Annotated in this window: 59 protein-coding genes and 1 tRNA gene (2 of these 60 running past the window's edge); 27 read left to right on the forward strand and 33 right to left on the reverse strand. The window is 72.1% G+C overall.

Features of this window, described 5'->3' with window-relative positions; translation table 11 throughout:
- The 3 genes from AB1207_RS20205 to AB1207_RS20215 all read right to left on the reverse strand — a co-directional run.
- On the reverse strand, positions 1–428 hold the 5' portion of the coding sequence (locus AB1207_RS20205; protein ID WP_367640273.1) for a TetR/AcrR family transcriptional regulator. The gene continues 202 nt to the left of window position 1, outside the view; 428 of the gene's 630 nt are visible here — the first part of the coding sequence; it begins with the start codon at positions 426–428; its stop codon lies off the left edge, out of view.
- Positions 425–1,210 (reverse strand): SDR family NAD(P)-dependent oxidoreductase, encoded by a 786-nt coding sequence (locus AB1207_RS20210; RefSeq protein ID WP_367640275.1) that lies wholly within the window; start codon positions 1,208–1,210, stop codon positions 425–427. The genes AB1207_RS20205 and AB1207_RS20210 overlap by 4 nt, the downstream gene beginning before the upstream one ends.
- A 70-nt stretch (positions 1,211–1,280) precedes the next feature.
- Positions 1,281–1,745: a DUF3237 domain-containing protein gene (locus AB1207_RS20215; protein WP_367640276.1), complete on the reverse strand. Its 465-nt coding sequence runs from the start codon at positions 1,743–1,745 to the stop codon at positions 1,281–1,283.
- A gap of 171 nt (positions 1,746–1,916) precedes the next feature.
- Here AB1207_RS20215 and AB1207_RS20220 point away from each other — a divergent pair, with 171 nt between their 5' ends.
- Complete coding sequence (locus tag AB1207_RS20220) at positions 1,917–3,074, forward strand: serine hydrolase domain-containing protein (RefSeq protein ID WP_367640278.1); 1,158 nt, start codon at positions 1,917–1,919, stop codon at positions 3,072–3,074.
- A 3-nt stretch (positions 3,075–3,077) separates the two neighbouring features.
- Here the strand turns inward: AB1207_RS20220 and AB1207_RS20225 are convergent, their stop codons facing one another.
- Entirely contained in the window at positions 3,078–3,845 is a 768-nt protein-coding gene (locus AB1207_RS20225; protein ID WP_367640279.1) for a helix-turn-helix transcriptional regulator, read from the reverse strand.
- A gap of 72 nt (positions 3,846–3,917) precedes the next feature.
- On the opposite strand from AB1207_RS20225, the gene AB1207_RS20230 reads away from it, so the two are divergent.
- Positions 3,918–4,796, forward strand: a complete 879-nt coding sequence (locus AB1207_RS20230; protein WP_367640280.1) for a phytanoyl-CoA dioxygenase family protein — start codon at positions 3,918–3,920, stop codon at positions 4,794–4,796.
- Between the two features lie 103 nt (positions 4,797–4,899).
- The gene (locus AB1207_RS20235) at positions 4,900–5,175 is read left to right on the forward strand and encodes a hypothetical protein (protein WP_367640355.1); all 276 of its coding nucleotides are present in this window, start codon (positions 4,900–4,902) and stop codon (positions 5,173–5,175) included.
- 12 nt (positions 5,176–5,187) lie between these two features.
- Here AB1207_RS20235 and AB1207_RS20240 read toward each other — a convergent pair whose 3' ends face one another.
- Complete coding sequence (locus AB1207_RS20240) at positions 5,188–5,754, reverse strand: TetR/AcrR family transcriptional regulator (RefSeq protein WP_367640281.1); 567 nt, start codon at positions 5,752–5,754, stop codon at positions 5,188–5,190.
- Positions 5,754–6,221, reverse strand: coding sequence for a nuclear transport factor 2 family protein (locus AB1207_RS20245; RefSeq protein WP_367640282.1), 468 nt, complete (start codon positions 6,219–6,221; stop codon positions 5,754–5,756). The genes AB1207_RS20240 and AB1207_RS20245 overlap by 1 nt, the downstream gene beginning before the upstream one ends.
- A 133-nt stretch (positions 6,222–6,354) precedes the next feature.
- Here AB1207_RS20245 and AB1207_RS20250 point away from each other — a divergent pair, with 133 nt between their 5' ends.
- A complete protein-coding gene (locus tag AB1207_RS20250; RefSeq protein WP_367640283.1) occupies positions 6,355–6,633 on the forward strand; it encodes an ArsR/SmtB family transcription factor in 279 nt (92 codons plus the stop codon).
- Complete coding sequence (locus AB1207_RS20255; protein ID WP_367640284.1) at positions 6,630–7,019, forward strand: VOC family protein; 390 nt, start codon at positions 6,630–6,632, stop codon at positions 7,017–7,019. The genes AB1207_RS20250 and AB1207_RS20255 overlap by 4 nt, the downstream gene beginning before the upstream one ends.
- A 2-nt stretch (positions 7,020–7,021) precedes the next feature.
- Here AB1207_RS20255 and AB1207_RS20260 read toward each other — a convergent pair whose 3' ends face one another.
- The 5 genes from AB1207_RS20260 to AB1207_RS20280 all read right to left on the reverse strand — a co-directional run bounded on the left by AB1207_RS20260 (position 7,022) and on the right by AB1207_RS20280 (position 9,995).
- Positions 7,022–7,393, reverse strand: coding sequence for a PH domain-containing protein (locus AB1207_RS20260; protein WP_367640285.1), 372 nt, complete (start codon positions 7,391–7,393; stop codon positions 7,022–7,024).
- A gap of 328 nt (positions 7,394–7,721) precedes the next feature.
- Complete coding sequence (locus AB1207_RS20265) at positions 7,722–8,516, reverse strand: DUF6414 family protein (RefSeq protein ID WP_367640286.1); 795 nt, start codon at positions 8,514–8,516, stop codon at positions 7,722–7,724.
- A 51-nt stretch (positions 8,517–8,567) separates the two neighbouring features.
- On the reverse strand, positions 8,568–8,975 hold the full coding sequence (locus AB1207_RS20270; protein WP_367640287.1) for an arsenate-mycothiol transferase ArsC: 408 nt from the start codon (positions 8,973–8,975) through the stop codon (positions 8,568–8,570).
- 49 nt (positions 8,976–9,024) lie between these two features.
- Positions 9,025–9,591, reverse strand: coding sequence for a GNAT family N-acetyltransferase (locus tag AB1207_RS20275; protein WP_367640288.1), 567 nt, complete (start codon positions 9,589–9,591; stop codon positions 9,025–9,027).
- Positions 9,592–9,599: 8 nt separating this feature from the next.
- Complete coding sequence (locus tag AB1207_RS20280) at positions 9,600–9,995, reverse strand: ArsR/SmtB family transcription factor (protein WP_367640290.1); 396 nt, start codon at positions 9,993–9,995, stop codon at positions 9,600–9,602.
- A gap of 100 nt (positions 9,996–10,095) precedes the next feature.
- Here AB1207_RS20280 and arsB point away from each other — a divergent pair, with 100 nt between their 5' ends.
- Genes arsB through AB1207_RS20300 form a run of 4 tightly spaced genes read left to right on the forward strand, consistent with a single transcriptional unit; the run spans position 10,096 to position 13,911 of the window.
- Positions 10,096–11,220 carry an ACR3 family arsenite efflux transporter gene (gene arsB / locus AB1207_RS20285; protein ID WP_367640291.1) on the forward strand — a complete coding sequence of 375 codons (1,125 nt, stop codon included), beginning with the start codon at positions 10,096–10,098 and terminating at the stop codon, positions 11,218–11,220.
- Between the two features lie 26 nt (positions 11,221–11,246).
- Positions 11,247–12,671: an FAD-dependent oxidoreductase gene (locus AB1207_RS20290; RefSeq protein WP_367640292.1), complete on the forward strand. Its 1,425-nt coding sequence runs from the start codon at positions 11,247–11,249 to the stop codon at positions 12,669–12,671.
- Between the two features lie 41 nt (positions 12,672–12,712).
- Positions 12,713–13,195: an MFS transporter gene (locus AB1207_RS20295; RefSeq protein ID WP_367640294.1), complete on the forward strand. Its 483-nt coding sequence runs from the start codon at positions 12,713–12,715 to the stop codon at positions 13,193–13,195.
- 5 nt (positions 13,196–13,200) lie between these two features.
- Positions 13,201–13,911, forward strand: a complete 711-nt coding sequence (locus tag AB1207_RS20300) for an MFS transporter (RefSeq protein WP_367640295.1) — start codon at positions 13,201–13,203, stop codon at positions 13,909–13,911.
- A 347-nt stretch (positions 13,912–14,258) separates the two neighbouring features.
- Here the strand turns inward: AB1207_RS20300 and AB1207_RS20305 are convergent, their stop codons facing one another.
- From AB1207_RS20305 to AB1207_RS20315, 3 genes are all read right to left on the reverse strand, one after another.
- Positions 14,259–14,828 (reverse strand): hypothetical protein, encoded by a 570-nt coding sequence (locus AB1207_RS20305; RefSeq protein ID WP_367640296.1) that lies wholly within the window; start codon positions 14,826–14,828, stop codon positions 14,259–14,261.
- Between the two features lie 95 nt (positions 14,829–14,923).
- A complete protein-coding gene (locus AB1207_RS20310; RefSeq protein ID WP_367640298.1) occupies positions 14,924–16,036 on the reverse strand; it encodes a hypothetical protein in 1,113 nt (370 codons plus the stop codon).
- Positions 16,033–16,290: a helix-turn-helix domain-containing protein gene (locus AB1207_RS20315; protein ID WP_367640300.1), complete on the reverse strand. Its 258-nt coding sequence runs from the start codon at positions 16,288–16,290 to the stop codon at positions 16,033–16,035. The genes AB1207_RS20310 and AB1207_RS20315 overlap by 4 nt, the downstream gene beginning before the upstream one ends.
- Positions 16,291–16,366: 76 nt before the next feature.
- Here AB1207_RS20315 and AB1207_RS20320 point away from each other — a divergent pair, with 76 nt between their 5' ends.
- Complete coding sequence (locus AB1207_RS20320; protein WP_367640301.1) at positions 16,367–17,008, forward strand: hypothetical protein; 642 nt, start codon at positions 16,367–16,369, stop codon at positions 17,006–17,008.
- Between the two features lie 59 nt (positions 17,009–17,067).
- A complete protein-coding gene (locus AB1207_RS20325; RefSeq protein WP_367640302.1) occupies positions 17,068–18,234 on the forward strand; it encodes a site-specific integrase in 1,167 nt (388 codons plus the stop codon).
- Between the two features lie 88 nt (positions 18,235–18,322).
- Here AB1207_RS20325 and AB1207_RS20330 read toward each other — a convergent pair.
- A tRNA-Lys gene (locus AB1207_RS20330) sits at positions 18,323–18,395 on the reverse strand.
- Between the two features lie 43 nt (positions 18,396–18,438).
- A complete protein-coding gene (locus AB1207_RS20335; RefSeq protein WP_367640303.1) occupies positions 18,439–19,410 on the reverse strand; it encodes a LacI family DNA-binding transcriptional regulator in 972 nt (323 codons plus the stop codon).
- A 100-nt stretch (positions 19,411–19,510) separates the two neighbouring features.
- Here AB1207_RS20335 and AB1207_RS20340 point away from each other — a divergent pair, with 100 nt between their 5' ends.
- From AB1207_RS20340 to AB1207_RS20350, 3 genes are read left to right on the forward strand one after another with little or no spacing between them, the layout of a single operon-like run.
- Positions 19,511–20,563: a Gfo/Idh/MocA family oxidoreductase gene (locus AB1207_RS20340; RefSeq protein WP_367640304.1), complete on the forward strand. Its 1,053-nt coding sequence runs from the start codon at positions 19,511–19,513 to the stop codon at positions 20,561–20,563.
- Between the two features lie 26 nt (positions 20,564–20,589).
- A complete protein-coding gene (locus AB1207_RS20345; RefSeq protein ID WP_367640356.1) occupies positions 20,590–21,336 on the forward strand; it encodes a TIM barrel protein in 747 nt (248 codons plus the stop codon).
- An 18-nt stretch (positions 21,337–21,354) separates the two neighbouring features.
- Positions 21,355–22,101, forward strand: coding sequence for a class I SAM-dependent methyltransferase (locus AB1207_RS20350; RefSeq protein WP_367640306.1), 747 nt, complete (start codon positions 21,355–21,357; stop codon positions 22,099–22,101).
- Here the strand turns inward: AB1207_RS20350 and AB1207_RS20355 are convergent.
- Positions 22,091–23,326, reverse strand: a complete 1,236-nt coding sequence (locus AB1207_RS20355) for an ROK family transcriptional regulator (protein ID WP_367640307.1) — start codon at positions 23,324–23,326, stop codon at positions 22,091–22,093. The two genes, AB1207_RS20350 and AB1207_RS20355, sit on opposite strands and share 11 nt — an antisense overlap.
- Positions 23,327–23,505: 179 nt before the next feature.
- Between AB1207_RS20355 and AB1207_RS20360 the strand changes: the two genes are divergently transcribed.
- The 8 genes from AB1207_RS20360 (at position 23,506) to AB1207_RS20395 (ending at position 32,908) form a co-directional block, all read left to right on the forward strand.
- Positions 23,506–25,215, forward strand: coding sequence for an ABC transporter substrate-binding protein (locus AB1207_RS20360; protein WP_367640308.1), 1,710 nt, complete (start codon positions 23,506–23,508; stop codon positions 25,213–25,215).
- Positions 25,212–26,198, forward strand: a complete 987-nt coding sequence (locus AB1207_RS20365; protein WP_367640309.1) for an ABC transporter permease — start codon at positions 25,212–25,214, stop codon at positions 26,196–26,198. The genes AB1207_RS20360 and AB1207_RS20365 overlap by 4 nt, the downstream gene beginning before the upstream one ends.
- A gap of 101 nt (positions 26,199–26,299) precedes the next feature.
- Positions 26,300–27,187 (forward strand): ABC transporter permease, encoded by an 888-nt coding sequence (locus AB1207_RS20370; protein ID WP_437178996.1) that lies wholly within the window; start codon positions 26,300–26,302, stop codon positions 27,185–27,187.
- Positions 27,184–28,065, forward strand: a complete 882-nt coding sequence (locus tag AB1207_RS20375) for an ABC transporter ATP-binding protein (RefSeq protein ID WP_367640311.1) — start codon at positions 27,184–27,186, stop codon at positions 28,063–28,065. Before AB1207_RS20370 ends, AB1207_RS20375 begins: the two co-directional genes overlap by 4 nt.
- Positions 28,062–28,961 carry an ABC transporter ATP-binding protein gene (locus AB1207_RS20380; RefSeq protein ID WP_367640313.1) on the forward strand — a complete coding sequence of 300 codons (900 nt, stop codon included), beginning with the start codon at positions 28,062–28,064 and terminating at the stop codon, positions 28,959–28,961. The genes AB1207_RS20375 and AB1207_RS20380 overlap by 4 nt, the downstream gene beginning before the upstream one ends.
- Before the next feature lie 25 nt (positions 28,962–28,986).
- A complete protein-coding gene (locus AB1207_RS20385) occupies positions 28,987–31,407 on the forward strand; it encodes a glycoside hydrolase family 2 protein (protein WP_367640314.1) in 2,421 nt (806 codons plus the stop codon).
- Positions 31,404–32,273, forward strand: a complete 870-nt coding sequence (locus tag AB1207_RS20390) for a LacI family DNA-binding transcriptional regulator (protein WP_367640316.1) — start codon at positions 31,404–31,406, stop codon at positions 32,271–32,273. The genes AB1207_RS20385 and AB1207_RS20390 overlap by 4 nt, the downstream gene beginning before the upstream one ends.
- A complete protein-coding gene (locus AB1207_RS20395; protein ID WP_367640318.1) occupies positions 32,270–32,908 on the forward strand; it encodes a trimeric intracellular cation channel family protein in 639 nt (212 codons plus the stop codon). The genes AB1207_RS20390 and AB1207_RS20395 overlap by 4 nt, the downstream gene beginning before the upstream one ends.
- Positions 32,909–32,912: 4 nt before the next feature.
- Here AB1207_RS20395 and AB1207_RS20400 read toward each other — a convergent pair whose 3' ends face one another.
- Complete coding sequence (locus AB1207_RS20400) at positions 32,913–33,635, reverse strand: GAF and ANTAR domain-containing protein (RefSeq protein ID WP_367640320.1); 723 nt, start codon at positions 33,633–33,635, stop codon at positions 32,913–32,915.
- 147 nt (positions 33,636–33,782) lie between these two features.
- Between AB1207_RS20400 and AB1207_RS20405 the strand changes: the two genes are divergently transcribed.
- Entirely contained in the window at positions 33,783–34,889 is a 1,107-nt protein-coding gene (locus AB1207_RS20405; RefSeq protein WP_367640321.1) for an NAD(P)/FAD-dependent oxidoreductase, read from the forward strand.
- 19 nt (positions 34,890–34,908) lie between these two features.
- Here the strand turns inward: AB1207_RS20405 and AB1207_RS20410 are convergent, their stop codons facing one another.
- The 7 genes from AB1207_RS20410 to nrdH all read right to left on the reverse strand — a co-directional run bounded on the left by AB1207_RS20410 (position 34,909) and on the right by nrdH (position 42,257).
- Positions 34,909–35,925 carry an ABC transporter substrate-binding protein gene (locus tag AB1207_RS20410; protein ID WP_367640323.1) on the reverse strand — a complete coding sequence of 339 codons (1,017 nt, stop codon included), beginning with the start codon at positions 35,923–35,925 and terminating at the stop codon, positions 34,909–34,911.
- A 15-nt stretch (positions 35,926–35,940) separates the two neighbouring features.
- The gene (locus AB1207_RS20415) at positions 35,941–37,614 is read right to left on the reverse strand and encodes a D-apionate lactonase family protein (RefSeq protein WP_496204302.1); all 1,674 of its coding nucleotides are present in this window, start codon (positions 37,612–37,614) and stop codon (positions 35,941–35,943) included.
- The gene (locus AB1207_RS20420) at positions 37,611–38,366 is read right to left on the reverse strand and encodes an SDR family NAD(P)-dependent oxidoreductase (RefSeq protein ID WP_367640327.1); all 756 of its coding nucleotides are present in this window, start codon (positions 38,364–38,366) and stop codon (positions 37,611–37,613) included. The genes AB1207_RS20415 and AB1207_RS20420 overlap by 4 nt, the downstream gene beginning before the upstream one ends.
- 70 nt (positions 38,367–38,436) lie before the next feature.
- Positions 38,437–39,408: a class 1b ribonucleoside-diphosphate reductase subunit beta gene (gene nrdF / locus AB1207_RS20425; RefSeq protein WP_367640328.1), complete on the reverse strand. Its 972-nt coding sequence runs from the start codon at positions 39,406–39,408 to the stop codon at positions 38,437–38,439.
- Positions 39,409–39,440: 32 nt separating this feature from the next.
- Positions 39,441–41,522 (reverse strand): class 1b ribonucleoside-diphosphate reductase subunit alpha, encoded by a 2,082-nt coding sequence (nrdE, locus tag AB1207_RS20430; protein WP_437178997.1) that lies wholly within the window; start codon positions 41,520–41,522, stop codon positions 39,441–39,443.
- Positions 41,523–41,596: 74 nt separating this feature from the next.
- The gene (gene nrdI / locus AB1207_RS20435) at positions 41,597–41,995 is read right to left on the reverse strand and encodes a class Ib ribonucleoside-diphosphate reductase assembly flavoprotein NrdI (RefSeq protein WP_367640330.1); all 399 of its coding nucleotides are present in this window, start codon (positions 41,993–41,995) and stop codon (positions 41,597–41,599) included.
- Between the two features lie 22 nt (positions 41,996–42,017).
- Positions 42,018–42,257, reverse strand: a complete 240-nt coding sequence (nrdH, locus tag AB1207_RS20440) for a glutaredoxin-like protein NrdH (protein ID WP_367640331.1) — start codon at positions 42,255–42,257, stop codon at positions 42,018–42,020.
- A 631-nt stretch (positions 42,258–42,888) separates the two neighbouring features.
- Between nrdH and AB1207_RS20445 the strand changes: the two genes are divergently transcribed.
- The gene (locus AB1207_RS20445; RefSeq protein ID WP_367640333.1) at positions 42,889–46,311 is read left to right on the forward strand and encodes a pyruvate carboxylase; all 3,423 of its coding nucleotides are present in this window, start codon (positions 42,889–42,891) and stop codon (positions 46,309–46,311) included.
- A 69-nt stretch (positions 46,312–46,380) separates the two neighbouring features.
- Here AB1207_RS20445 and AB1207_RS20450 read toward each other — a convergent pair whose 3' ends face one another.
- The 5 genes from AB1207_RS20450 to AB1207_RS20470 are packed head-to-tail and all read right to left on the reverse strand — an operon-like array spanning position 46,381 to position 50,389.
- Positions 46,381–47,154 carry a phosphotransferase gene (locus AB1207_RS20450; RefSeq protein WP_367640335.1) on the reverse strand — a complete coding sequence of 258 codons (774 nt, stop codon included), beginning with the start codon at positions 47,152–47,154 and terminating at the stop codon, positions 46,381–46,383.
- Positions 47,155–47,184: 30 nt separating this feature from the next.
- The gene (locus AB1207_RS20455; RefSeq protein WP_367640336.1) at positions 47,185–47,616 is read right to left on the reverse strand and encodes a Dabb family protein; all 432 of its coding nucleotides are present in this window, start codon (positions 47,614–47,616) and stop codon (positions 47,185–47,187) included.
- A 37-nt stretch (positions 47,617–47,653) separates the two neighbouring features.
- The gene (locus tag AB1207_RS20460) at positions 47,654–48,658 is read right to left on the reverse strand and encodes a LacI family DNA-binding transcriptional regulator (RefSeq protein WP_367640338.1); all 1,005 of its coding nucleotides are present in this window, start codon (positions 48,656–48,658) and stop codon (positions 47,654–47,656) included.
- 31 nt (positions 48,659–48,689) lie between these two features.
- A complete protein-coding gene (locus tag AB1207_RS20465) occupies positions 48,690–50,006 on the reverse strand; it encodes an MFS transporter (protein WP_367640339.1) in 1,317 nt (438 codons plus the stop codon).
- 41 nt (positions 50,007–50,047) lie between these two features.
- Entirely contained in the window at positions 50,048–50,389 is a 342-nt protein-coding gene (locus AB1207_RS20470) for an L-rhamnose mutarotase (RefSeq protein WP_367640340.1), read from the reverse strand.
- Positions 50,390–50,552: 163 nt separating this feature from the next.
- Between AB1207_RS20470 and AB1207_RS20475 the strand changes: the two genes are divergently transcribed.
- Positions 50,553–51,479, forward strand: a complete 927-nt coding sequence (locus AB1207_RS20475; protein ID WP_367640342.1) for a DHH family phosphoesterase — start codon at positions 50,553–50,555, stop codon at positions 51,477–51,479.
- A 29-nt stretch (positions 51,480–51,508) separates the two neighbouring features.
- Positions 51,509–52,333 (forward strand): IclR family transcriptional regulator, encoded by an 825-nt coding sequence (locus AB1207_RS20480; protein ID WP_367640344.1) that lies wholly within the window; start codon positions 51,509–51,511, stop codon positions 52,331–52,333.
- A gap of 112 nt (positions 52,334–52,445) precedes the next feature.
- On the opposite strand, the gene AB1207_RS20485 is transcribed toward AB1207_RS20480, so the two are convergent.
- From AB1207_RS20485 to AB1207_RS20495, 3 genes are all read right to left on the reverse strand, one after another.
- Positions 52,446–53,618, reverse strand: coding sequence for an MFS transporter (locus AB1207_RS20485; RefSeq protein WP_367640345.1), 1,173 nt, complete (start codon positions 53,616–53,618; stop codon positions 52,446–52,448).
- A gap of 84 nt (positions 53,619–53,702) precedes the next feature.
- Positions 53,703–54,233: a hypothetical protein gene (locus AB1207_RS20490; protein ID WP_367640346.1), complete on the reverse strand. Its 531-nt coding sequence runs from the start codon at positions 54,231–54,233 to the stop codon at positions 53,703–53,705.
- Positions 54,234–54,380: 147 nt separating this feature from the next.
- Positions 54,381–55,133, reverse strand: coding sequence for an SDR family NAD(P)-dependent oxidoreductase (locus tag AB1207_RS20495; protein ID WP_367640348.1), 753 nt, complete (start codon positions 55,131–55,133; stop codon positions 54,381–54,383).
- 47 nt (positions 55,134–55,180) lie between these two features.
- Here AB1207_RS20495 and AB1207_RS20500 point away from each other — a divergent pair, with 47 nt between their 5' ends.
- Positions 55,181–55,721, forward strand: the 5' portion of a protein-coding gene (locus AB1207_RS20500) for an SDR family oxidoreductase (protein ID WP_367640349.1). 194 nt of this gene lie beyond the right edge of the window; the window shows 541 of its 735 coding nt (coding positions 1–541); its start codon is at positions 55,181–55,183; its stop codon lies off the right edge, out of view.

Here is a 55,721-nt window from a genome sequence, read left to right on the forward strand (position 1 = left end):
GCCTCCACGTGGGCGTGCAGGCTCTGCAACCAGGCGGTGGACGCGCGCTGCAGGTCGTCACGCCGGGCGGCCGCGGTGAGGAACTCGTACTCGGTGATGAGTTGCCACCGGTGCTCGGTGAGGCCGGTGATGACGAAGTCCGCCACGCGCGCCGCGACCCGGGAGGTGGTGAGGTCTGCGCCGAAGGTGGCGATGGCCGCCACCACCCGGGCCGTCTCGCGCTGGGTGTGGCGGGAGAAGGCCGCGGTGATCAGCGCGTCCTTGTCCTGGAAGTAGTAGGTGGTCGTGCCGAGGGGGACACCGGCCTCGGCTGCGACGACACGCATCGACAGACCCTGGATGCCGTCGCGGCCGATGACCCGCAGCGCCGCGTCGACGATGTCCGTCCTCCGTTGCGCCCCCTTGCGGCTGGTCCCACCGGTGGTCACGGGGCCGCCAGAGCTCCCCGCTCCTCGGCGATGGAGTTCCCGCCGTCGACCACGAGCACCTGACCGGTGACGTAGGACGCCCCCGGCGAGGCGAGGAAGGCCACGAGTGCCGCGACCTCCTCGGGGCGACCCGGACGGCGCATGGGGGTGGCCCGTCCCATGTCCACCTCGTGCGGTGAGGACGAACTCGTCTCGATCCAGCCCGGGGCGACCGCGTTGCACGTGATGCCGCGGTCCGCCAGGTCGACCGCGAGGGACCGGGTCAGCCCGACCGTGGCGGCCTTGGCGGCGTGGTACGCCGCATCCCCGGCGTAGGCCATGACGGGGCCCGAGACCGACGACACCGTGACGACCCGCCCGGCCTGTGCGGGCAGGTGGGGCAGGGCGGCGCGCGTGACGAGGAACGTGGTGTCGAGGTTGCGCGACATCCCGGCCCGCCAGTCCTCCAGGGACGTGGACTCCAGCGCGGTGGGTTCCTCGGACCCCGACACCGAGACCATGCCGGCGTTGTTCACGAGGACGTCGAGACGACCGAACGCGTCGACCGCCGTCTGCACCAACGCCTGCGCGGTGTCGGGGTCGGTGAGGTCACCCACGAACCCCTCCGCCGTCGCCCCGTCGCGGCGCAGCTCGGCCACGCGGTCGTCGATGCGGGAGGTCGTCGCGGCCAGGACGACGGCGAAGTCGCGGGCGAGCAGGCGAGCGCAGGCGAACCCGATCCCGGTGGGACTGCCGGCGCCCGTGACGAGAGCGACCGGCCGTTCGGAGTGCGTCGAGGTCATGTCCGCTCCTGTGAAGTCGTACGTCCGTACGGGTTCAGCATGGGCTTCCGTCCACCCGGCGCACAAGGGGTCAGGCCAGCTCGTGGAACCGGATGCAGACGAACCCCGGCTCGGGACGGGCCACGCCCACGACGACGGTCCGCGTCAGCCACTCGTGCTGCGGGGCGTCGGTCTGGAACTGCGCCGACGTCCGGTAGTAGAACTCGCTCTCGTCGACGGGGTCACCGGCGTCGACGCGGGCCTCGACCTCGGGGGTGGAGACCCAGAACCCGCGGTTGCGGATGTCGACGACCGCGCCGTCGTCGGCCTGGAGGAGGTACCGCGCATCGAGTTCGGTGCCGTTGGCGCGCGTGACGGACCAGTCGCCGCCGTGCGGGAGGACCGTCCCCCGCAGGCGCGGGCCCTCGACGGTGCCGCCGGTGATCGGCGTGAACCAGACCTCTTCGCGCTCACCGCGCCCGATGCGCAGGGCGGGGGCGCACGCGACGCGGGCCTCGAAGGCGAAGTGCAGGGACGGTGGCAGCGGTGCAGACATCGGAACCCTCCAGGGTCGTCGGCGGACAGGCAGAGTCGTATCAGGAAACCTGACGGATTGGGAGGGCTGCCGGTCTTGTGCCGGGCCACCTCGCCGTGCTGCACTCGTACGGTCGTCCCACTCCGGCGTCCCTCCCGGGGCCGCCGTCGACCACCCGCGAGAGGAAGCCCCGTGTCCCGGCAGCACCCCGGAGTCCTCGCCGACCTCGACCTCTTCAGCGGCGCCCCGCAGATCGACCACTTCGGCCGCATGGCCGAGGTCGTCGGCACCCGGGCCATGGCTGCCTCCTCGCACCCGCGGCCGTGGCCCGAGGGCGACCGCGTGGACCTGCCCTCGACGTTCTCCTTCGACGGCTCCGAGCCCTCGCTCGAGGAGTTCCTCGACGAGACCGAGACGTCCGCGGTGCTCGTCCTGCACGAGGGCCGCGTCGTCCACGAGCGGTACTTCCGGACCGGCGGCCCCGACGTGCCGTGGATGTCCATGTCGGTCGCGAAGAGCTTCGTCGCGACCCTCGTCGGCATCGCCGTCTCCGAGGGTCTGATCCGTGACGTCGAGGACCCGATCAGCGACTACGTGCCCGTCGACCCCGGCTCCGCGTACGACGGGGTGCCCATCCGCAGCGTGCTGCAGATGTCCTCCGGCGCCGTGTGGAACGAGGACTACAGCGACCCCGAGGCCGACGCCCTGCGTCTGGCCCGGGCCACCTCCGGTCAGGGGGGGAACCTCGACACGGTCGTCGCGACGCTGGGCCGTGAGCGCGAACCCGACACGCTGTGCCGGTACAACTCCTGCGACACCCAGGCCCTCGCCGCCCTCGTCCGGCGGGCGAGCGGCCGGCACCTCGCCGACTACATGCAGGAGAAGCTCTGCGAACCGCTGGGGTTCCAGCACGAGGGCGCCTGGGTCGTGGACCCGAGCGGTGTCGAGATGGGCTTCGCCGGCGTGAACCTCGTCGCCCGCGACTTCGCCCGGCTCGGCGAGCTGTACCGCAACGGCGGTGAGGTCGACGGGGTGCAGGTCGTCCCGGCGGAGTGGATCCACGCCGCCACCACCTCGTCGCTGCCGCACCTGGAGGCGGGCAAGGTCGTCGTCGGGGGCGGGACCACGCCGGAGGGGTACGGGTACCAGTGGTGGCTGCCGCCGGGCGAGCGCGAGGAGTGGATGGCCGCGGGCGTCTACAACCAGTACGTGTACGTCGACCCGGCGAACTCCGTGACCGTCGTCAAGCTGTCCGCGAACCGCAGGTACGGCACGGCGGACGCCGAGAGCGCCCACCGCGAGGCCCAGTCCCTGGAACTCCTGCGCGCGATCGCCCGCAGCTTCGACTGAGGTTCACCCCTCCTCGCGCAGCCGTCGCGGCGAGCGTCCCGTCACCGCCCGGCAGGTCTTGTTGAAGGCCTGCAGGTCGGGGATGCCCACCGTGGCGGCGACCGCGCTGACGGACATCGTCGTCCGCGTCAACAGGTGCACGGCGTGCTCGATGCGCCGGCGACGCACGTACCCCGCGATCGTCTGCCCCGTGGTGCGGGAGAACACGCGCGTGAGGTGGTCGGGCGAGACCCCGACCGTCCGGGCGATCTCCGGGACCGTGACCACGTCGCCCAGGTGCGCCTCGACGTAGGACATGGTCTCGGCGACGTAGTTCTCCGCCAGACCCGGCGTCCCGGGTTGGGGGCGTACGGCGTCGCGCAGGCGGAGCAGCACCATCCACACGTCCGCGCGGGTGCGTTCGGGGAACGCCGCCGCGCTGGCGACGGCCGAGGCCATGAGGTCGGTGAACACCGGCAGGTTCGGACCGGCCGTGACGACGAGCGCGCGCGGGCCCGTCGCGTCCAGCACGGGAGCGCGGACGTGGGCGTAGAGGTGTTGCGACGGCCCGCGGTAGCGGTACCGGACGGGGGTCGCCGGTCGCACCAGGGACAGGCTGCCCGGGGTGATGGGGTGGGTCGTGCCGTCCACCTCGAGGTCGGCCGTGTACTCGTACAGGTGCAGCGACCAGAGGTCGGGCAGCTCGAACTCGTCCACCGCGCGGTCCCGCCCGTGGACGCTCCGGCCCTGCGCCACGACCTGCGGCGGTCCGGTCAGGTCGACGCCGAGCATGCCGCTTTCCTACCAGCAGACGTCGGGTCTCCGCCACGACGAGCCCCTCCGGCCGCGCCTAGCGTCGATCCCATGACCGCTCAGGTTGACCGCAAGCACCTCATGACGTCCGTGGAGATGGCGCACTTCGTCGCCCACGGCGCGATCGCCTTCGAGGGGGTCGTGCCCGACGAGCTGAACCGCCGGGCGATCGACGTCCTCGACGCCGGCATCGACCCCGTGCCGTACGGGACGCCGCTGGACGTCGCGTTCCCCGAGGGCACGTTCGTCCGCGAGCTCATCGACCTGCCCGTCGTGGCCGGCGCGATCCAGAGCCTCGTCGGGCCCTCGCCGAACATCGACCACCACGCCGTGCACGTGCGTCCCCCGCGCGGTGGCGAGGCGCAGAACATGCACGGCGACGCGATCCTCGACACCCGCCGCGACGCGTTCGACGCGCAGCTCATGTACTACCCCCGCGAGGTGACGCTCGAGCAGGGTGGAACCCTCAGCGTGCCCGGTACGCACCTGCGCCGCATCAACCAGACCGGCATCGGCCGGTACCAGAACCTCGCCGGCCAGACGCGCCTCACCTGCCCCGCCGGGACCGTCGTCCTGCTGCACCACGGGATCTGGCACGGCGGTCGCCGCAACGACTCCGACGTCCCCCGCTACATGTTCAAGATCCGCTTCAACCCCGCCGTGCGGCAGTTGCGGTTGTGGAACACCGACGACATCGACAGCGACGGCGTGCGCCGCGAACTGACGCAGCAGTTCGGCTGGACCAACGCCAACGAGGGCCGCCTGGAACTCGTGAACCGCGCCAAGCTGTGGCGGACGCTGACCGGTGACGAGAACTTCGACATCGACTACTACCTGACCCGCGAGACCCTGCGCCCGCAGTTCATCGCCCCCGGCGCCACCGACGTGCGGCTGGGCTCCAGCCTCGCCGCCGACGGCTGGGGTCGCTGAGCCCGTCGCCCATCCCCACTCGTTCGAGGAGAACAGCGTGACCACGACCACCCCGCTCGGCAGCGTCGAGCAGTCCTTCGCCGTCCCGTCCACCACCCCCACCGTGCGCCAGCAGGTCATGGTGCTCTACCTGGGCACCTCCGCCCTCGACTCCGCCGTCATCGGCTGGACGCGGTACGACGGCACCGGCCGTTCCCGCCCGACGATGGGCGACAGCGACGAACCCCCGTACGCCACGGGCCTCGACGCCCTCCTCGACGGCTGGCGGTTGCTGCAGATGTCGCAGCTCCTCTCGCACGCCGAGGGGCACGAGTACGACACCGCGTACCTGCCGTACGAGTTCCTCTTCGAGAAGCTCGTGGACTTCGGCGGGGCGTGAGGTCCGGCGTCGTCAGCCGAGGCCGTCGAGCAGCCGTTTGCGGACGCGGTCGACGACCCCGCTGACGACGGCGTCGTCGTCCAGGGCGCGCGCGAGGACCAGCGCGCCCTGGACGGCTGCGACCGCGTCCACCGCCCGCTCCCGCGCGTCCCTCGCCGGAGCCCCCGTCTGCTCGACCGCGCGGGCGAGCAGTTCCACCCAGTCGGCGAAGTAGGACCGGACTGCCTCGGCGTGCGCCGGCTGGTCCGCCCCGAGGGTCATGACGGCGTAGAGGCAGACGCGGTGCCGGGACAGGAAGTACTCCTCGGCCGCCCGCATCGTCGCGTCCACCGCCCCCGCCGGGTCGTCGGGGGCGCGCAGCGGAGCGAAGACCTGCTCGTCGAACCAGGCCCGGACCTCCTCGAGCACGGCCCGCGCCATGTCCTCCTTTCCGTCGGGGAAGAAGTGGTAGAGGCTGCCGCGGCCGATCCCGGTGTCTTGCTGGATGACCGACAGCGACGCCCCGTCGAACCCTCGCCGCCGGAAGACCCCGGCGAGGGCGCGCACCGCGTCCGCGCGGTCCAGGACGGTGCGGGCCATCAGAGCCCGAGCTCGCTCAACCCCGGGTGGTCGGCGGGGCGCGGGCCCGGTGCGTCCCAGTGGAACCTCCGGTCCGCGGCGTCGATCGCGACGTCGTTGATGCTGGCGTGGCGGTGCGTCATGAGTCCGTCCGCGTCGAAGCGCCAGTTCTCGTTGCCGTACGCACGGAACCACTCCCCCGCCGCGTCGTGGTACTCGTACGCGAACCGCACGGCGATGACGTCCCCGGTGAAGGCCCACAACTCCTTGACGAGCCGGTAGTCAAGTTCGGCCTCCCACTTGCCGGTGAGGAACTGCACGATCGCCGGGCGACCGGTGACGAACTGCGAACGGTTCCGCCACCAGCTGTCCTCGCTGTAGGCGAGCGAGATGCGCTCGGGGTCGCGGGAGTTCCACGCGTCCTCGGCGGCACGCACCTTCTGCGTGGCGCTGGCCTCGGTGAACGGCGGGAGCGGGGGGCGGGGCATCACGGTCTCCTTCGGGTCTGTACCGATCGGTTGTGTCTTGACCGAACGGTACAGACGAGGTCGATGGCGGTCAAGGCAGCGCATCCCGCCGTCCCTTGACACGCAAGTGCGTACTTGCCCATCATGGAGCGCAGTGGACGTCTACCAGGCCTTGGCCGACAGCACCCGTCGTCTGCTGCTCGACGAGCTGTCCCAGCGCGACGAGCAGACCCTGTTCGAACTGTGTTCACGACTGGCGGTGCACCACGCCGTCACCTCCACCCGACAGGCGGTGTCCCAGCACCTGGCCGCCCTCGAGTCCGTCGGCCTGGTGCGCAGCGAGCGCCGGGGGCGCCACAAGTTCCACTCGATCGACACCACACCGCTGGCGGCCATCACGGACCGCTGGCCCCTCCCGGAGGACGTGCGATGAGGCTCCAGACCGTCAGCATCTTCGTCGACGACCAGCAGCGCGCCGTGGACTTCTACACCGGCCCGCTCGGTTTCACCGTCGCCGCCGACGTCCCCCTGGGTGAGCACCGCTGGCTCACCGTCGTCGACCCCCAGAAGCCGGACGGGACCCAGCTCTGCCTGGAGCCCAAGGCCCACCCCGCCGTGCCCCCGTTCACGTCAGCCCTGGCTGCCGACGGCATCCCCTACCTCGTCCTGGGGGTCGACGACGTCGCGGCGGAGCACGAACGACTCCAGGCCGCCGGCGTCGTCTTCACGCAGCCGCCGCTGGAGATGGGACCGGTCATCACCGCCGTGCTCGACGACACCGTCGGCAACCTGGTGCAGCTGGCGCAGTTCACGGGGTGAGCTCAGATGCCCAGCATCCTCCGCAGCACCAGGTCGTGCACGTACCGCGCCTTGTCGTCCCCGCGGAAGTCGACTTCGTAGACGCGCCCGCCCGCCGTGATGGCGATGCTCGACGACGATGCGAACTTGCCGAACATGCTCTTGTCCGACACGTAGGACACCGCGGTCACCTTGCCGTAAGGCACCGAGGTGAGAGCCACCTTCTTCCCCACGAACGAGTTGTCCTGCACGATCACCCGCAGCGACGTCACACCGATGAAGCCGGTTCCCGCACCGATCGCGTCGAAGACCGCGTAGACCTCCTCCCCCGGCAGGAGACCCTGCTGGATCTTGTCCAACTGCTCCTGCTTGTCGAAAGCGACCTGGAACGGCATGCGACCTCCTCGAGCGGGCTTGCACCGAGCGTCGCACAAGACATCGGTACTGAGGAGCGGAACGTTGCAGCTTCCTCGCCCCCGCGGAGCCACCGGCGTGAACGCCGATCCAGAGCGAGCCACCTTCCGGCGCGACGAGAAGGTGGGCCCCCAGGGGATCGAACCCTGAACCCGCGGATTAAAAGACCCTGGGGGCTCGTCCATCTGGTTCGATCCTGTTGTGTGCCAACCGGATCGAGGGCTCAACGTGGCCAACCCGTACTGCGGCGTCCAGTGGCGTCCAGCCGGTCCGTTAGCCGGAAGTTAGCCACGCCATGAGGAGTCCAACTCACCGGTAGACGGCCAAGAGGTCGACCATGAGGGCCGGGCCCGACAGGTACTCGTCTTCCTTGCCCTCGGCGGGAGCCTGCCGCTCCATGCGGCGCCGGTCCTCCCGAGACAGGAGCTTCATGCCCGGGAAGGTGAGGAACGGCTTCCATTGACCCTCCCTGATGATGCGCGAGACCTTGCCGACGATGCGGGCTCGTCCTTCAAGATCTCCAAGCTGGAACTGCTCATCGACCTGCGCCGCGATCTTCCAGTCGGTGTCGTCGTCCTCCCCGACGACCACGAGGTTGGCGCCTACTCCGCTGATGAGACTGGCGGCCGCGCTCATGGCGTCGGCGCTCGGCAGGCCTTCGGTGGACAACCCGAGGTCATGCGCCGCGGGAAGGACGCTTCGCATCATGTCGAGAGCCCCCAGGGCCTCACCGGACTTGGCGAGCATCTGGATGATGTGAGGGACGTAGAGGTCGCACTCCCACGACACCATGGCTCCCAGGCCGATGCCATCGAAGTCGCTGTCCGGCTCGAAAACCTCAACCCAACCGAGTTCCTCGGCGTCCATCGCTGCAGCCTTCAACAAACGATCGAAGCGTGCTCCATCGGTGTCGGACAGCGTCTGCGACCGCTCCTCTTCTCGACCCTTCTCGCCGTTGACCTTGACGATCTTGGCGTCCACCTCTCCTCCTCCACTACCGGAGTGCAGTGAGCGGCTGGTGGACTCGGTGCGGTGCCCCCCCTCCATTGCGCTGATGTACTGGGACAGGGCGACGGTGTCGAGGTACAGGAAGCGACGCAGCATGTTCGGAACGTACTCCGCGCCTCGGACACGACGGACTACGCGAGCCCTACTTCACGCCGACAAGCGTCCCGCCAAGGCGCGGACTCGCGTGTCGATGTCGTCGCGGACGAGCCGCATCCGCTCCATGCCCTCGATCCCGCGCAGGGACGGCTCGTCGGTCTCCCAGACCTCGACGGGGGTGTCGTCGATGGGCTCGACCTTCGCCTCGCCGCCGAGCACGACAACCAGGTCGGCCGCGCGGACGAGGTCGTCGGTCAACTGCTTCGGGCGCTCGGCGCTGATGTCCACGCCGGCTTCGGCCAGGCTCTCGACCGAGAGGGCGTTGAGCTTGTCGCCGGCCTTGGTGCCAGCCGAGTCGACGGTGACGGCGTCCCCGGCGGCCTGACGCATGAGGCCGGCGGCCATCTGCGACTTGCCGCCGTTCTTCACGCACACGAAGAGGATGTTGGGCTTGGGCACGACGATCTCCTGGGAAAGTGACGGATTCGGGAGCAAGACGGCGCAGAGGTCAGCGAACTGACGAGGCTGCGGTACCCGCGACGGGGCTGCGGCGCTCGATGAGGACGGTGTCGCGCCACCGGCCAGCGAGCGGGCCGTAGGTCATGAGGGCGATGCGCTCCCGGCGACCGACCTCGCGGAAGCCGGTTGCTCGGTGCAGGGCCACGCTGGCGAGGTTCTCGGGGAACAGGGAGGACTGGATGGTCCAGATGCCGCTGTCCTCGGTGGAGGTGACCAGCTCGTCGAGCAGTCGCCGCCCGACGCCGCGCCCGCGAGCGCCGGAGGCGATGTAGATGGAGTGCTCGACGACTCCGGCGTAGACCGGGCGGGGCGAGGTGGGCGTGACTGCAGCCCAACCGAGCAGGGCGCCGCTCCCGTCACGGGCGATGAGTCGGTGGTCGGGGTGCTTGCTGGTGTCGAATGCGGTCCAGGTGGCTGGCGGGTCGGCCTCGAAGGTCGCGTGGCCGGTGGCGATGCCCGCGGCGTAGACGGTGCGCACCTCGGGCCAGTCCAGCTCGGTGAGCGGGAAGACGGCGATGTCGTGCGGGCCGTAGGGCTGCGGCGGCGGTGTGGTCATGGTGGTGGTCAGTAGGTGGAGGCGCTGGTGCGGCCGGACGGTGCGGTCAGGACGGCCGCGACAGCGTTCATCGCTTCGGTGACCAGGGTGTAGTAGGCCCAGACGCCCCTCTTCTCACGGGTGAGCAGACCCGCGTCGACCAGGACCTTCAAGTGGTGCGAGACGGTGGGCTGGCTCAGGCCCAGCGGCTCGGTGAGGTCGCAGACGCAGGCTTCGCCGCCTTCGTGGGAGGCGACCAGGGACAGCAGGCGCAGGCGAGCGGGGTCCGCGAGCGCCTTCATGGTGCGCGCAAGGGTGGTGGCGGCCTCGGCGGTGAGGGGTTCGCGGGCCAGCGGGGCGCAGCAGGCGGCGGAGTCCGCGCCGGGGCGGGTGTCGTCGCGCGTCGTCAGGGTGAGCGTGGCCATGGCTCCATGGTGCCGCAGACATCGAAGGCTGTCGATATTGACAGGCATCGATATCTGGTGTCAGGGTCGCATCGATGTCGATCGATGAAGGGATTTGCTCGTGAGCGACGTTGTCGCGGAAGGACCCCGGGCCAGCGCCGATGCCCCAGTCCTGGCCCGGCTCTCGGTGCTGGACCGCTTCCTGCCGGTGTGGATCATCGCGGCCATGGCCGTCGGGCTGCTGCTGGGCCGACTCGTCCCCGGCCTCGACGACGCCCTCAGCGCGGTGGAGGTCGGCTCGGTCAGCTTGCCCATCGCCGTGGGCCTGCTGCTGATGATGTACCCGGTGCTGGCCAAGGTCCGGTACTCCGAGACAGGGCGCATCGCCGCCGACCGCCGGCTCATGGTCAGCTCCCTGGTCCTGAACTGGCTCATCGGCCCCGCGCTGATGTTCGCCCTCGCCTGGCTGCTGCTGCCGGACCAGCCGGAGTACCGCACCGGCCTGGTCATCGTCGGTCTGGCCCGCTGCATCGCCATGGTGCTCATCTGGAACGACCTGTCCTGCGGTGACCGCGAAGCCGCCGCCGTCCTGGTCGCCATCAACTCCGTCTTCCAGATCCTGGCCTTCGCCGCCCTCGGGTGGTTCTACCTGCAGGTCCTGCCCGGCTGGCTGGGCCTGCCAACGACCAGCGCGGACTTCTCCGTCGGCGCGATCGTCGTCTCGGTACTGGTTTTCCTGGGCATCCCCCTGGTCGCCGGCTTCCTGACCCGCACGCTGGGCGAGCGGGCCAGGGGACGCGCCTGGTACGAAGACCGCTTCCTGCCCAAGATTGGCCCGGTCGCGCTGTACGGGCTGCTGTTCACCATCGTGATGCTCTTCGCCCTGCAGGGGGACGCGATCACCTCACGGCCCGGCGACGTCGCCCGCATCGCCCTACCACTGCTGGCCTACTTCACGATCATGTTCGCGGGCTCCTTCGTGCTCGGTCGCGCGATCGGCCTGAGCTACGCCAAGACGTCGACGCTGTCCTTCACCGCCACCGGCAACAACTTCGAGTTGGCCATCGCGGTGGCCATCGGCACGTTCGGCGTGACCTCCGGGCAGGCCTTGGCCGGGGTCGTCGGTCCGCTGATCGAGGTGCCCGTCCTCGTCGCGCTGGTCTACGTGGCGCTGTGGGCCGGGCGCCACTTCTTCCCCGGCGACCCCACGGTGCCCGCGAGCGCCGCTGTCTCGTCCCGCCGTTGAACCTCCCCACCCGAAGGAGAGCAGCCATGTCCACTCCTACCGTCACTGTCGACCGCAGTGACCTGCCGGTCGTCGTGATCGGTGCCGGGCCGGTCGGCCTAGCCGCTGCGGCGCACCTGTTGGAACGTGGCCTCGACCCGCTGGTGCTGGAAGCCGGTGACGACGTCGGGTCCGCGGTGCGGGCCTGGTCGCACGTCCGGCTCTTCTCCCCGTGGCGGTACAACCTCGACGCCGCGGCGGTGCGCCTGCTGGAACCGACCGGCTGGACGAGCCCGAAGCCGACGGGATTGCCGACCGGCGGTGACCTCGTCGTGCAGTACCTCGCCCCCTTGGCGGCCGTCCCCACGCTGGCACCGCGCATCCGGACCGGCGAGCGCATCATCGCCGTCAGTCGTGTCGGGATGGACAAGACGCACAACCACGAGCGCAGCGATCGACCGTTCCTCGTCCGGACGCAGGGTTCGGACGGCACGGTCGTCGACTACCAGGCGCGGGCGGTCATCGACGCCTCCGGGACCTGGAACCAGCCGAACCCCTTGGGCGCCGCTGGGCTGCCCGCGATCGGGGAAGCGGAGGCCGGTGAACACCTGAGCGGTCCTCTGCCCGATGTCCTCGGCGCGGACCGGGCACGCTTCGCCGGTCGCCGGGTGCTGGTCGTCGGAGCTGGGCACTCCGCGACGAACACGCTGTTGGACCTCGTCGCCCTGGCCGAGCAGGAGCCCGGCACCGTCATCACCTGGGCCGTCCGTGGCGCGTCGGTGGCCCGCACGTTCGGTGGCGGGGACCGCGACGGTCTTCCCGCCCGCGGCGCTCTGGGCTCACGGCTGCGGACCGCCGTGCAGGCCGGCCGCATCGAGCTGCTGACCGAGGTGACGATCACCGCCCTGGAGACGTCCGGTGACGCGGTAGCTGTCGCTACTTCGTCACCGACCGGGGACCGTCGGCTGTCCGTGGACGTCGTGGTGGCCGCGACCGGTTTCCGGCCCGACCTGGCGATGCTGCGCGAGCTGCGTCTGGACCTGGACCCCGGCGTCGAAGCCCCCCGCCGCTTGGCCCCGCTCATTGACCCGGAGTTCCACTCCTGCGGGACCGTCCCGGCGCACGGCGCGGACGTGCTGGCCCACCCGGACACGGGCTTCTTCATCGTCGGGATGAAGTCCTACGGACGTGCGCCGACCTTCCTGCTGGCCACCGGCTACGAGCAGGTGCGCTCGATCGCCGCTGCCCTGGCTGGGGACGCCGCTGCTGCCGCCGACGTGCAGCTCGACCTGCCGGAGACGGGGGTGTGCTCCTCGGCACCGCCGGTGGTCTCGGCTGACGGCTCCCTGGACATCGACGAGTCCGCGAGCGCCGGGTGCTGCGCCGGGCCGGCGGGTGCGGAGCCGGTCTCCATCGGGTTCCCCACCGGCTCGGCTCACGGGCGTGCCGGCGAGCGCGAGGCCCGCGTCTGACGATGTCGCGACGTCGCCGGTCATCCCCGCCGATGACACCGATGGCGGGCGTGCCGGTCGTCGAGGCGCAGGTGCAGCCGCGGCTCCGGCTGGCTCTGGCCACGCTGTGCGTGACCGAGATCGTGTCCTGGGGGGTGACGTACTACGCCTTCCCCGTGCTGCTGTCGGCCATCACCGCGGACACGGGCTGGTCGGCCAGCGCGGCCAGCGCGGCCTTCTCCCTGGGGCTCCTCGTCTCGGCGGTCGCTGGGATACCGGTCGGGAGGTGGCTCGACCGGTTCGGGCCGCGGAAGGTGATGACGGTCGGATCGGTGTTGGCCGTCATCGCCATGATCGCCGTGGCCAGCGCGACGTCCCTGCTGACGTTCGCGCTGGCGTGGGCGCTGGCGGGCATCGCGATGTCCGGCATCCTGTACCCGCCGGCCTTCGCCGCGGTGACGGGCTGGTTCGGTCCCGACCGGATGCGGGGCCTGCTGGTGCTGACGCTCGTGGCGGGCTTGTCGTCCACCGTCTTCGCCCCCTGACCGCGGTGCTGGTCGAGAACTTCTCCTGGCGGACCAGCTACATGCTGCTGACGGTGCTCCTGGTGGGGACCGTCCTCCTGCACGGGTGGGGACTGCGAGCGCCCTGGAATCCAACGGCCCCGTCCCGTCAGTCCAGGGCACAGGTGCGCCACGTGGTGCACAGTCGAGGTTTCATCGTGCTGTCGGTCGTCTTCACCACCTTGGCCTTGGCCTTCTACATGGCCAGCTTGGGGTTGGTGCCGCTGCTCGTGGAGCGGGGGTTCGACCACCGGCTCGCGGCGACGACCCTGGGGTTGCTGGGCGCTGGGCAGCTCGTCGGACGCCTGCTGTACGGCCCAGTGGTCCGGAGCAGGTCTTCGACCACCGGCATCGTCTTCGTGGTCGTCATCGCCGGCGGTTCGATCCTGGGCCTGGCGTTGCTCCCGCCCGTGGTCGGCGTGCTGATCACCAGCGCGGTCGTCTTCGGCGCGGCCAGGGGCGCCTTCACCTTGCTGCAGGCGAGCGTGGTCGCGGACCGGTGGGGTCAGCAGCACTACGGCGCGGTGGCGGGGGTGTTCGCGATGCCGATCACGACCGCGACGGCGATGGCTCCGTGGGCAGCCGCAGCGGTGACCAGCCTCATGGGAAGCAACATCACCACGTACTTGATGACCGCGGCCGTCTTGGGGTTAGCCGGTGTCCTGCTCCGGTTCAGCGACCTCGGAGGACGGCACTAGGACGAGCGTTCAAGTGCCGCTCTTCAGCGGTCTGGCGTCCTTGCGGTGGCGTCACGGGCACGCAACCTTCCTTGGCCGGTAGCGACTCATCGCGCGGGGGGACCCGACGTTGTCCACGCCGTCCTCCGGCGACTCGACGACGAACCGGGGGGGACCTCGTGACATGTCGGACTAACGGGTGTTACTACCGTCAGGTTTTTTCAGCAGGCCGCATCGTGAGAGTGAACCCGCCGTAGGCGTGCGACCGGTGCGCCCCCGTCCATCCGAAAAACGGGGGGGTGTCGGCGGCTCGTGCTACGTCAGCGTCGCTCGGCCGCTTCCTCGGTGAGCCTTGGGGATGCGGCGACCTACCGGCTCCCATCGGTTCCGGCGTCGAAGACAAGGCCCCGGAAGGACCACAGCAGATCGCGTCCACGTGCCGCGAGCGCCTCGTACGCCTCGTCCTCGACGGCGAGGTCGACGGCTTCCGGTACTTCGCTCCCGGGTGGACGTAGCTGGATCATGATCGTCGGGCCGGCGGTAAAGGCCCACGCGTCATGGATGATCCGGTTGCGCCGGTCGTGCGCCCTCCTCATGTCCAGCCGCCAGGCGTGGAAACGGTCTTGTACATCAGCAGGTACTTCGCGATGGGTACCACGGTGCTGCTCTCGCATCCTGCGTTCGACCTCATCAGCTCGTGCGTCGAGCAGGCGCAGGGAGCGGTCGGACGCGAGGCGAGCGTGCGTCTCGACCATGTCCTGGCCCTCCCCGGCGTGGATGATCATCGCGGCGAGGATCTGCGTCACCCAGTCGTCGGCGGTGGCGAAGGTCATGATCACGCGCCCGAGCCGCCGGTGCAGCTCGTCCTCCGCACCGACCCAGAAGGAGATGACCGGCACGTCACCGGCTACCGCGTCCGCATCCTCATCAGGAACCACGAGGTCGAGGCTATCGACAAGAGGGTGGGGCGGCGGATTGAGTATCCACCGCCCCACTCCTGAACTGGGCTGATACCGGCCCGGCTAACGCAGGGCTAACGCTCTTCGGGGGTTTCCAGTGCCTGCTCGCCCACCAGTTCGGTGCCGTCCGAGAAAGAGAGGCGCCGCGGCAGGTGGTCGGTGTCGGTGAGGTCCGCCGGCGACAGGCGCAGGCGGTTGACCACCGCGCGGGCGTCGTCGCGCGGGTTGTGGCTGAGCATGGGTTCGGTGCCGAGCAGCTGTTCGGTCAGGTACGCGACCACGTTCCTCGCCTCGTGGGCGCGTCCCTCCGCGACCATGGCGTTGAGGGCTTCCCGCAGGATCGTGGGACGGCCGGTCAAGACGTCACCGAACCCGGACCGGTAGAAGAAGTCCTCCGCCAAGATGACCAACTCCACGCGGTCGCCGACCGCCGTGGTCGAGACGGGGTTCGCCAGCAGGAAGCGGCTGTTGAGCTGCAGCTCCCACCGGAGCCGTCCAGTCGTCGCATGGCTCCATGCTCGCAGAATGTCCGCTTCGACGCCGCCGATCCGCTGCGCGTGCGCCCACAACTCCCGCCGCTTGTCGTAGCAGCGGGTCCTCCAGTACTGGGGAACGATGCGCTCGACCGTCTGGGTGACGCCGGGTCGGGATTCCCACTCCACCTGCCGTGCCCTGCGGGCTCCCGGCATCCGGGCGATGGCGCGCAGGGTGCTCGCCGGGTCGTTGATCTGGTGGAAGTCGCGGACCAGGTCCAACCTGGTGATCCGGTATCGGTCGGGGCGCCGGTCGCAGACAGGCAGTTCGTCCGCGATCTCGTTGAGGACGATGGCCAGGAGACCCGACAGCTGACGGAGCGGGAGCGCTTCGCGGTTGTGCCCGAAGAGCACGCGCGGCATCGAGAACTCGATCCACAGTTCCAACGGTCCGTTACCTCTCCGGTTGACGCCGAGCCGGACGTCGCCGGCCCCCACGCGGATCGTCGTTCTGCCGCTCCGCAACGTCCAGGTGCCCGGGTCGTCGAGGTTCGTCCGGACCCGGTTGAGGCGGTGTTCTTCCAGGAGCGGGATGAGCTGTTCGTCGACGGGACCACGCAGCGCGATGGTGTCGACTCCGACCCCGAGGGGAGGGGTGAACTGGTCCCTGTCAGTGGGGAACTGCGGGTTCTTGCTCAGCTTGATGTCGGTCATCCGCGGGGACCCCCGACGTTGAGCAGGTCGAGGAGGGCCCCCACGGGGACCAGCAGCCGTCGGCCGATGCGGACCGTGGGGATGCTGTGCCGGTGCACGGCTTCGTACGCGGAGCTGCGCGAGACGCCGAGGACCGTCGCCGCCTGCGGGACGGTGATCGTCGCCCGCTCCTTCCAGTCCGAGGGGGGCGGGGAGGTCGTGAGCGTGGGGTTCATCTGGTGCGGCGCGGTGCTGTTCGGTGCGTTGTTGGTCATGGACATGAGGTTCCGTCCGCGATACGGTCCTGACAAGTGATACGGCATCTCATGTTCTCGACAGATAGGAGATACGGTGAAGCTCGTCGCGAAGAGCGGCCCGGACCCGTGGACGTGTCGCTGGCCGGATGACCACGGGCCGTGGGAACTGCAGCTGTCGTGGCGCTGGTCCTCGGCCGGCTACGAGTGCACGGGCATCTCGATCTCGTTGATGCCGGACGCCGACCTGCAGTCGATCACCGCGAGCCTGGTCCGGGGCATCCCGGTGCAGTCCATCATCCGCAGGGCGCGGGAGGAGATGGCGTACGAGGACGCCGGCGCGCTGCTGGAAGCCTACGAAGCCGGTGTTGCAGGTGACCCCGAGTACGTGCAGCTTGCGGACGAGTTGTCGCCGTCGATGGTCGAGGGCCTGCAGCAGCAGGTGAGAAGTTGGACGTCGCGCACCGCGCGTCCGCAGCCGGAACGGTCCGACGCGGACTTCTACCGCGAGGTCGCCTTCGTCTACATGGAGGCGATGAACAACGGGAAACCGCCCACGCTCGCCGTGGCGAAGCACTTCCACGTGTCGCGCCCCACGGCCTCCCGGTACCTGGTCAAGACCCGGGAGATGAAGCTCCTTCCCCGCGCCCAGCCGGGGAAGGCCACGACGAACATGACGATCACGATGAAGAGAGCCATGAAGAAGAACGAGATGCAGAAGGAGGCGAAGGACCAGTGAGGGGTACGGTGCGGCAGAAGTGCCAGTGCCTGGTCAGGCGGGACGAGACCGGCAGGGTCGTGAAGGACGCCAAGGGCAAGTCCATCACCGACCACCGGCCGGGCTGCAAGCCGAAGTGGGAGATCTTCTACGAGGTGGGGCGGGACGCGACCGGCAAGCGGAAGCAGGAGACGAAGAGCGGCTTCACCACCAAGAAGGAAGCGCAGATCGCGCTCAGTGCGGCCGTGGACCGGGTGAACAAGGGGTTGTACGTCACCGGGGCCCCCGTGCTGGTCCGGGACTTCCTGGACGGGTGGCTGCAGGGCAAGGCCACGCTGCGGGACTCGACGGTGCAGGCGTACCGAAGCCACCTCGATCTCTACCTCATCCCCCACCTCGGGCACGTCCGCCTTGCGGAGCTGCGGCACCACCACGTCGAGCGGATGTTCACCGACCTGCGCAGCCGACCGGGCGCCCCCTTGTCCCCGGCCACGCTGCAGCGGATCAGGGCCACGTTCAACAGCGCGTTGAACTCCGCGATGAAGCGTCAGCTGATCCTGGTGAACCCGGTGGCCAGCATCGAACTGCCCTCGATCCCGCGCCGTTCCCACTCGGTGTGGACCATCGACGAGCTGAACCGCTTCTTCGACTTCACCGCGAAGGAGCGGCTGGCGGTGGCGTACCGCGTGGTGGCCATGACCGGCTTCCGCCGGGGGGAGATCGCCGGGCTCCGCTGGGAGGACGTCGACCTCGACCGGCGCATCCTGCACGTCCGTCAGCAGCGTGTCCAGCTCCGGACCGGGGTGAAGGTCGGGCCGCCGAAGAGCGACACGGGCGTGCGACGGGTGCCCATCGACGAGACGACGGCGGATCTGCTGCGGCAGCACCGCGCCCGGATGACGGAGGAGGCCCTCGGCCGCGGCGAGGGGCGCACGGCGATGGAGTACGTCTTCGTCAAGGAGGACGGGAGCCCGGTGATGCCGGAGACGATCTACAAGACGATGCGTCGTCTGGCGCTGCGGGCAGGCCTCCCGCCGATCCGCCTGCATGACCTCCGCCACACCCACGCCAGCCACGCCCTCGCCGCAGGGATCCCCATGAAGGTGGTGCAGGAGCGGCTCGGGCACTCGTCCATCAGCTTGACCATGGACACGTACACGGCCGTGCTCCCGGAGGTCGCGGTCGTGGCCGCGGACCTCATCGCCGCCGCGGTCGACGGGAAGCGCCGCCCGGCCGTGGGCGGGTGACGAGTGCGTTAGCCAAGCGTTAGCCTCGACGACCCGCGAGCGCCTCCCGAACAGGTGTCGGAGGAGCGTTTCCGCAGGTCAGAAGGGGTGGGCCCCCAGGGGATCGAACCCTGAACCCGCGGATTAAAAGTCCGCTGCTCTGCCGATTGAGCTAGAGGCCCGGACCCGGAGGCCCGCGCCCATCATCGCAGACCCGCTCCCCGCTCAGCGCGCCCGCGTGCTCCCCCGCACGACGAGCCGCGGCGGCACGACGACCTCCCGCTGCACCCCGGTGGCGCCCTCGACGCGCCCCTCGGCCTGCTCGACGGCGAGGCGGGCGAGGCGGTCGGCGTCCTGACCGACGGTCGTCAGGGAGACGGTGGGCAGGGCGGCGACGGAGCTGTCGTCGAAGCCGACGACGGACACGTCGCCGGGGACGGCGACCCCGCGGGCGCGGAGGGTGTGCAGGAGACCGGCGGCGGCCTCGTCGTTGAAGGCGAGGACGGCGTCGGGCAGCGCGGCGAGGAGAGCGTCGACCACCTCGTGGTCGGGTCCGTCCTTGAGCTCCGGCGTCAGACCGGCGGCGGTGACGGCGCGGCGGTAGCCGGCCCGACGTTCGGCGGCGCCGGGGGCGCGGCCGCCGTGCACGTGCACGATCCGGCGGTGGCCGAGGGCGACGAGGTGCTCGACGGCGGTGCGGGCGGCGGCCTCGTCGTCGGTCCGCACGACCCCGACCTCGTCCGCCCGGCCGGCGCGCAGGGACCGGGCGAGGACGACGACGGGGACCCGCGCGGCGAGCTGCGCGAGGTCGGCGGCGGGGGCGGTCGGGCCGAGCAGGAGCAGGGCCTCGACGCGCTGGTCCAGCAGCGCCCGGACGGCCGCGGCCTCGGCGCGCGTCCTCCCCCGCGGCTCCAGCGCCAGCCGCCACGGCGTCCCGGCGACAGCGGAGTAGAGAGCCTCCAGCAGGTCGCCGTGGAACGGTTCGTGCAACCCGTGGACCACCCCGAGGGTGCGGCTGCGACCCGACCCGAGGAGGCGGGCGCGCTGGTCGGGGTGGTAGTCGAGCTCGGCGGCGGCGCGCAGCACGCGCTCGCGGTTCTCCGGGCTCGCGCCGGGCACACCGCGCATCACGATCGACACGAGCGCACGGGACACCCCGGCCCGCGCGGCCACGTCGGCCATCGTCACCTGCTGCACCGCACGCACCCTAACGGCCCGCTTGACGGCGCGGCCTCGTCTCGACAACCTAGAGCGGTCTAGCACTAGAGCGGTCTAGGCCACGCAGAGAGGCGACGTCATGTCCGCACCCCTTCCCCCGCCCCGCCCCACCGGCATCGGCCTCATCGGCGCCGGCCGCATCGGCAGTTCCCACGCGCGCCTCCTGGCCACCCGCGTCCCGGGGGCGCGCCTCGTCGCCGTCGCCGACCCCCGCCCCGGCGCGGCGGCTGCGCTCGCCGAACCCCTGGGCGCCCGTCCCGTCGCCGACGTGGAGGACCTGCTGGCCGACCCGGCGGTCGAGGGCGTCGTCATCACCGCGACCACCGAGGCCCACGCCGACCTCGTCGAGGCGGCGGCCCGCGCCGGCAAGGGCGTGTTCTGCGAGAAGCCCGCAGGCCTCTCCCTCGCCGAGGTCGACCGCGGCATCGCGGCGACGACGACGGCGGGGGTGCCGTTCCAGGTCGGGTTCAACCGACGCTTCTCCCCCGAGTTCGCCGCCGCCCGCGCCGCCGTGGACGCCGGCCGCATCGGCACCCCGCACCTGCTCCGCTCGCTGACGCGCGACCCCGGTCTGCCCGACTACGGCCGCGTCCCGGCCTGGGCGATCTTCGTCCTGACGCTCATCCACGACATCGACACGCTGCTGTGGCTCAACCCCGGCGCCGAGCCCGTCTCGGTGTACGCCGTCGCCGACGCGCTCGTCGCCCCGGAGTTCAAGGCGGCGGGCCTCCTGGACACGGCCGTCGTGACGATCCGCTTCGACAACGGCGCCCTCGCCACGGCCGAAGCCAGCTTCTCCGCCACCTACGGCTACGACGTGCGGGGAGAGGTGTTCGGCTCCGGTGGACGCCTGGAGATCGGGGGCCGCCCGCGGCAGGACCTGGCGCTGTTCGACGCCGACGGCCGGCACGCCGACACCCCGCGCGGCGACGTCGAACTGTTCGGGGACGCCTACGCCGCCGAACTGGCGGAGTTCACCGCCGCCGTGCGGGAACGACGGAACCCCGTCGTAACCGGGCACGACGCCCGGCGGGCTCTGGCGGTCGCGTTGTCCTGCATCGTCTCGGTCCGTTCCGGCGGTCCGGTGGATCCCGCCGTCGTCGCGGGCACCGTCGACGCGCGGCAGTCGTGAACCCCTCGCTGTCGGTCTGCGCGGAGATGGTGTTCCGCGACCTGCCGTTCGTCGAACGGGTCCGGACGCTGCACGCCGAAGGTTTCGGCGTGGAGATCTGGAGCTGGTGGACGAAGGACCTCGACGCACTCGCCGCCACCGGGGCGCGCTTCACGTCGATGTCGGGGTACGTCGACGGGGAACTCGTGGACCCCGACGGCGCCGACCGTCTGCTCGCGAGCGCCGAGCGGTCGATCGCCGCCTCCCGTGTCCTGGGGTCTCCCGTCCTGAACCTGCACGGGACCGGGCTGGACGACCGGGGTCTGCCGGTCCGCCCCGTCGAGACCGTGACGGGCGACATGTGGCTGGCCGCCGAGCGCACGCTGCGCCGGGTCGCCGACCTCGGGGCCCGGCACGACGTGGTGTTCGTGCTGGAGAATCTCAACCTCGCCGTCGACCACCCGGGCGTGCCGTTCGCGCGGGCGGCCGACACGCGCGCCCTGGTCCGGGCGGTGGACAGCCCGCACCTGCGGATGAACCTCGACCTGTACCACGCGCAGATCGGGGAGGGGAACCTCGTGGAGCTGGTGCGCGAGAGCGCCCCGTGGCTCGGTGAGGTGCAGGTCGCCGACGTCCCCGGCCGGTGCGAACCGGGCACCGGGGAGGTCCACCACCCGGCGCTGGCCCGCGTCCTGGCGGAGGTGGGGTACACGGGGACCATCGCGATGGAGGCGTACGCGGCGGGCGACGACCACGCGGCGCTGACGGCGTTCCGCGAGGCGTTCACGCGCTGATCCGGCAGGATCGCTCCCGTGGACGATCACGAGCGCACGCGCGAGGCCTGGGGACGGGCGGGCGAGAAGTACGTCCGGGAGCACGCGGAGTTCCTCGAGCAGGCCCGCACTGCGACCCTCTTCCCGCACGAGCTGGAGGTCGTCGCAGACCTGCTCCGGCAGGGCCCGGAGGTCCTGCACCTCATGAGCGGCAACGGGGTCGACGACCACGCCCTGCTCCGCGCGGGGGCCGTGCGCGTCACGGGGCTGGACTACGACGAGCGGGCGGTGACGTCGGCGCAGGAGCGGGCCGACGCCCTCGGCGCGCCGATCCGGTACGTCCGGGCGGACGTCCCGCCCTTCCCCGTGCCGGACGCCTCGGTCGACCTCGTCTACACCGGCAAGGGCGCGGTGGTGTGGGTCGCTGACCTCGACGCGTGGGCACAGGAGACGGCCCGGGTGCTGCGGCCGGGCGGGCACCTCTTCGTCCACGAGGCGCACCCGATGGTCCCGCTCTACGACCTCGACGCGCAGACCACGCGGATGCGCGACGACCGGAGCTACTTCGCCGCCTCCCACGTCAACGACACCTTCCCCGCCCACGGCGCGGTCGAGTGGCAGCACACGGTGGGGTCGATCGTCACGGCGGTGGCCGGGGCGGGGCTGCGCGTCGAGGTGCTGCGCGAGCACCCCGCACCGTTCTGGAAGCCGGGCGAGGTCGAGGCCGCGGCGTGGGACGGGCGGCTGCCGAACTCCTACAGCCTGCTGGCCCGCCTCAGCGGGTGAGCCGCTCCTGCAGCAGCAGCGCGGCCGCCCCCACGGCGGGGGCGGTCGCGGCGGCGGACGACACCGTCACGGTCACGGGGCGCCGCCACACCCGCGACGACGCGGCGCCGAAGCGGTCGGTGATGGCGGTGGAGTAGATCCCCGGCGCGGCGGCGAACCCCGGGCCAGTGAGCACGAGCAAGTCCAGGTCGAGCAGGTTCACCAGGGTCTCCGCCGCCGCCGCGACGTGCCGGGCGGACTCGTCGAGCAGTACGCGGCAGGCGCTCCCACCGGTCCGCGCGGCGCGGGCGACGGCCGCGAACTCCGTCGACAGCGCGCGACGGGACGTCTCGTCCAGCCCGGCTTCGGTGCGGGCCTGCGGGTCCTCGACGGCGCGCCGCACGACCACGTCGGGTCCCGCGACGACCTCGAGGCAGCCCCGCCCACCGCAACGGCACGCCGGCCCGTCCGGCTCGACGCAGACGTGCCCGAACTCCCCCGCCATCCCGCGCGCCCCCCGCAGCGCGGTCCCCTCCAGGACGATGCCGGCCCCGAGCCCGCCTCCCAGGTACAGCGCGGCGAACGAGCGGGACGCGTCGAGGCGCGCCACCCAGTACTCCCCGACCGCGGCGGCCGTCGCGTCGTTCTCCACCAGGACGGGCCACCCCGTCACCCGCGTCAGCTCGCGCCGCAGACCGTCGGCGTCGACGACCACGGTGGACACCTCCGCGTCGCGCCCGGTCCGCCGCAGCAGCCCGCCGTCGGGACCGCCCCAGACCAGGCCGATCCCGAGGCACGTGCCCCGGTCGGTCCCGCTGCCCGCGAGCAGCCGGTCCACGTCCCGGGCCAACCGGCTCGCCAGCTCGGCCGCGTCCGCCGTGGGGGCGATGCGCCGGGTCAGGCGCGCCAGGATCCCTCCGGTCTGGCTGGTGAGCACGTAGGTGACGGTCGTCGTGGCCAGGTCGATGCCGACGGCGGTCCGGCCCCCAGGGTCCAGCTGCAGCAAGGTGCGCGGCTTCCCCGCGGTGCGGCTCTGACCGACTTCGACGACGACGCCCTCGGCGAGCAACCGCTTCACCGTCGTCGAGACCGACGCCTCGGTGAGTCCGGTGCGGGCGGCGAGCTCGACGCGGCTCACGGGGCCGGCGGCGCGCAGGGCGTCCAGCAGACGCTCGCGGGCTCCCCCTCGGGCGGGACGCCGGGGCGTCGTCACCACCGGGCTCGCCGGGTCCTCCACGGACGTCACGCGGGAACTGTAGTGCCGCCCGATCAGCCGGTGCACGGCTCTTGACCTTACTTACTCAACTTGCTTAAGTTGTGCCTTCTAGACGGACCGCACACCAGCCCGGGCACCGATGGGGGTCGCTGCGGGGCGGTCCGGCTCTCGCACCGCCGCGAGCGCGGCCAGCAGACCGAGGACACGCGATGCCCCGTCACATGCCCCGTCCCACGCCCCGAACCAGGACCCGCCTCACCCGTCTCCTCACCGCGGGGGCCGCCGCCGGCCTGCTCGTCACGGTCGCCGCGTGCTCCGCTCCCGACAGCGGTTCCGGCGGCGACGGCTCCACGCTCGTCGCCTACACGGGCCAGGCAGGCGACTACCAGATCAACTTCAACCCCTTCTCCCCCTCCGACATCGGGTCCAAGGGGCTGATCTACGAACCGCTGTTCTTCATCAACAAGACGGCGACCGGCGATCCCAAACCCCTGCTCGGCACCGAGTACAGCTGGAACGAGAACGGCACCGTCCTGTCCGTGACCCTGCGCGAGGGCGTGAGGTGGAGCGACGGAGAACCGTTCACCGCCGACGACGTCGTCTTCACCTACCAGATGCTGTTGGACCACAAGGGCATCAACGGCACGGGTTTCGACGCCGCCGTGGCCAAGGTCGACGACACCCACGTGACGTTCACCTGGCCCGAACCCGCCTTCACCAAGGGCCCCGACGTCATCACCACGGTCATCGTCCCCGAGCACCTGTGGAAGGACATCGACCCCGAGAACGACGTCGTCGAGAAGCCCGTCGGCACCGGCGCCTACACGCTCGCCGACTTCAAGGGGCAGGCGTACACCGTCAAGGCCAACCCGACCTACTGGGGCGGGGAACCCAAGGTCAAGACCGTGCGCTACCTCGCGCTGTCCGGGAACCAGGCCGGGGCGGACGCCATCGCGGCCGGCACGGTCGACTGGCAGACCGGCCCGATCCCCGACATGGCGAACACGCACGAGAACTTCCCGAACTACGACACCGGCTCGGTGGCGCAGAACCAGATGGTCCTCGGCGCGTGCGCCGACGCGGCCCTGGGCTGCATCGGCCCGCAGACCGACCCGGCCGTCCGCCAGGCCCTCTTCTACGCGATCGACCGGACGCAGCTGAACAAGCTGGCGTTCCAGGACACCGCCGAGGAGATCTCCCCGACCATGGCGCTCACGTCCACGCAGAAGGCCGAGATCTCCCCCTCGGTCCAGCCGCAGGTCGCCCCGACGACGGCGGAACCGTCCAAGGCCGACCAGATCCTCACGGCGGACGGCTGGGCCAAGGGCGCCGACGGCATCTACGCCAAGGACGGGCAGAAGCTGTCCCTCACCGTCGAGGTCGTGACGGGCTGGACGGACTACATCACCGCGATCCAGACCATCGCCGCGCAGGCCAAGGCCGCCGGCATCGAGGTCAACGCCGCCCAGTCCTCCTGGAACGAGTGGACCGACAAGCGGTTCAAGGGCAACTTCCAGCTCGCCATCGACTCTCTGTGGCAGGGTCCGGCCCCCGACCCGTACTACCTCTACAGCTACTTCTACGACAGCCGGATGACGGCGAAGGTCGGCGAGAAGGCGCTGGGCAACAACTACGCGCGCTTCGCCGACCCGGCCGTCGACGCCGCGCTGGACACCCTGTCCACCCTGAGCCCCCAGGACACCGCGGGTCGGCAGGCGCAGTTCGACGTCATCCAGAAGGCCGTCGTCGACCAGATGCCCTACATCCCGCTCATGACCGGGGCCAACACCAGCGTCTGGAACACCGCGAAGTTCTCCGGCTGGCCCGTCAACGGTGAGCAGTACGCCTACCCGGCCGTCTGGTCGGCCCTGGACGCCGCGGAGATCCTCAAAACGCTGACCCCCAAGAACGCGTCGTGAACTACCTCCTGCGCAAGCTCGGCTTCTACGCCGTCGCCTGCTGGGCGGCCCTCACGCTGAACTTCGTCATCCCGCGCCTCCTGCCCGGAGACCCCGTCGACATCCTGCTGGCCAAGCTCAGCCAGCGCGGCGCCGTCGTCACGCCCGAGACCCGCGCCGCCTACGCGACGCTCCTCGGGGGCGACACGAACACCCCGCTGCTGTCGCAGTACTGGACGTACCTGGGGAACATCGTCCGGGGCGACCTCGGCACGTCGATCAGCTACTTCCCCGCCCCGGTCACCGACGTCATCTCGGCGTCGATGCCGTGGACGGTCGTCCTCATCGGACTGGCCACGGTCATCGCCTCCTTCCTCGGCGTTCTCCTGGGGGCGTTCGTGGGCTGGCGGCCGGGGACCTGGCTGGACTCGATGGTCCCGGCGACGACCCTGCTGGCCGCGGTGCCGTACTTCTGGCTCTCCCTCGTCCTCGTCTACGTGCTCTCCCGCGTCCTGGGCTGGTTCCCCAGCCAGGGCGGCTACGACGTCGTCCTGGACCCGGGCTGGAACCTGCAGTTCATCGGCTCGGCCGTCTACTACGGGTTCCTGCCCGCCCTGACGATCGTCGTCGCCTCCGTGGGCGGCTGGCTGCTGGGGATGCGCAACATGATGGTGTCCACGCTCTCGGAGGACTACGTCCTGACGGCCCGCGCCAAGGGCCTGCCGGGGCGCTGGATCCTGCGCGACTACGCCGCCCGCAACGCCGTCCTGCCGTCCGTCGCCGGTTTCGCCATCTCGCTGGCGTTCGTGGTGTCGGGTTCGGTCGTGACCGAGCAGGTGTTCTCCTACCCCGGCATCGGCTCGCGCCTGCTGGCCGCGGTGACGAACAACGACTACGCGCTCATGCAGGGGGTTTTCCTGTTCATCACCCTGGCGGTCCTGGGCGCGAACCTCGTCGTGGACCTGCTCTACACGGTCATCGATCCGCGCACCCGCGCCCGCTGAGAGGAGGACCAGTGACGAACACCACCCCCCTCGCCGACTCCGGCGTCGAGGCCGTCCTGCCGACCCCACGCCCCTCGAAGGGGCCCGTGCCCGCCTGGCGGATGCTCGTCCCGACGATGACGCCGTGGCTCGCCGTCGGTCTCGCCCTGGTCGCCGGCATCTGCCTGTTCGGCCTCGTCGGACCGCTGCTCGTCGGCGACCCCGACGGCATCCGCGACGTCGGGCTCGCGCCGCCCGACGGCGGCCTGTGGCTGGGCACGACGCAGACGGGCCAGGACGTCTTCGCCCAGCTGGCCCACGCCACCCGCGGCTCCCTGCAGATCGGGTTCCTCGTCGGGGCCCTGGCCACCGTCCTGTCGGCGTTCTTCGGCATCTACGGCGCCTACCTCGGTGGCGCCGCCGACGAGCTGTTCTCGCTGCTCACCAACGTCTTCCTCGTCATCCCCGGCCTGCCGCTGGTCATCGTCATCTCCGGTTTCGTCCCGCGCGAGAGCCGGGGGTTGTGGACCATCGCCGTCGTGCTGGCCCTGACGAGCTGGGCCGCGTCGGCGCGCGTGCTGCGGGCGCAGACCCTCTCGGTCCGCAACCGCGAGTACGTCGCCGCTTCGCGGTTGTCCGGGGAGCGGGCCTGGCGCGTCATCGTCGTGGAGATCCTGCCGAACCTGCTGCCGGTGCTGGCCTCGCAGTTCGTGTTCGCCGTCATCGCGGCGGTCCTCGGCGAGGCCGGCCTGTCGTTCCTCGGCCTCGGCGCGTCCGGGTCCTCGACGCTCGGCACCATGCTGTTCTACGCGCAGAACGGGTTCGCGCTGCCGCTGGGCGCCTGGTGGTGGTTCGCCCCGCCGGGGTTGCTCATCGCCCTGCTCGGGACCGGGTTGTCGCTCATCAACTTCTCCATCGACGAGATCGTCAACCCCAAGCTCAAGACCGTGCGGATGCACCGACGCCGCGCCCGGGCCGCCGCCCGGACCGCCCGGAAGGAGGCCCGGTGAGCACCTCGACCCGTACCGAACCCGTGCTCAGCGTCCGCGACGTGACCGTCGTGTACGAGACGGAGGACCCCGTGACCGCGGTGTCCTCCGCGAGCTTCGACCTGCACCGCGGGGAGATCCTCGGCCTGGCCGGGGAGTCCGGCTGCGGCAAGACGACCCTGGCCTACGCCGTCAACCGCCTGCACCAGCCGCCGGCCCGGATCGCCTCCGGCAGCGTCGTCCTGCACGACGCCACGACGGGCACCGACGTCGACGTCCTCGCGCTCGGGGAGGAGGAGCTGCGGGCGTTCCGCTGGTCGAAGCTGTCGATGGTGTTCCAGGGCGCCATGAACGCCCTCAACCCCGTCCGCAGCGTCGGCGCCCAGCTCGACGACACCCTGCGCGCCCACGCCCCGCAGCTGGACCGGCGGGCCCGGCGCGACCGGTCCGCCGAGGTGCTCACCCGCGTCGGCGTCTCCCCCGACCGGTTGCGGGCCTACCCGCACGAGCTGTCCGGCGGGATGCGGCAGCGCGTCATGATCGCCATGGCCATGCTCCTGGAACCCCAGGTGATGATCATGGACGAGCCGACGACGGCGCTCGACGTCGTCGTCCAGCGCGACATCCTGCGCGAGATCGTCCGGCTGCGCGACGAGATGCAGTTCGCGGTCGTCTTCATCACCCACGACCTCCCGCTGCTGCTGGAGATCAGCGACCGCATCGCCGTCATGCGCGGTGGGGTCGTCGTCGAACTCGACACGGCCGAGAACCTCTACCGGCACGCCGCGCACCCGTACACGCGCAAGCTGCTCGGGTCCTTCCCCAGCCTGTCCGGGGACCGGGGGGCCTTCATCCGGTCCGGGGAACTGGACGCCGAACTCAGCGAGGAGACCGCGTGACCAGCGTCAGCGTCACCCACCTCACGAAGGACTACTCCCTGCGCGCCGGGCTGCGCCGCACCCCGTTGCGCGCCGTCGACGACGTGAGCTTCGACCTGCTGCCCCGCCGCACCGTCGCCCTCGTCGGGGAGTCCGGGTCCGGCAAGTCGACCATCGCGAAACTGCTGACCCGGCTGGAGAAGCCGACGTCGGGATCGGTCGACGTCCGGCTCGACGACGGGACCCCCGTCGTCGGGTCGGTGTACCGGCGGCAGGTGCAGATGGTGTTCCAGGACCCGTTCGCCTCGCTCAACCCGTTCCACTCCGTCGGGCACCACCTCGCCCGTCCCCTGCTGCTGCACCAGCGCACCCGCGGCGCCGCCCAGACCCACGAACGGGTCCTGGAGATGCTGGAACGCGTCAACCTCACCCCCGCCGACGTCGTCGCCGCCCGCCGGCCCCACGAGCTGTCCGGCGGGCAGCGCCAGCGCGTCGCCATCGCCCGCGCCCTGGCACCGGGGGCGAAGGTGCTCGTGGCCGACGAACCCGTCTCGATGCTCGACGTGTCCATCCGGCTCGGCGTGCTGAACCTGCTGGCCCGCCTGCAGCGCGAGGAGGACCTCGCCGTCCTCTACATCACGCACGACCTGGCCACCGCACGGCACTTCTCCGACGAGGTCCTCGTCCTGTACCAGGGCCGCGTCGTGGAGCGCGGACCGGCGGACGCCGTGATCCTCGACCCCCACCACGACTACACGAAGCTGCTGGCGCAGGCGGCCCCCGACCCCGAACGGCTCGGCAAGGTCGTGGCGACCGAGGCCGTCGCCGACCGCGCGGCCATCGACAACAGCGTCTGCTACGACCACCACCTGGGAACCTGGACGGGTGCGGACCGCCCCGCACCGGTCCCGGGCTGACCCCGCCAGAGGAGAGGACGCACGCATGGACGTGCTCGCACTGCACGACGGCTGGACCCTGCGCCCGGTGGCGGGCGATGTCCCGGCCGAGGTCTCGACGGCCGGCGCGGTCGCCGCCACCGTCCCGGGCTCGGTCCACACCGACCTGCTCGGCGCGGGGCTCATCCCCGACCCCTACGTCGCCGACCACGAGGAGCGGCTGCGCTGGCTGCACCGGACGTCGTGGGAGTACCGCACGCGCCTCGACCTGACCGCCTCCCCCGGCGAGCGGATCGACCTGCAGTTCGACGGTCTCGACACCGTCGCCACGGTCTCGCTCGGTGGCCGCGTCCTGGGGCGGACGGCCAACATGCACCGCTCCCACCGGTTCGAGGTCACCGACCTCGCCCCCGGAGGGGACCTCGTCGTGCGGTTCGACTCCGCCCTGGAGCACGCCGAAGCCGTGGAGAAGGACATCGGCGCGCGGCCGCGCGCGTACGACCACCCGTACAACGCCGTCCGCAAGATGGCCTGCAGCTTCGGCTGGGACTGGGGACCGGACCTGCAGACGGCGGGCGTGTGGCGGCCGATCACGCTGCAGCGCTGGCGCACCGCGCGCCTGACCCAGGTGCGCACGCGCACCGAACTGGCCGGCACCACCGGCCGGGTCCTCGTCGACGTCGAGGTCGAACGGTCCGGACTGGAGGAGCCCACCCCGCTCACCGTGCGGTTGGAAGCCCGGGGCGCCACGTCGACGGTGGAGGTCGACGCCGCCACCACGCGCGCCACCGTCGTCCTCGAGCTGCCCGACGCCCCCGTGTGGTGGCCGCGCGGGTACGGCGACCAGCCCCTGGTCGACGTGGAGGTCGACCTCCTCGACGCGGGGACGGTGCTCGACGGCCGCCAGCTGCGGACGGGGTTCCGCACGGTGCGCCTCGACGTGACCCCCGACGAGTTCGGCACGGGGACCACGCTCGTCGTCAACGACGCCCCCGTGTTCGTGCGCGGGGTCAACTGGATCCCGCGCGACCACCTGCTGACGCGGATGGACGCGGACCGCTACGCGGCGGCGCTCGACGACGCGGTCGACGCGCACTGCAACCTCGTCCGCGTGTGGGGCGGCGGGATCTGGGAGAGCGACGACTTCCACCGCCTCTGCGACGAACGCGGTCTGCTCGTCTGGCACGACGTCCCGTTGGCGTGCGCCGCGTACGCCGAGGAGGAACCCCTGCGCGGGGAACTCGAGGCCGAGGTGCGCGAGAACGTCACGCGCCTGGCGCACCACCCCGCGATCGTCGTGTGGAGCGGCGGCAACGAGAACCTGCAGGGCCACGAGGACTGGGGCTGGAAGGAGGAACTCGGTTCCTCCACGTGGGGCGGGGGGTACTACCGCGACCTCTTCCCGGCCCTGCTCGCCGAACTCGACCCGGGCCGGCCCTACCAGCCGGGCAGCCCGTCGAGCCCGGACGGCGTGCACCCCAACGACCCCGACCACGGTACGAACCACGAGTGGGACGTCTGGAACCGCCTCGACTGGACCGCCTACCGCGACCGCGTCCCGCGGTTCTGCGCGGAGTGGGGGTTCCAGGCGCCGCCCACGTTCGCCACGATCGACGAGTTCCTGCCCGCCGACCAGCGCTCGAGCACGTCGCCGGTGTTCCTGGCCCACCAGAAGGCGCTCGACGGCAACGGCAAGCTCGACCGCGGGATGGCACCCCACACCGGCGTGCCCGACGGTTTCGACGACTGGGTGTGGGCGGCGCAGCTGAACCAGGCCCGCGCGGTGGCGTGCGGCGTCGAGCACCACCGCACGTGGTGGCCGCGCACCGCGGGTTCGGTGTACTGGCAGCTCGACGACTGCTGGCCCGTAACCTCGTGGGCCGTCGTTGACGGGTCGGGGCGCCGCAAACCCGCGTTCCACGCCCTGCGCCGGTCGTTCGCGCCGCGGATGCTCTGCGTCGCCCCGCGCGAGGGAGTGCCGCAGCTCGCCCTCGTCAACGACACCGGCGAGGAGTGGCGCACCCGCGTGCGGGTGCGCCGGACCGACGTCGCGGGCACCGTGCTCGCCGCGACCGACGTCGACGTCACCGTGGCGGCGCGCGCGGTGCACCTGGAACCGCTGCCGCTGGTCCGGTCGCGGGAGGAACCCGTCGTGGTCGACGCGGACGGCCTGCGGGCCCTGCACGTCGAGGCCGCCGACACCGAACTCCCCTGGACCCGGGAGCCGTGGACCACCACGACGACCGCCGTCGACGGCGGGTTCGCCGTCCGCGTCGAGGCGCACGCGCTGGCCCGGGACGTCACGCTGACCGCGGACGGCGCGCTGCCCGACGCATCGGTCGACGGCGGCCTGGTGACGCTGCTGCCCGGGGAGCACCACACGTTCCTGGTCCGCACCGCCGCCCCGGACGGGGAGGGACTGGCGGCGCAGCTGCGCGCGGCCAACCAGTTCGGGACGGGCGGGTGAGCCCCGCGGAGCGCACGACGGTGGGCCTGGTCATCCCCGGCCCGGCCCACCGGATCGGGGTCGAACCGTACTTCGCCGAACTCGTCGACGGGATCGAGGAGGTCCTGCACCCGTTGGGCTGCAGCGTCCTCGTGCTCGTCGTCCCCGACCTCACGGCCGAACTGGCCACCTACCGGCGGTGGAGCCGGGACGGCACCGTGCAGCTCGTCGTGGTCGTCGACCTCCTGGACGACGACGTGCGGCCCGGGGTCCTGACCGACCTGGGTCTGCCGCACGTGCTGGCCGCCCACGTCGACAGCCCGTACGCCTGCACCTCCGACGTGGCCGACGACGGGACGCGCCTCACCGAGGCCGTCCGGTACCTCGCACGCCTGGGCCACACCCGGCTCGGGCACGTCAGCGGTCCGGCGCACCTCGTGCACACCGGCGAGCGCCGCCGGGCCATCTCCCGGGCCGCGACGGACCTCGGCGTGCGGGTCGAGACGGTCGAGGGCGACTACACCGCGGGGTCCGGGGTCGACGCGGTGGGACTCCTGCTGTCGCGGCCGCTGCGTCCCACCGCCGTCGTGTTCGACAACGACGTGATGGCCGTCGCGGCGCTGGAGCACCTGACGGCCGACGGCCGGGACGTGCCCGGGGACGTGAGCCTGTTGTCGGCCGACGACTCGCCGTTGTGCGAGGTGTCCGTGCCGCCGGTGTCGGCGATGACGGTGGACGTGCACCACCGGGGTCACCGGATCGGGCGCGCCGTCCTCGCCGTCCTGGCCGGCGGCCACGCCCGGCAACCCCCGAGCCCGCCCTCGCAGGTGGTCGAACGCGGCACGACGGCGGCACCCCGCCTGGTGGCGGCAGAATCGGGCGGGTGACCGCTCAAGGCTTCCTGCTCCTGCTCGAACTCGTGGGGGTGTTCGCCTTCGCCCTCGACGGGGCGCTGACGGCGATGCGGTCCACCCACCTCGACCTGTTCGGGGTGGTCGCGCTCGGCATCGTCACGGCCGTCGGCGGCGGCATCATGCGCGACGTGCTGCTCGGCGAACTGCCGCCCGCGACGTTCCGCGTCTGGTACTACCTGGCGATCGCGACGGGCGGTGCGCTCGTCGCGTTCTGGGGGCACCGGCTGCTGTCGCGGATGTCCCGGCCCATCTTCGTGTTCGACACCGTCGGGTTGTCCCTGTTCGCCGTGACCGGCGCCCAGCTCGCGGTGGACGCGGGTGCGGGCGCCGGCCAGGCGATCCTCCTGGGCGGCCTCACGGCCGTGGGCGGCGGCACGCTGAGGGACGTGCTGGTGCGCAAGGTCCCGAGCATCCTCACGGGTGGCCTGTACGCGGTGCCGGCCCTGCTCGGCGCGGTCGTCGCGGTCGTCGGCCCCTTGCTGGGGGTCGCCCCCGGGGTCGCGGCGTTCGCGGGCGGCGTGCTGTGCGCGGCGGTCCGGACCGGTGGCGCACTGCGGGGGTGGAAGGCACCGCGCGCGACGCTCACGACCCCCGAGGACCTCGACTGACCGGTCAGCTCTCGACGGGAGCGGGCCGCACCAGTTCGTCGACGACCTCCTGGGCCACGTCGCGCAGCCGGCGACGCTCGGTCCGCGCCTGCGACCGCAACCGCTGGAAGGCGTCGTCGGGGTGCACCCGGAAGCGTTGCGCCAGAGCACCCTTGGCCTGCTCCAGGACGATGCGGCTGTCGAGCGCCTCCTGCAGCTGCGCCTGCACCCGGGCCCCCTCGGCCACGTGCTCGAGCTGGGTGATCCCCACCGCGCCGAAGGACGCCATCGCGCGGGCCACGTCGGACTCGACGCGCGAGTACGCACCCTCGTGGTCGCGGAACAGGTTCAGCGCGCCGATCGTGCGGCCACCGCTGTGGACGGGGACGGTGTGCACGGCGACAATCCCGAGGACCGCCGCCCGGGTGGCGAACTGCGGCCAGCGGGCGCTGAGTTCGTCGGCCGTGGCGACGGAGACGACGCTGCCGGTGCGGTAGGCGTCCAGGCACGGCCCCTGCTCCAGCTGCAGTTGCAGCAGTTCCACCTCGCGCGTCTCGCTCGGTGTCGCGGCCAGGAGCTGCAGTTCCCGGCGGGCGTCCTCCACGAGCAGCCCGACCGCGGAGGCGGACAGCAGTTCGGCGCAGTGCCGCACGAGGCGGTGCGCGAGGTCGAGCGGTTCGCCGTGCTCGGCGAGCACAGCAGCGATGTCGTTGACAGCGGCAGCCACCGCGTCGGCGCGCACGTCCACGCCTGAGCCCTCCTGAGGTCGGCTCTGCGCCGACCGGTCGTCCCCGGTCCACTCCGATGACACGCCCTGGGCTGCACGTGCGCCCCCATCATGGCCGATGCCCGCCCCAGACGGCGCACAGGGCGGACCGGCGGCTAGCGTCGGACCGTGAACAGCCCCGTCCGGTCCGTCGTCGTCCTGGGTGGGGGCGTCCTCGGCGTCTCCACGGCCGTCCACCTGCAGCGGGCGGGGATCCGCACGGCGCTGCTCACCCGCGGTGTCCTCGCCGACGGCGCGTCCGGCCGGTCGCTGGCGTGGCTGAACTCCGCGGGCGCGTTCTCCGACGCCTACCACCGGCTGCGCACGGTCGCCGTCGACCGGTACCGGACGATGTTCGCGCAGGACCCCGGCCGGGACTGGTTGCGGTTCGACGGCGGGGTCTGGTGGCCGGGGGCCGAGGACCAGGACCAGGCGCGCGACCGGCACCGGGCGCAGGTCGACGTCGGGTACGACAGCCACCTGCTGACGCCCGGCGAGGTCCGGGCGCGGTTCCCGGGGGTCGCCGCTCCGCGCACCGCGCTGTCGAACCCGGGAGAGGGCTGGGTCTCGCTGCCGCACCTCGTCGCGCACCTCGCCGAGGAGTTCACGGCCGCGGGTGGCCTGCTGCGCACCGGGACGGGCACCGGCTCGGTCGTGGTCGAGGACGGTCGGGCCCGCGGGGTGCGGACGTCCGACGGCCAGACGGTGCGTGCGGACGCGGTCGTCGTGGCGTGCGGTCCGCAGACCCCGGGCGTGCTGCGCGACCTCGGGGTCGACCTGCCCGACGCCTCGCCGCTCAGCGGCCTGGTGGAGACCGAGCCGGTGGACTCCCCCGTCCGCGTCGTGCTCAACACCCCGCGGGCGGCGGTGCGCCGCACGCCGTCGGGGGGTTTCGCCGTCGACCACGACTGGTACGTCGACGACGTCGAGGAGCACCCCGACGGGTCCGGGGACCTGCCGGAGGCGGTCGTGGCGGAACTGCTCGGCGAGGCCGAAGCGGTGCTGGACGGGACACCGCTGCGGGCCCGGACCGTGCGCGCGGGACGCAAACCCGTCCCCGCCGACGGTGAACCCGTCCTCGGTGCCCTGTCGGCCGTTCCCGGCTGCCTCGTGGCGTTCACCCACTCCGGAGCCACGCTCGGCCTCCTCGTCGGGGAACTGCTGACCCACGAGATCACCACGAGGCGCCCGCACCCGCTGGCCGCACCGTTCGGGCCCGGCCGCTTCGGCTGCTGACGCTCCGCGGGTCAGGGGATCAGAGGTCGGCCGGCACCGTCGACGGGTTCCCGTCGGCGGCCGCCGCCAGCGCGGGGACGGCCTGCTCCAGGGCGTAGGGCAGCGAGATCGGGCTCGAGTACCCCAGGGCGCCGGCGAAGTCCGAGGCGAAGGTCGGGACGTAGACGGTGCGGTTCTCGGTGACGGCGGCCAGCCCGGCCGCGGCGGGGTTCTGGGCGAACTCGGCCTTCGACTGCCCCAGGACGACGAGCACGTCGGTGTCGAGCTGGACGACCTGCTCCTCGCTGACGCTGCCGGACAACGGGTTCGCGGAGAAGCCGAGCTGGAGGAAGAAGTTCCCCCGGGGGTCGGTGGCGTCCAGGGCGTAGTACCCCTGGTTGTAGAGGACGACGCTGATGGTCTTGCCCGTGAACGACGGGTTCGCGTCGACGGCGGCCGTGAACTTCGCCTCGACGTCGTCCGTCAGTGAGCTCGCCTCGGTCCCCTTGCCGAGCGCGGAGCCGATCGCGGCGAGCTCCTCCTGCCACGTCGCCGCGGCCTCGGTGTCGGCGGACTGCCCAGCGGGCAGGACGTCCCCGATCGTCGGGGCGATCTGCGTGAGCTTGTCGTAGTCGGCCTGCTGCAGGTACGCGTAGGCCCCGATGATCAGGTCGGGCCGCAGCGCCGCGATCTCCTCGAAGTTCAGCTCCGCCTGGCCGACCGAGGGGATCCCGCCGGCGGGCAGCAGGTCGACCGCCCACGGGCGCTTCGTCGCGTCGAAGGCGCCGAGCGGGGTGCGGCTGCCGACGGGGGTGACCCCGAGCGCGAGGACGAAGTCCTCCTCGTTGTAGCCGACCGTGACGACGCGGGTGGGGGCGGACTCCACGACCGTGCTGCCGAACTTGTGGGTGATGGTGACGGGGAAGGCTCCCCCACCGCTCGCGGACGGGCTGCTGGAGGACCCGCCGGTGGCGGGCTCGTCACCCCCACCGCAGGCGGTGAGGGTCGTCAGGACGCCGGAGGCGGCGAGGGCGGCGAGGAGGGATCGACGGAGCACGTGCGTAGGTTAGCCTCACCTCGGTCCTTCCGGTGCCGCGCCCCACCCGCAGGGCCGCACGCCGGCCGGCGGAACGTCCACCGGGCGCCCGCCCAGGTCGACGTGGTGCGCGACCTCGGCCAGGTTGGCGACGAGCGCCGACCCCCGGTCGAGCGTCCCCGCGGCCAGGACGTGGACGCCCTGCGGCAGGACGCCGTCGGTGTCGAGCCGGGGCCGCCCTGCGAAGGGTGCGAGCAGCCGGACCGCCTCCGCCACGGCCTCCCCGCCCGCGCGGGAGGCTCCCAGCACGACCGAGGCGACGCCGTCCACGCTGCACGCCGCGGCGGCCGCGACGCACCAGGCGGTGACGACCGGTCCGGACGGCCCAGACCCCACGGACGGGTCGCCACGGCCGAGGCGGGCGGGTGTCGTCGCCACCGCGTTGAACCGGGGCACCACGCTGACCGGGCCGACGTGGACCGGTCGACCCGCCGCGATCCGCACCGCCTGCCGCGCCGTCAGGCGCAGGACGTCGACCGCTTCGACGAACTGGTCCCGGCCGGTGTCGTGCATCTGCGGTGTGCTGCCGAAGACCACCCCGGTCGCGTCCGGCGGCAGCTGCGCGACAGTCCGGTTGAGCTCGGTGAAGTGCGCCCGAGACCCGGCGACGAGCGGGAGGTCGCCCGCGGCTGCGGACAGCGCCGCCCACAGGACGCGCGTGCTGACGTGCCGGGTCAGGGAGTGCACGCCGAGGCGTTCCACCCGAGCGTCCCACAGGGCGGCCACCGCGTCCGGCAGGAGGTCCGGGTCGTCGGTGACGAGGCGGACGTCGAGCGGGTTCCCGGCCGCTCGGGCCCGCGCGAGGTGGTCGGGCCAGGCGGGGTCGTCGAGGAGGAGTTCCACGAGGAGGGTTCCCGCGAAACCCTCGACGGGACGGTCGGTCCCCCACCGCGGCAGCGGCGTCCCGGTCTCCCGCCAGCGCACCGGACCGGGAGGCGGTCCTGGTTCCCGGGACGAACCGGTGGGGCGGGCCGAGACCACGACGCGGTGCACGACGGTGGCGCCCGCCGCGACCGGGACCGGGAACGGGCGCTCCAGCGGAGTGCTGTAGGTCTTGAAGGACGCGTCGGTCCAGTTCCGCTGGTCCTCCACCTCGAACACGTCCCCGGAGAACTCCAGGTCCACGTCCACGCCGGGGCGGGACCACGCGAGGCCCGCGACGTCACGGGCCGGCTGGTGCGGGGCGATCTCCACCGGAAACCCGGTGCTGGTGGTCGTCCCGTCGGGGTGACGGACGGTGAGCGGCCGACCGGCGTCGTCGGGCCGGTGCAGCACCACGAGGCCGCACCGGTTGCGCCGGAACGCGGTGCGCGCCGTGGCGCGGAACTCGACGGCGAGGCGGCCGTCGTCGTCCCGGGCGTCCAGGGTCCAGTCGCCGTGGACGACGTCCTCACCGCCGTCGTCGTCGAAGGTGCCCGCCAGGAGCAGCGCACCCGAGGTCGCCGAGGTGCTCGTCACCGTCGCCGGCGCGGTGCGCCAGTCCCGGTCGCGGACGACCCCGCGCACCGCGCGCAGGACGGGGACACCGTCGTGCGTGAGGTGCGACAGCGAACCCCCGCGGCGGACCTCGCCCGCCCAGCGGCCCACCGTGAACGGCACCGGCGGAGGTTCCCCGTCCCGCCAGCGGTCCTGCGTCCCGTCGCCGGTCACAGGCTGGTCATCCCGCCGTCCACGCGGAAGATGGCGCCGGTCGAGAAGGACGACTCGTCGCTGGCGAGGTGCACCATGACGCCCACCACGTCCTGCGGCGTGCCGGGACGCCCCAACGGCGTGCGCCCGACGATGGCGGCGCGGGAGGCCGCGTCCTGGGAGATGGTCGTCACCAGCGGCGTCTCGGTGTACCCGGGCACGACGGTGTTCACCCGGATCCCACGGTCCGCGTACGCAGCGGCCACGGTGCGCACGAGACCGTGCACGCCGGCCTTGCTGCTGGAGTAGGCCGTGAAGTCGCGGCCCTCGCCGTTCAGCCCCGTGGGCGAGCCGGTGACGACGATCGACCCACCGCGGTCGGACAGGGCCCGGACCGCGTGCTTGAGCGTGAGGAACGTGCCGGTGAGGTTCACCGCGAGGGTGCGCTGCCAGACGTCGAGGTCGAGGTCGGCGACGGGGGCGTCCTGCCCGAAGAGCTGGACACCGGCGTTGGCGACCACGACGTCGAGCCGCCAGCCGCGGTCGGCGACGGCGGCGAACGCGCGCGCGACGGACTCCTCGTCGGTGACGTCGAGGTGCACGCCGACGGCACCGCCGCCGGCGTCGGCCGCCGCGCCCTCGGCACCGGCGGCGTCCCGGTCGCTGAAGACGACGCGCGCGCCCTCGGCGACGAAGGCGGTCGCGACGGTGCGGCCGATCCCGGAGGCGGCACCCGTCACGAGGATCGTCTTGCCCTGCAGGCGGTCGGTCACGTCCCGATCGTCGGGGCGCACCCCGCCTGTGTCAACCGGTTGACCGGTCGACGCAGGCGGGGCGGGAGACTCAGAAGTCCCAGTCCTCGTCCTCGGTGGCCACGGCCTTGCCGATGACGTAGCTGGAGCCCGACCCCGAGAAGAAGTCGTGGTTCTCGTCCGCGTTGGGCGACAGCGCCGACAGGATCGACGGGTCGACCTTGGTCATGTCGGACGGGAACATGCCCTCGTAGCCGAGGTTCATGAGCGCCTTGTTCGCGTTGTAGTGCAGGAACGTCTTGACGTCCTCGGTCAGACCCACGGTGTCGTAGAGGTCGGCCGTGTACTTGCACTCGTTGTCGTAGAGCTCGTAGAGCAGCTCGAACGCGTAGTCCTTGATCTCGTCCCGCTTGGCCTGGTCCACGAGCTCGAGACCACGCTGGAACTTGTAGCCGATGTAGTACCCGTGCACGGCCTCGTCGCGGATGATCAACCGGATGAGGTCGGCGGTGTTCGTCAGCTGCGCCCGCGAGGAGAAGTGCATGGGCAGGAAGAACCCGGAGTAGAAGAGGAAGGACTCCAGCAGCGTGGAGGCCACCTTCCGCTTCAGCGGGTCCTCACCGTGGTAGTACTCCAGCACGATGGACGCCTTGCGCTGCAGGGCCTCGTTCTGCTCCGACCAGCCGAAGGCCTCGTCGATCTCGCGCGTCGTGGCGAGGGTGGAGAAGATCGAGGAGTAGCTGCGGGCGTGCACCGACTCCATGAACGCGATGTTCGTGTAGACGGCTTCCTCGTGCTGGGTCAGCGCGTCGGGGATGAGCGAGACCGCCCCCACCGTGCCCTGGATGGTGTCCAGCAGCGTCAGACCGGTGAAGACGCGCAGCGTGAGCGTGCGCTCCTCCGGGCTGAGGTTCTGCCACGACTGCACGTCGTTGGACAGCGGGACCTTCTCCGGCAGCCAGAAGTTGCTGGTGAGCCGGTTCCAGATCTCCAGGTCCTTCTCGTCCTGCAGACGGTTCCAGTTGATCGCGTTCACGCGGTCGATGAGCTTCAACTTCTCCACGGTTCCCTCTTCTCCCACCCGTCCGCCGCCGCTCAGAGCATGCAGCTGACGCAGCCCTCGACCTCGGTGCCCTCGAGGGCCATCTGCCGGATGCGGATGTAGTAGATCGTCTTGATGCCCTTGCGCCACGCGTAGATCTGCGCGCGGTTGATGTCGCGCGTCGTGGCGGTGTCCTTGAAGAACAGGGTCAGCGACATGCCCTGGTCGACGTGCCGCGTCGCGGCGGCGTACACGTCGATGATCTTCTCGGGGCCGATCTCGTACGCGTCCTCGTAGTACTCCAGGTTGTCGTTCGTCATGAACGGCGCCGGGTAGTAGACGCGGCCGAGCTTGCCCTCCTTGCGGATCTCGATCTTGGAGGCGATCGGGTGGATCGAGGAGGTCGAGTTGTTGATGTAGCTGATCGACCCCGTCGGCGGGACCGCCTGCAGGTTCTGGTTGAAGATCCCGTGCTCGACGACGGACGCCTTCAGCCCGGCCCAGTCCTCACGGGTCGGCAGCGCGACGCCGGCCTGGGCGAAGAGCTCGGCCACGCGCGGGGTCGTGGGCAGGAAGTCCTCGGTGACGTACGCGTCGAAGAAGGTGCCGTCGGCGTACTTCGAGTTCTCGAAGCCCTCGAACGTCTCGCCCCGCTCGATGGCGATCTCGTTGCTCGCGCGCAGGGCGTGGAACAGGACCGCCGCGAAGTAGACGTTCGTGAAGTCGATGCTCTCCGGGCTGCCGTAGTGCACCCGCTCGCGGGCCAGGTAGCCGTGCAGGTTCATCTGCCCCAGGCCGATGGCGTGCGACCGGGAGTTCCCGTGCGCCACCGAGGGGACGGACTGGATGTCGCTGGCCACCGACACGGCGGTCAGGGCGCGGATCGCGGTCTCCACGCTCTGGCCGAGGTCGCCGCCGTCCATCGCCAGGGCGATGTTGAGCGAACCGAGGTTGCAGGAGATGTCCTTGCCGACCTCGGCGTAGGTGAGGTCCTCGGCGAGGTGGCTCGGGGTGTTGACCTGCAGGATCTCCGAGCACAGGTTGGACATGTTGATGCGCCCGGCGATCGGGTTGGCCCGGTTCACCGTGTCCTCGAAGACGATGTACGGGTAGCCCGACTCGAACTGCAGCTCGGCGAGCGTCTGGAAGAACTCGCGAGCCGAGATCTGCGTCTTGCGGATCCGGTCGTCGGCCACCATCTCGCGGTAGTGCTCGGACACCGCGACGTCGCCGAACGGCTTGCCGTACACGCGCTCGACGTCGTACGGGGAGAACAGGTGCATCGGCTCGTTGTTCTTGGCGAGCTCGAAGGTGATGTCCGGGACGACGACGCCCAGGCTCAGCGTCTTGATGCGGATCTTCTCGTCCGCGTTCTCCCGCTTGGTGTCCAGGAAGCGCAGGATGTCCGGGTGGTGCGCCGACAGGTACACCGCACCGGCGCCCTGACGGGCCCCGAGCTGGTTGGCGTAGGAGAAGGAGTCCTCGAGGAGCTTCATCACGGGGATGACCCCGGAGGACTGGTTCTGGATCTTCTTGATCGGCGCGCCGTACTCACGGATGTTGCTCAGCAGCAGGGCGACGCCGCCGCCGCGCTTGGACAGCTGCAGGGCGGAGTTGATGCCGCGCCCGATGGACTCCATGTCGTCCTCGATGCGCAGCAGGAAGCACGAGACGAGCTCGCCGCGCGACCCCTTGCCAGCATTGAGGAACGTCGGCGTGGCCGGCTGGAACCGGCCCGCGATGACCTCGTCGACGATGGCCGTCGCGAGGGCCTCGTCCCCCACCGCCAGGGTCAGGGCCGTCATGACGGCGCGGTCCTCGAAGTTCTCGAGGTACTCCTTGCCGTCGAAGCTCTTGAGCGCGTAGCTCGTGTAGAACTTGAAGGCCCCCAGGAACGTGGCGAAGCGGAACTTCGCCGCGTGCGCACGGTCGGTCAGCGTCCGGACGAACTCCGGCGAGTACTGGTCGAGGACGTGCTGCTCGTAGTACCCCTCCTCGACCATGTGCAGCAGCCGGGCCTCGAAGCTCTCGAAGCGGCGCGTGCGCGGGATGACGTGCTGCAGGAAGTACTGCCGCGCGGCCTCGACGTCCGCCCCGAACTGGATCTTCCCCTCGTCGTCCCAGAGGTTGAGCATCGCGTTGAGCGTGTGGTAGCTCGGCGAGCCCTGGGCCGGGACGGTGGCGAGCCCGGGGGCGTCGGAGGTGAGGGTCACAGCGAGTCCAATCCATCGCGGACGCGGCGCACGTCGTCGGGCGTCCCGAAGAGTTCGAAGCGGTACAGGTGGGGCACCTGGCACTTGGCGGCGATGATGTCGCCGGCCAGTGCGTAGTGCTCGCCGAAGTTGGTGTTGCCGGCCCCGACGACACCGCGCACGAGCGCACGGTTGGCGGGGTCGTTGAGGAAGCGGATCACCTGCTTGGGGACCGCACCCGCCCCGTTGCCGCCGCCGTACGTCGGGACGATGAGGACGTACGGCTCCGTGACGGTGAGGTGCTCGTCCCGGGCGTGGAGCGGAATGCGCAGGGCGGGGCGGTCGAGCTGGAGCTTGTCCACGAAGCGGTGGGTGTTGCCGGAGACGCTCGAGAAGTAGACGACGCCGGGACTCACGGGAACCCCCTGGTGGAACGGGTCAGACGGAGACGGCGGCCTTGGCCAGCGCGTCGATGCGGTCAGGGCGGAAGCCCGACCAGTGGTCCTCGCCGGCGACGACGACGGGGGCCTGGACGTAGCCGAGCGAGCGGACCAGCGCGAGGGCGTCGGCGTCGACGGTCACGTCGACGACGTCGTAGGCCAGACCCTTGCGGTCGAGCGCGCGGTAGGTCGCCTTGCACTGCACGCAGGACGGCGTGCTGTAGACGGTGATGCTCATCGGGTCGTCCCTTCCCTCGGGTCTGCCTGTGGTGCCGGTGTCGCGTCGAGGGCCTGAGCGGTTCCCCGTCCCGACGTCCCGTCCTGCTGCGGTGCTCTGAACACTACCCCTAGGGGGCCATGTGGAAAACCGGCACAAGATGGTGTGTGACACGGATGTGATTCGCGCCGGGACGGCGACGGCCCGACGCGCACGGAGCGCAAGCCCCTGACCTGCGACGACACTCTTGGGACACCCCTGTGGGTGACACTCGAAGTCATCAACCGACCACGCAGAGTGGTCGGCGTGTCGTGCAGGCTCGGCGTGTCCTCCACAGCTGTCCCCACGTCGTCCCCCTCCGATCCACACCCTCTTCCACAACACCTGGGGGTCGGTGCGTCATCCCGCCACTACATGTCGGAGTGCGCGGGGGGTGGCGCTCGGGAGCGGAAGGACGACGGATCCGCACGTGACGTGCACTCAGGGCATGACTTCGTGCCGACCACGCTCCCGCTCGGACGGAAGGAGGCCACGCAGGGCGGCCCAGCGTGAAGAACGGCCCTTCTTCACGCCCGGAGGGCTTGTCCCCCGCCTCCCGGCTCCGTCAGGGTGACCAGCAGCGGCGACGACGGCGACGACGGGAGAACCCGGCATGTTCAGCAAGGTCCTGGTGGCCAACCGTGGGGAGATCGCCGTCCGGGCGTTCCGGGCGGCCTACGAGCTGGGGGCACGGACCGTCGCGGTCTTCGCCCACGAGGACCGGGCCTCGGTCCACCGCCTCAAGGCCGACGAGTCCTACCTCATCGGCGAGCGCGGGCACCCCGTGCGGGCCTACCTCGACGTCGACGAGATCGTCCGGGTGGCCCTGGCCTCGGGCGCCGACGCGGTCTACCCCGGGTACGGCTTCCTGTCCGAGAACCCGCACCTGGCCCGGGCGTGCGCGCAGAACGGCATCACCTTCGTCGGCCCGCCGCCGGCCGTGCTGGAGATGGCCGGCAACAAGGTCACCGCCGTCGCCGCCGCCCGCGCCGCGGGCATCGCGACCAACCCCTCCTCGGCCCCGTCCGCCGACCCCGAGGAGCTCGTCGCCGCGGCGGACGCCGTCGGCTTCCCGGTCTTCGTCAAGGCCGTCGCCGGCGGTGGTGGCCGGGGCATGCGCCTCGTCGAGACGCCGGCGGCGCTGCCCGACGCGCTCGCCGCCGCCATGCGCGAGGCCGACGGCGCGTTCGGCGACCCGACGGTCTTCCTCGAGCGGGCGGTCCTGAAGCCCCGGCACGTCGAGGTGCAGGTGCTGGCCGACGCGACGGGTGAGGTCGTCCACCTCTTCGAGCGCGACTGCTCGCTGCAACGGCGCCACCAGAAGGTCATCGAGCTCGCCCCGGCCCCACACCTGGACGAGGCGGTCCGGCAGCGGCTGCACGCCGACGCCGTCGCCTTCACCCGGCGCATCGGCTACGTCAACGCCGGCACGGTGGAGTTCCTCGTGGCCACCGCGGGCGAACGGGCCGGGGAGCACGCGTTCATCGAGATGAACCCGCGCATCCAGGTCGAGCACACGGTGACCGAGGAGATCACCGACGTCGACCTCGTCCAGTCCCAGCTGCGCATCGCCGCGGGCGAGACCCTCGCCGACCTGGGCCTGGCGCAGGACACCCTGCAGGTGCGGGGCGCCGCGCTGCAGTGCCGCATCACGACCGAGGACCCCGCCAACGGGTTCCGCCCCGACACCGGGCGCATCTCGGCCTACCGCTCCGCCGGGGGCGCCGGGGTGCGCCTGGACGAGGGCAACGCCGTCGCCGGCGGTGAGGTCAGCGCCCACTTCGACTCGATGCTCGTCAAGCTGTCCTGCCGCGGCCGCGACTTCGCCACGGCCGCCGCGCGGGCCCGCCGCGCCCTGGCCGAGTTCCGCATCCGCGGGGTCACGACGAACATCTCCTTCCTGCAGGCGGTCCTGGAGGACCCCGACTTCCTCGCCGGGCGCGTCGACACGGGGTTCATCGCCGACCGGCCCGACCTGGCCGTGGCGCGAACCCCGAACGACCGCGGCACCCGGCTGCTGACCTACCTCGCCGACGTCACGGTCAACCAGCCTCACGGTCCGGTCCCGGCCGCCGTGCAGCGCGGGCTGTCCCCGCTCGACAAGCTGCCCCGGAACGGCGCGGACCGCACTCCCCCGCCGCAGGGGTCCAAGCAGCTCCTGGACCGCTTGGGCGCGCAGGGGTTCGCGCAGTGGCTGCGCACCGAGCAGCGCGTCCACGTCACCGACACCACGTTCCGCGACGCCCACCAGTCGCTGCTGGCCACCCGCGTCCGCACCCGCGACCTGCTGGCCGTCGCACCCACCGTGGCGCGCACGCTCCCGCAGCTGCTGTCGCTGGAGTGCTGGGGCGGGGCGACCTACGACGTCGCACTGCGCTTCCTCGGCGAGGACCCCTGGGACCGCCTGGCCGCCCTGCGCGAGGCCGTGCCGAACATCGCGCTGCAGATGCTGCTGCGCGGCCGCAACACCGTCGGCTACACGCCCTACCCCACCGAGGTCACCGACGCGTTCGTGGCCGAGGCCGCCGCCACCGGCGTCGACGTGTTCCGCATCTTCGACGCCCTCAACGACGTCGCCCAGGTCGAACCCGCCGTCCGGGCCGTGCGGGGCACCCCCGCCGTGGCCGAGGTCGCGCTCTGCTACACCGGCGACCTGTCCGACCCCGCAGAAACCCTCTACACGCTGGACTACTACCTGCGCCTGGCCGAGCAGTTCGTCCGCGCCGGCGCGCACGTCCTGGCGGTCAAGGACATGGCCGGCCTGCTGCGCCCGGCCGCGGCCACCCGCCTGGTGGGCGCCCTGCGCACCGAGTTCGACCTGCCCGTCCACCTGCACACCCACGACACCGCCGGCGGGCAGCTGGCGACGCTGACGGCCGCGATCGCCGCCGGGGTCGACGCCGTCGACGTCGCCAACGCCGCGCTGTCGGGCACGACCAGCCAGCCGTCGATGTCGGCACTCGTCGCCGCGACCGCCCACACCGAGCGCGAAACCCCCCTGGACCTGCGGGCGGCCACAGACCTGGAGCCGTACTTCGAGGCCGTACGCCGCGTCTACGCGCCGTTCGAGTCCGGGCTGCCCGGCCCGACGGGGCGCGTGTACGACCACGAGATCCCCGGCGGGCAGTTGTCGAACCTGCGCCAGCAGGCCATCGCGCTCGGGCTCGGGGAACGCTTCGAGCAGATCGAGGCGACCTACGCCGCCGCCGACCGGATCCTCGGACGGCTCGTCAAGGTCACCCCGAGCTCGAAGGTCGTCGGGGACCTCGCGCTCCAGCTCGTCGCCCAGGGCGTGGACACCCCCGAGGCGTTCGCGCGGTTCGCCGACGACCCCGCCGCCCACGACGTCCCCGACTCCGTCGTCGGGTTCCTGGCCGGCGACCTCGGAACTCCCCCCGGCGGCTGGCCCGAACCGTTCCGTTCCAAGGCCCTCGCCGGGCGGAACGTCAAACCCGCGACCGCGGCGCTGGCCCCCGAGGACGCCGAGCTCCTGCGGACACCGGGCCGCGAACGACAGCGGACGCTCAACCGCCTCCTGTTCCCCGGCCCCACGAAGGAGTTCCTGACGCACCGCGCCACCTACGGCGACACCTCCGTGCTCGACACCGTCGACGCCCTCCACGGCCTGCGGCACGGGGTGGAGCACGTCATCCACCTCGAACCCGGTGTCGACCTCATCGCGGGTCTGGAGGCGGTCTCCGACGTCGACGAGCACGGGATGCGCACCGTCCTGGCCACCCTGAACGGGCAGCTGCGCCCGATCCAGGTGCGCGACCGGTCGGTGACCGTGGACGTCAAGGCCGCCGAGAAGGCCGACCCCTCGAACCCGACCCACGTCGCCGCCCCCTACGCCGGCACCGTCACCCTGCAGGTCGCCGCCGGGGACGCGGTCGAGGCCGGGCAGGTGGTCGCCACCATCGAGGCCATGAAGATGGAGGCCGCCATCACCGCCCCCCGCGCCGGCACCGTCACGCGCCTGGCGCTCGACGCGGTGCAGAACGTCGACGGCGGGGACCTGGTGCTGCTGGTGTCCTGACGCGTGCCCGACGCCCGCGCCCGGGGAGCCCTCGTCGACGCTGCGGGCTCCTAGGGCGAGCCCGATGCGTCAACGATCCCGACCCCGGCGGCCGCGGAACTCGTCGAGCCAGGCGGCGTCCTCGTCGAGGGTGGCGAGGTCGCCGCGGGCGAGGAACGTCGCGTAGGGCTCGCGGCCCGCGCCGCCCCAGTCGCGGACGCGGTGGCGGTCGGCGGCCTGCACCTGCTCGACGAGGTCGAGCAGCGCCTCGGGGTCGGCCCCGACCTCGTCGCACCACAGGGAGAACCGGCGCTCGACGTCGTCGCGCGAGAAGCAGGGTTCCTCGGCGCGGTAGCCGGTCGCCGGGCGCAGCGGGACGAAGAACCAGGCGGCCTGGGCCGCGTCCCACCCGTCGGGGGCGGGACCGGCGGTGTCCCAGTCGATGAGGCCCACGAGCCGGTCGTCGCGCCACACCGTGTTCCACGGCCCGAGGTCGCCGTGGGCCACCACGTGCGCCGGGTCCCGTCGCGGCCCGGCGTGCCAGACGGCGTCCGTGGGATCCTCGAAGGTCGCCGCGGCGGCGCGCAGCTCGAGGAGCAGGCCGGCGACCTGCCGCAGCCCGTCGTCCGAGCGCAGCACCTGCGGCCACGGCCACCACGGCACGGTCCCGTCGACGAAGGCGAGGACCTCCCGGCCCTGCTCGTCGAAACCTCCGGGCGCGGGGACCCGGTCGACCCCCACCCGTCGCAGGTGCGCCAGGTAGGTCTGCACCGTCGCCGAGCAGGGCGCGGCCGTGCGCCGGACCGTGTCCCCGCGGCGCACGACGACCGTCGAGAACCCTCCGCCGAGCAGTTCCTCGTCCACGGCCCGGACGCTACCCGGCGGTCGGCCTCCTCACCCCGCGACGTCGAACACGAGCACCCCACCGTCGGCCAGCAACGGGCCGACGAACTCCTTGAACGCGGCGTGCGCCGGGTCCGCGAAGGCGGGATCGTCCACGACCGGGGTCCCGACGTAGTAGTTCCGGTCGCCCTCGGAGGCGAAGGTCACGACGATCCCGTGCTCGAACCCTCCCCCGGCGCCCTCGCCGCTCGTCTGGGCCCCGGCCTCGATCGAGACGACGTAGGGCCGGCCGTCAGGCCGCGGGCTCGTCGCCAGCGCCCGGAAGCGCTGCAGCACCTCCTCCTCCTGCGCCGGCGTGACGTCGTCGCGGTAGCGGAACAGCACGACGTGGCGGACCACACCGGGCCGGAAGTCGCGGGCGGTGAACTCCTCCACGCCGACCTCGGCGAGCAGAGCGGTCAGGGGGTTCGCGTCGTGGGGCACGCTGCGCATGCTGCCACCGCGCCGCACCGGGCGCAGGTCACGCGCGGGCCCGTCGCCCCGTCGAGCGCCGCACGACGAGTTCGGGTTCGAAGACGATCTGCTGCGCGGCGCGGCCCTCGACCTGGGCCAGCAGCAGTTCCACCGCGGTGCGCCCCAGCAGTTCCCGGGGTTGGCGCACCGACGTCAGGGGCACCGTCGCGGTGGCGGCGAACCCGATGTCGTCGTACCCGACGACGGCGAGTTCGTCCGGCACCCGCACCCCGCGGCGGACGCACTCGTTGAGGACCCCCAGCGCGAGGAGGTCGTTGGCGCAGAACACCGCGGTGGGACGGTCCTGCTCCGGTCCGGCGAGGATCTGCGCCGCGGCCTGCGAACCCGCGCGCACCGACAGCCCCGTCGCGTCGACGACGTGGACGGTGCCCGCGCCGCCGACGGCCTCCCGCACACCGCGCAACCGCTCCTGGACCTGCCGCAGCGGGGCGGCGACGCCGACGTACGCGATGTCCCGGTGCCCGGCGCCCACGAGGTGCTCCCCCGCCAGCCGGCCGCCGAGGACGTCGTCGACGGCCACCGAGGCCTGCCCGGTGGCGCTCGCGGCGCCCCGGTCGACGAGGACGACGGGCGTGCCGTGGTCGCGCACCTCCGACAGCGCGGAGCTCGGCGCGTCGTGGACGGGGGTCAGCAGGACGCCGAGGACGCGCTGCTGGTCCAGGCGCCGCAGGTGCCGGGCCTCCCGGTCGGCGGAGTTGGCGCTGTTGCACATGACGACGAGCGCGTCGTGGCGTTCGGCGAGTTCCTCCGCCCCGGCGATGACGTCGGTGAAGAAGGGGTTCGCGACGTCGAGGACGACCATCGCGATGGTCCGGCTGACGCCGGCCCGCAACTGCCGCGCGGACTCGTTGCGGACGAAGCCCAGCTCGGCGATGGCGTCCTGGACCCGGGTCCGCAGCGCCTCGGAGACCACCTCGGGCCGGTTGAGCACGTTGCTCACCGTCCCCAGGGACACCCCCGCGCGCTGCGCGACCTCCTTGACCGTGGCCATGCCCTGAATGTCCCAGACCGCGGGGCGGGACTCAGCGCCGGGCCGAGTCGGTGGTCGCACCCGCGGCGTCGGCCGGCAGGTCGACGACCTCGCCGTAGCGCTCCCGCTCGATCTGCTGCAGGGACCGGCCCTGGGTGCGCGGCGCGAACACCGTCCCGACGACGGCCGCCACGACGAGCAGCGCGATCATCAGGGTGCCGACGAACGGGACGCCCTGCTCGCGCAGCAGGCTGGGGAACCAGTAGCTGAGCACCCCGACGGCGCACCGGGCCGCGAAGAACAGGACGCCCTGCGCGCTCGCGCGGTACGGCGTCGCGAACAACTCCGACGTCCACACGCTGTAGAACGCCTGCGCCCCGATGCCGGCGCCCAGACCCCACAGGAGGGCGTAGCCCAGCAGCGTGGGCAGCGTCCCGTCGGCGAAGACGAGCAGCGCCCAGGCGGCGATGCCCAGGACGGCCCCCAGTGCGTACAGCAGTCGACGGCTGACGCGGTCGCCGTAGCGCATGAAGCCGACGACCGTGGCGAGGCACGTGCACGCCCACACCAGGACCTGCAGCAGGTTCTGCTCGGTCGCGCTCTGCACCCCGGCCGCCTCGTAGACGCGGGGCATGAAGATCCCGGCCTGCCCCGCGACGGTGTTCCAGAACGCGTACACGCCGAAGAGGAACAGCAGGGCCGTGAGGTTCGCGCGCCGGGAGAACAACCCCCGCAGGCCACCGGGGCGACCCCCCGACGCGGTCGTGGCGCGGTCGTCCTTCCAGATCGCCGACTCAGGCAACCCCTGCCGCACCCACCAGGTGAGGGCGGCGACGACGAACAGGTGCGCGAAGATCAACCGGTTGCCGAGCAGGCCCAGACCGCCCAGGGCCACCGCGAGCGCGAACCCCACGACGGGACCGAGCGACCACGCCAGCTGCGCCGTGCCCACGCGCCGCGCCCGCTGGTCGGCCGGGGCCTCCTCGGCGATGTACGTCCAGGACGCCGGGACACCGGCCCCGACGGCGATGCCCGTCAGCACGAACGCCACGAGCAGCATCGAGTAGCCGACGGCGAACGTCGCCAGGAGCACACCGACCATGTAGAGCACGAGGTCGTAGGTGTAGATGAACTTGCGGCCCAGGCGGTCGCAGAGGGGACCACCGAGCGCCGCCCCGACCGCCGCCCCGAAGGCGTTCGCGGACAACGCTGCGAGCAGCCCCACCGCGGTGTCGGAGACGCCGAACCGGTCCTGCCAGTTCGTCAGGCTCACCGCGATCGCGATGATCGAGCCCGCCTCGATGTAGTTCGACATCGCGACGGCGACCGTCGCCTTCCAGCCCGTCGTCCGCCTGGCCCCGAGCGCCATCGCCCGCCCCTCTCGTCGTTCCTGCGCCTGGATCCGGCACGTCAGTCGAGGTGGAAGTACTCCACGAGCCGGTCGCGTGGCCGCTCCCCGCCGTCCTGCGCGGGTGTTCCCGTCGGGGGCGGCAGGAAGTAGCGCGACATGGTCGCCTCCCAGCGCGCCGAGACCTCCTCGGCGTCCATCGCGGCGGTGGTCGCCTCGAAGTCGTCGGTCTCGCAGTAGCCGACGACGAGGCCGTCCTGCGCCCGCAGGAAGAGCGAGTAGTTGCGCCAGCCCGTGCGCCGCAGGGCGTCCAGCACCTCCGGCCACACCTCCTCGTGGACCTGCAGGTACTCCTCGACGAGCTCCGGGCGCAGGTGCAGCAGGAAGCAGGCCCGATCCACCACGACGTCCCCCGGTCCTCGTCGATCTGCTCTGACACGATTCAAAGCTGCGTCCGGCAGTCTGGACGCCGCGTCCGGGCGCCGTCAAGGAGCCCGCGACACCCGTCCGGGCGACAAGTCGGCCGGACCGATCAAGAGTGGGCCCGTGGCCGCCGATGAGCCGGGTGTGAGCGACACCTACCGTCTCGTGACCCGCAGCGACTTCGACGGGCTCGTCTGCGCCGTCCTGCTGCGCCAGCTCGACCTCGTCGACGAGATCACCTTCGTGCACCCCAAGGACGTGCAGGACGGCGTCGTGGAGGTGACGAGCCGGGACATCCTCACGAACCTGCCCTACGACCCGCGGGCGCACCTCGTCTTCGACCACCACCACTCCGAGACGCTGCGCAACGCCGGGGCCACCAACCACGTCATCGACGCCGACGCCCCGTCCGCGGCGCGCGTCGTGTACGACCACTTCGGTGGGGCCGACCGGTTCCCAAAGATCTCCGACGAGCTGATGCGTGCCGTCGACCAGGCCGACTCGGCCCAGTACGACGTCTCGGAGATCCTCGAGCCGACCGGCTGGACGCTGCTGAACTTCCTCATGGACTCGCGCACCGGCCTCGGCCGCTTCCGCGACTTCCGCATCTCGAACTACCAGCTGATGATGCAGCTCATCGACGCCTGCATCGACTACCAGGACGTCGAGGAGATCCTCGCCCTGCCCGACGTGGCGGAGCGGGTCGAGCTGTTCCAGGCCCAGGCGGAGCTGTTCAAGGCCCAGCTCGAACGCGTCACCACCCTGCACGGGGACGTCGCGGTCCTGGACCTGCGCGAGGAGGAGACGATCCACGCGGGGAACCGGTTCTTCGTCTACGCGCTCTTCCCGCAGGCCCGCGTCTCGATGCACGTCATGTGGGGCCGGGCCAAGCTCAACACCGTGTTCGCCATCGGCAAGTCGATCGTGGACCGCACCTCCCCCGTCGACGTCGGCGCCGTGTGCCTGGAGTACGGCGGCGGCGGGCACCTCGCCGCCGGCACCTGCCAGGTCCCGCACGAGGACTCCGAGCGGGTCCTGGGCGAACTCGTCGCCAAGCTCCGGGCGCGCTGACTCCTAGACTCCGTCCCCGGAGGTGGGGCGTGGACGAGCACGAGGGGAACGGGTCGGACGGCGACCCCGGGCGCGGACCGGTCAAGTCGGCCGAACGCACCGTGCGCATCCTGCAGGCGCTGGCCCAGCCGCCGTACGTCCTGTCGGTCGCGCAGCTGCAGGAGCGGACGGGCTACCCGCGGTCCAGCCTGCACGCGCTGCTGCGCACGCTCGTCGACCTGCACTGGATCGAACCGCCGGCCGGCCCCACCGGTGGCTACGGCATCGGGTCCCAGGCCCTCCTGACGGGCACCGCCTACCTCGACCGGGACCCCGCGCTGCCGTTCGCGCTGGCCGCCGTCGAGGCCGTCCGGGACGAGACGCGTTGCACCACGCACGTCGCCCGCCTGGAACCGGCCGGGGCCGGCGGCCCGGGGAACGTCGTGTACCTGGCCACCCGCGAGGCACCGGACGCCCACCGGACCCACTCCCGCGTGGGACGGTTCCTGCCCGCCTACGCGACGGCCCTGGGCAAGGCCCTGCTCGCCGAACGTTCCCGCGCCGAACTCGACGCGCTCCTGCCGGGGGCCGAACTGCCCCCGCTGACCCCGGACACCGTGCCGGACCGGGCGGCGCTGGACGCCGAACTCGACGAGGTGCGGCGCCGCGGCTGGGCGGTCGAACGCGGGCAGAACCTGCCGGGCACGGTCTGCGTGGGCGTGCGGGTGGAGTACCGCATCCCGGCCACGGACGCGTTGAGCTGCAGCCTGCCCGCCGACCTGGCCACCGACGCCGAGGTCGAGCGCGTCGCCGGCGTCCTCGGCCGCGCCGCGGACCGGCTGGCCCGCGACCTGCGGGCGGCCGGCGTCCGCTGACCCGGCCCACGTACGGGATGTCTGCACCGCGACCGGTCTGAGGCCCGGGAACGCTGTTCCGGCGCTCGCGGTGCAGACATCCCGTACACCCACGCGCCGCCGGAGCGGTCGGTCAGCGGCGCGGCACGAACCGGGCCAGCCCGGCCGCGGCGGCGACGGCGAGCACCGCCACCCCGCCGGTCGCGACGACGAGCCCGCCGGCGCCCGCGAGCGCCCCGACGAGCAGCGGACCCGACGCCGCGCCGGTGTCCGTCACCAGCCGCCACGCCCCGAGGAAGGTCGCCCGGCCGCCGGGTGGGGCGTGGTCGGCGCCGAGCGTCATGACGAGCCCGGCTCCCATGCCGTTCCCGAACCCCATGACGACGCCGACGAGGGCGACCGTCCAGGCGCTGTGCGAGAACGGGAGCAGGACGTGCCCGACCGCGAGCACGAGCATCGACGGCACCCCGACGGCGGCCCGGCCGACGCGGTCCATGACCGAACCCGCCGGGTAGAACAGCAGCATGTCGACGGCTCCGGAGACGCCGGCGACGAGGCTCGTGGTGGTGGCGTCCAGCCCCACGTGGTCGCACCACAGCGGCAGCACGGTCTGGCGCGACTGACGGACGGCCTGGACGGCGAGCGCCGCGACGCCGAGCGTGGCGAGCAGCCGGGCGTGGGCGCGGAACACCTCGCGCAGGGTGGGGGCGGGGCCGTGGTGGACCTCGTCGAGCTCGGGGTCGGGCAGGGCGAGGACGACGACCGCGGCGGCCAGCACCGCGAGGACGGCGACCGCGTAGGAACCCCGCACCCCGGCGACCGCGCTGCCGGCGGCCCCGAGGAACGGGCCGACGAAGGTGCCGATGCGCCCGACCCCGCCGAGCGTGGACCGCGCGCGGGCCCGCAGGTGGGGCGGGGCGGCGGCGGTGAGGAACGACTGGCGGGCCAGGCCCCACACGGCGGAGGCGAGGCCGAGGGCGAGGACGCACACCGCGAGGACTGCCTCGGACGGGGCGAACGCCGCTCCCGCGAGCGCGAGGCCCGAGACGACGGCGGCGGTCAACATCGCGAAGCGCTCCCCGGTGCGGGTGACGAGCGCTCCGGCGGGCAGGGCGCCCGCGACCTGCCCGACGCCGAGGAGGGCGACGCCGACGGCGGAGACGGCGACCGACGCGCCGAGGTCGCGCGCCGTGAGGGGCAGGACGGGCAGGACCGCGCCCTGGCTGGTGCTGAACAGCGCCGCGGGGGCGTAGACCGTGGCGAGGGAGCGCCACCCGCCGAAGACCGGTCCGGACGGGGTGGGCACCGCAGCACCCTCGCAGACGCGCCGCCCCCCCCGGCCCGGTGGGTCGGGGGGCGGCGCGGCGCGTGGGGTGGGCGGAGGGGCGCCTCAGCGGGCGAGGGCGAACTCGGCGGTGCGGACGCTGCGGCTGCGCAGGGCGATCCCGGCCGAGCGGGCCACGAGCATCCCCAGGACGGAGAAGACGATGGCGTTGCCGATGACCGCGGCGATGTCCTGCACCGCGACCCCGTGCAGGTACAGCCAGGTGCCCCACTGCTGCCCGAACCAGTGCTGCGCGCCGTAGCTGACGGCGAAGCGCAGGAGGCAGGCGCCGATCCAGAAGGTCAGGTAGCCAGCGCCGACGCGGGTGACGACCTCGCCGGTGGCCTCGTCGCGTCCGACGCGGGCCAGGGACACGGCCCCCAGGCCCAGCAGCAGACCGGCCACCGCGCCGGCCACCTCGACGGCCAGGCCGACGCCGTGCGTCACGACGTGGGAGGCGAAGTACAGGGCGATCGGGCCGCCGATGAGCAGCGGGCGGAGCACGCGGCCCCGGCCGACGGGGCGGACGCCGCGATCGGCCAGCAGCGTCGTGACGATCATCGTGATGGTGATGACGAGGGAGGTGGTGAGGGACATCGGGGGCTCCTGGCTGGGCGGCGGGTTCCGGTGGTCTGTCCTGCGAACACCTGAACCATCCCGTCGGCGGGCCCCCTCGGGCATCGACCGCTGGACGGGTCGCGGGTGGATCCCGCGGGTGGAGGCGCCTCCACCCGCGGGCGCACCTCAGCGGTGGGCGCGGGCCGGGATCTGGGTGGCGAGCTTGCCGCCGGAGACGTCCACCAGCGTTCCGGTGATGTAGGACGCGGCGTCGCTGGCGAGGAACACCAGCAGGTCCGCGACGTCGTCGGCGCTCTCCCAGCGGCGCAGCGAGAGGGTGTCGAGGAGTTCGTCCGCGGCGGCCGGCGGGAGGTCGGCGAAACCGTTCATGGCCGTCGGGACCATACCGGGGGCGTAGGCGTTGACGGTGACGTCGTACGGGCCCAGTTCGGAGGCCAGGACGCGCGTGAACTGCACGACGGCGGCCTTGGAGGCGGCGTACGCGGCACTGCCGACGCTCGGCACGATGGCGGCGAAGGAGGCGGCGTTGAGGATGCGTCCGCGGCGACGGGGTTTCATGACCTCGGCGACGGCCTGGCTGACGAGGAACACCCCGCCGACGTTGACGTCGAGGCAGCGGCGGAACCGGTCCCACGTGAGGTCGGCGACGCGCCCGTCGACGTTGATGCCCGCGTTGTTCACGAGGACGTCGACCGTGCCGTGGCGGTCGACGACCGCGTCGACGGCGGCCTGCACGGACGCGGGGTCGGTGACGTCGCAGGGGATCCTCGCGATCTCCGGCGGGAGGTCGTCCTCGAAGGCGAGGTCCAGGGCCGCGACGTGGGCCCCCTCAGCGGTGAACCGCTGCGCCAGGGTGCGGCCGATGCCGCGGCCGGCGCCGGTGACCACGACGACGCGGTCGGTCAGGTCGAGGTGCACGGGTGGTCCTCTCGTCGGTGAGCCGGTCCAATGAGCATACTGTTAGCATGGACGAGCGAACGGCGGAGACGACGGTGGGACGGGTCCTGTGGATCACGGGCGCGGGGTCCGGCATGGGGCGGGCGGTCGCCCGCTCGGCCGTGGCGGCGGGGTGGACGGTGGCGCTCAGCGGCCGGCGCGCCGACGCCCTGCACGAGACGGCCACCGCGGCGGGCGGGACCTGCCTGGAACTGCCGCTCGACGTGCGCGACGGGGACGCGGTGCGGGCCGCGCGCGACCGGGTCGTCGCCGAGTTCGGCCGCATCGACGGCCTCGTGCTCGCGGCCGGGCGGAACACGCCGCGCCGGGGCTGGGACGACCAGGAGATCGGGACGTTCCACGACGTCGTCGCCGTGAACCTCGGCGCCGTCGTGACGGTGCTGGACGCGACGCTGCCGGACCTGCGGGCGAGTTCCGGGGTCGCCGTCGTCGTCTCCTCCTACGCGGGGTGGTCGTTCCACCCGAGCGCGGGAGTCGCCTACTCCGCCAGCAAGACCGCGCTCGGATCGGTCGTCCGCACCCTCAACGCGACCGAGGCCGGTCACGGCG

The organism is Kineococcus endophyticus (assembly GCF_040796495.1).
GTDB classification, from domain to species: Bacteria; Actinomycetota; Actinomycetes; order Actinomycetales; family Kineococcaceae; genus Kineococcus; species Kineococcus endophyticus.

What these genes read in the sequence shown, in the direction of transcription:
- AB1207_RS20215 (WP_367640276.1), bottom strand. Translation starts at nt 1,745, where the DNA reads ATGTCTGCACCGCTGCCACCGTCCCTGCACTTCGCCTTCGAGGCCCGC.
- AB1207_RS20280 (WP_367640290.1), bottom strand. Translation starts at nt 9,995, where the DNA reads ATGGCCACGCTCACCCTGACGACGCGCGACGACACCCGCCCCGGCGCG.
- AB1207_RS20315 (WP_367640300.1), bottom strand. Translation starts at nt 16,290, where the DNA reads ATGACCAACAACGCACCGAACAGCACCGCGCCGCACCAGATGAACCCC.
- AB1207_RS20295 (WP_367640294.1), top strand. Translation starts at nt 12,713, where the DNA reads ATGGCGGGCGTGCCGGTCGTCGAGGCGCAGGTGCAGCCGCGGCTCCGG.
- AB1207_RS20290 (WP_367640292.1), top strand. Translation starts at nt 11,247, where the DNA reads ATGTCCACTCCTACCGTCACTGTCGACCGCAGTGACCTGCCGGTCGTC.
- AB1207_RS20245 (WP_367640282.1), bottom strand. Translation starts at nt 6,221, where the DNA reads ATGCCCCGCCCCCCGCTCCCGCCGTTCACCGAGGCCAGCGCCACGCAG.
- AB1207_RS20210 (WP_367640275.1), bottom strand. Translation starts at nt 1,210, where the DNA reads ATGACCTCGACGCACTCCGAACGGCCGGTCGCTCTCGTCACGGGCGCC.
- AB1207_RS20360 (WP_367640308.1), top strand. Translation starts at nt 23,506, where the DNA reads ATGCCCCGTCACATGCCCCGTCCCACGCCCCGAACCAGGACCCGCCTC.
- AB1207_RS20370 (WP_437178996.1), top strand. Translation starts at nt 26,300, where the DNA reads ATGCTCGTCCCGACGATGACGCCGTGGCTCGCCGTCGGTCTCGCCCTG.
- AB1207_RS20310 (WP_367640298.1), bottom strand. Translation starts at nt 16,036, where the DNA reads ATGACCGACATCAAGCTGAGCAAGAACCCGCAGTTCCCCACTGACAGG.
- AB1207_RS20340 (WP_367640304.1), top strand. Translation starts at nt 19,511, where the DNA reads ATGTCCGCACCCCTTCCCCCGCCCCGCCCCACCGGCATCGGCCTCATC.
- AB1207_RS20490 (WP_367640346.1), bottom strand. Translation starts at nt 54,233, where the DNA reads ATGTCCCTCACCACCTCCCTCGTCATCACCATCACGATGATCGTCACG.
- AB1207_RS20275 (WP_367640288.1), bottom strand. Translation starts at nt 9,591, where the DNA reads ATGACCACACCGCCGCCGCAGCCCTACGGCCCGCACGACATCGCCGTC.
- AB1207_RS20240 (WP_367640281.1), bottom strand. Translation starts at nt 5,754, where the DNA reads ATGGCCCGCACCGTCCTGGACCGCGCGGACGCGGTGCGCGCCCTCGCC.
- AB1207_RS20260 (WP_367640285.1), bottom strand. Translation starts at nt 7,393, where the DNA reads ATGCCGTTCCAGGTCGCTTTCGACAAGCAGGAGCAGTTGGACAAGATC.
- AB1207_RS20385 (WP_367640314.1), top strand. Translation starts at nt 28,987, where the DNA reads ATGGACGTGCTCGCACTGCACGACGGCTGGACCCTGCGCCCGGTGGCG.
- AB1207_RS20345 (WP_367640356.1), top strand. Translation starts at nt 20,590, where the DNA reads ATGGTGTTCCGCGACCTGCCGTTCGTCGAACGGGTCCGGACGCTGCAC.
- nrdH (WP_367640331.1), bottom strand. Translation starts at nt 42,257, where the DNA reads ATGAGCATCACCGTCTACAGCACGCCGTCCTGCGTGCAGTGCAAGGCG.
- AB1207_RS20465 (WP_367640339.1), bottom strand. Translation starts at nt 50,006, where the DNA reads ATGGCGCTCGGGGCCAGGCGGACGACGGGCTGGAAGGCGACGGTCGCC.
- AB1207_RS20230 (WP_367640280.1), top strand. Translation starts at nt 3,918, where the DNA reads ATGACCGCTCAGGTTGACCGCAAGCACCTCATGACGTCCGTGGAGATG.
- AB1207_RS20265 (WP_367640286.1), bottom strand. Translation starts at nt 8,516, where the DNA reads ATGCTGCGTCGCTTCCTGTACCTCGACACCGTCGCCCTGTCCCAGTAC.
- AB1207_RS20445 (WP_367640333.1), top strand. Translation starts at nt 42,889, where the DNA reads ATGTTCAGCAAGGTCCTGGTGGCCAACCGTGGGGAGATCGCCGTCCGG.
- AB1207_RS20255 (WP_367640284.1), top strand. Translation starts at nt 6,630, where the DNA reads ATGAGGCTCCAGACCGTCAGCATCTTCGTCGACGACCAGCAGCGCGCC.
- AB1207_RS20460 (WP_367640338.1), bottom strand. Translation starts at nt 48,658, where the DNA reads ATGGCCACGGTCAAGGAGGTCGCGCAGCGCGCGGGGGTGTCCCTGGGG.
- AB1207_RS20225 (WP_367640279.1), bottom strand. Translation starts at nt 3,845, where the DNA reads ATGCTCGGCGTCGACCTGACCGGACCGCCGCAGGTCGTGGCGCAGGGC.
- nrdE (WP_437178997.1), bottom strand. Translation starts at nt 41,522, where the DNA reads ATGCTCAACCTCTGGGACGACGAGGGGAAGATCCAGTTCGGGGCGGAC.